The 55,638-nt window shown below is 68.0% G+C and carries 56 protein-coding genes and 2 pseudogenes (2 of these 58 only partly in view); 29 read left to right on the top strand and 29 right to left on the bottom strand.

Annotated elements, in window-relative coordinates:
• On the bottom strand, positions 1–1,140 hold the 5' portion of the coding sequence (locus ABZ909_RS13145; RefSeq protein ID WP_356998394.1) for a DUF349 domain-containing protein. It extends 306 nt beyond the left edge of the window; 1,140 of the gene's 1,446 nt are visible here — the first part of the coding sequence; it begins with the start codon at positions 1,138–1,140; its stop codon lies beyond the left edge, outside the window.
• Between the two features lie 174 nt (positions 1,141–1,314).
• On the opposite strand from ABZ909_RS13145, the gene ABZ909_RS13140 reads away from it, so the two are divergent.
• The 5 genes from ABZ909_RS13140 (at position 1,315) to hflX (ending at position 6,504) form a co-directional block, all read left to right on the top strand.
• Positions 1,315–2,103, top strand: a complete 789-nt coding sequence (locus tag ABZ909_RS13140) for a hypothetical protein (RefSeq protein WP_356998393.1) — start codon at positions 1,315–1,317, stop codon at positions 2,101–2,103.
• Entirely contained in the window at positions 2,100–3,032 is a 933-nt protein-coding gene (gene miaA, locus ABZ909_RS13135; protein ID WP_356998392.1) for a tRNA (adenosine(37)-N6)-dimethylallyltransferase MiaA, read from the top strand. The genes ABZ909_RS13140 and miaA overlap by 4 nt, the downstream gene beginning before the upstream one ends.
• Positions 3,029–3,844 (top strand): TrmH family RNA methyltransferase, encoded by an 816-nt coding sequence (locus tag ABZ909_RS13130; RefSeq protein WP_356998391.1) that lies wholly within the window; start codon positions 3,029–3,031, stop codon positions 3,842–3,844. The genes miaA and ABZ909_RS13130 overlap by 4 nt, the downstream gene beginning before the upstream one ends.
• Before the next feature lie 5 nt (positions 3,845–3,849).
• Positions 3,850–4,770: a diaminopimelate epimerase gene (dapF, locus tag ABZ909_RS13125; protein ID WP_356998390.1), complete on the top strand. Its 921-nt coding sequence runs from the start codon at positions 3,850–3,852 to the stop codon at positions 4,768–4,770.
• Between the two features lie 228 nt (positions 4,771–4,998).
• Positions 4,999–6,504 carry a GTPase HflX gene (gene hflX, locus ABZ909_RS13120; protein WP_356998389.1) on the top strand — a complete coding sequence of 502 codons (1,506 nt, stop codon included), beginning with the start codon at positions 4,999–5,001 and terminating at the stop codon, positions 6,502–6,504.
• 101 nt (positions 6,505–6,605) lie between these two features.
• On the opposite strand, the gene ABZ909_RS13115 is transcribed toward hflX, so the two are convergent.
• Positions 6,606–7,022, bottom strand: coding sequence for an AsnC family transcriptional regulator (locus ABZ909_RS13115; protein ID WP_356998547.1), 417 nt, complete (start codon positions 7,020–7,022; stop codon positions 6,606–6,608).
• Positions 7,023–7,106: 84 nt separating this feature from the next.
• On the opposite strand from ABZ909_RS13115, the gene ABZ909_RS13110 reads away from it, so the two are divergent.
• The gene (locus tag ABZ909_RS13110) at positions 7,107–7,490 is read left to right on the top strand and encodes a VOC family protein (RefSeq protein ID WP_356998387.1); all 384 of its coding nucleotides are present in this window, start codon (positions 7,107–7,109) and stop codon (positions 7,488–7,490) included.
• A 62-nt stretch (positions 7,491–7,552) separates the two neighbouring features.
• On the opposite strand, the gene ABZ909_RS13105 is transcribed toward ABZ909_RS13110, so the two are convergent.
• Both ABZ909_RS13105 and ABZ909_RS13100 read right to left on the bottom strand, forming a co-directional pair.
• On the bottom strand, positions 7,553–8,218 hold the full coding sequence (locus tag ABZ909_RS13105; RefSeq protein WP_356998385.1) for an NAD-dependent epimerase/dehydratase family protein: 666 nt from the start codon (positions 8,216–8,218) through the stop codon (positions 7,553–7,555).
• Between the two features lie 165 nt (positions 8,219–8,383).
• Positions 8,384–9,373, bottom strand: a complete 990-nt coding sequence (locus tag ABZ909_RS13100) for a zinc-binding dehydrogenase (protein ID WP_356998383.1) — start codon at positions 9,371–9,373, stop codon at positions 8,384–8,386.
• 72 nt (positions 9,374–9,445) lie between these two features.
• On the opposite strand from ABZ909_RS13100, the gene ABZ909_RS13095 reads away from it, so the two are divergent.
• Positions 9,446–10,222 carry a helix-turn-helix transcriptional regulator gene (locus ABZ909_RS13095; protein WP_356998382.1) on the top strand — a complete coding sequence of 259 codons (777 nt, stop codon included), beginning with the start codon at positions 9,446–9,448 and terminating at the stop codon, positions 10,220–10,222.
• A gap of 65 nt (positions 10,223–10,287) precedes the next feature.
• On the opposite strand, the gene ABZ909_RS13090 is transcribed toward ABZ909_RS13095, so the two are convergent.
• Positions 10,288–11,145: an aldo/keto reductase gene (locus tag ABZ909_RS13090; RefSeq protein WP_356998380.1), complete on the bottom strand. Its 858-nt coding sequence runs from the start codon at positions 11,143–11,145 to the stop codon at positions 10,288–10,290.
• A 26-nt stretch (positions 11,146–11,171) separates the two neighbouring features.
• Positions 11,172–11,966 carry a thioesterase family protein gene (locus tag ABZ909_RS13085; protein WP_356998379.1) on the bottom strand — a complete coding sequence of 265 codons (795 nt, stop codon included), beginning with the start codon at positions 11,964–11,966 and terminating at the stop codon, positions 11,172–11,174.
• Between the two features lie 95 nt (positions 11,967–12,061).
• Between ABZ909_RS13085 and ABZ909_RS13080 the strand changes: the two genes are divergently transcribed.
• The 7 genes from ABZ909_RS13080 to ABZ909_RS13050 all read left to right on the top strand — a co-directional run bounded on the left by ABZ909_RS13080 (position 12,062) and on the right by ABZ909_RS13050 (position 19,970).
• Entirely contained in the window at positions 12,062–12,688 is a 627-nt protein-coding gene (locus ABZ909_RS13080; RefSeq protein WP_356998378.1) for a TetR family transcriptional regulator, read from the top strand.
• A gap of 115 nt (positions 12,689–12,803) precedes the next feature.
• Entirely contained in the window at positions 12,804–14,210 is a 1,407-nt protein-coding gene (locus tag ABZ909_RS13075) for a helix-turn-helix domain-containing protein (protein ID WP_356998377.1), read from the top strand.
• Positions 14,211–14,307: 97 nt separating this feature from the next.
• Entirely contained in the window at positions 14,308–14,859 is a 552-nt protein-coding gene (locus ABZ909_RS13070; RefSeq protein WP_356998375.1) for a nuclear transport factor 2 family protein, read from the top strand.
• 130 nt (positions 14,860–14,989) lie between these two features.
• Entirely contained in the window at positions 14,990–16,612 is a 1,623-nt protein-coding gene (locus ABZ909_RS13065) for an AMP-binding protein (RefSeq protein WP_356998546.1), read from the top strand.
• A 106-nt stretch (positions 16,613–16,718) separates the two neighbouring features.
• Positions 16,719–17,561, top strand: a complete 843-nt coding sequence (locus ABZ909_RS13060) for a lysophospholipid acyltransferase family protein (RefSeq protein ID WP_356998374.1) — start codon at positions 16,719–16,721, stop codon at positions 17,559–17,561.
• Between the two features lie 179 nt (positions 17,562–17,740).
• The gene (locus tag ABZ909_RS13055) at positions 17,741–18,886 is read left to right on the top strand and encodes an acyl-CoA dehydrogenase family protein (RefSeq protein ID WP_356998372.1); all 1,146 of its coding nucleotides are present in this window, start codon (positions 17,741–17,743) and stop codon (positions 18,884–18,886) included.
• 421 nt (positions 18,887–19,307) lie between these two features.
• Positions 19,308–19,970 (top strand): cupin domain-containing protein, encoded by a 663-nt coding sequence (locus ABZ909_RS13050; protein WP_356998370.1) that lies wholly within the window; start codon positions 19,308–19,310, stop codon positions 19,968–19,970.
• Positions 19,971–20,088: 118 nt separating this feature from the next.
• On the opposite strand, the gene ABZ909_RS13045 is transcribed toward ABZ909_RS13050, so the two are convergent.
• Positions 20,089–22,038 carry a glycoside hydrolase family 15 protein gene (locus ABZ909_RS13045; protein ID WP_356998369.1) on the bottom strand — a complete coding sequence of 650 codons (1,950 nt, stop codon included), beginning with the start codon at positions 22,036–22,038 and terminating at the stop codon, positions 20,089–20,091.
• Positions 22,039–22,087: 49 nt separating this feature from the next.
• Entirely contained in the window at positions 22,088–23,044 is a 957-nt protein-coding gene (locus tag ABZ909_RS13040) for a LysR family transcriptional regulator (RefSeq protein WP_356998368.1), read from the bottom strand.
• Between the two features lie 64 nt (positions 23,045–23,108).
• Here ABZ909_RS13040 and ABZ909_RS13035 point away from each other — a divergent pair, with 64 nt between their 5' ends.
• The 9 genes and pseudogenes from ABZ909_RS13035 to ABZ909_RS12995 form a co-directional block, all read left to right on the top strand.
• Entirely contained in the window at positions 23,109–24,242 is a 1,134-nt protein-coding gene (locus tag ABZ909_RS13035) for an XdhC/CoxI family protein (RefSeq protein ID WP_356998367.1), read from the top strand.
• Positions 24,243–24,322: 80 nt separating this feature from the next.
• The gene (locus tag ABZ909_RS13030; RefSeq protein ID WP_356998365.1) at positions 24,323–25,213 is read left to right on the top strand and encodes a xanthine dehydrogenase family protein subunit M; all 891 of its coding nucleotides are present in this window, start codon (positions 24,323–24,325) and stop codon (positions 25,211–25,213) included.
• Between the two features lie 2 nt (positions 25,214–25,215).
• A complete protein-coding gene (locus ABZ909_RS13025) occupies positions 25,216–25,734 on the top strand; it encodes a (2Fe-2S)-binding protein (protein WP_356998364.1) in 519 nt (172 codons plus the stop codon).
• Complete coding sequence (locus ABZ909_RS13020; RefSeq protein WP_356998363.1) at positions 25,731–28,121, top strand: aerobic carbon-monoxide dehydrogenase large subunit; 2,391 nt, start codon at positions 25,731–25,733, stop codon at positions 28,119–28,121. Before ABZ909_RS13025 ends, ABZ909_RS13020 begins: the two co-directional genes overlap by 4 nt.
• Positions 28,122–28,147: 26 nt before the next feature.
• Positions 28,148–29,041 carry an XdhC family protein gene (locus ABZ909_RS13015; protein ID WP_356998361.1) on the top strand — a complete coding sequence of 298 codons (894 nt, stop codon included), beginning with the start codon at positions 28,148–28,150 and terminating at the stop codon, positions 29,039–29,041.
• The gene (locus ABZ909_RS13010; protein WP_356998359.1) at positions 29,038–29,631 is read left to right on the top strand and encodes a nucleotidyltransferase family protein; all 594 of its coding nucleotides are present in this window, start codon (positions 29,038–29,040) and stop codon (positions 29,629–29,631) included. The genes ABZ909_RS13015 and ABZ909_RS13010 overlap by 4 nt, the downstream gene beginning before the upstream one ends.
• Positions 29,628–30,515, top strand: a complete 888-nt coding sequence (locus ABZ909_RS13005) for a MoxR family ATPase (RefSeq protein WP_356998357.1) — start codon at positions 29,628–29,630, stop codon at positions 30,513–30,515. Before ABZ909_RS13010 ends, ABZ909_RS13005 begins: the two co-directional genes overlap by 4 nt.
• 13 nt (positions 30,516–30,528) lie before the next feature.
• Positions 30,529–31,179 carry an SRPBCC family protein gene (locus ABZ909_RS13000; RefSeq protein ID WP_356998355.1) on the top strand — a complete coding sequence of 217 codons (651 nt, stop codon included), beginning with the start codon at positions 30,529–30,531 and terminating at the stop codon, positions 31,177–31,179.
• A pseudogene (locus ABZ909_RS12995) lies at positions 31,176–32,354 on the top strand (VWA domain-containing protein); the annotation flags it as partial. The gene ABZ909_RS13000 and the pseudogene ABZ909_RS12995, both read left to right, overlap by 4 nt.
• Positions 32,355–32,581: 227 nt before the next feature.
• On the opposite strand, the pseudogene ABZ909_RS12990 reads toward ABZ909_RS12995, so the two are convergent.
• From ABZ909_RS12990 to ABZ909_RS12980, 3 genes and pseudogenes are all read right to left on the bottom strand, one after another.
• A pseudogene (locus tag ABZ909_RS12990) lies at positions 32,582–32,776 on the bottom strand (antibiotic biosynthesis monooxygenase family protein); the annotation flags it as partial.
• A gap of 323 nt (positions 32,777–33,099) precedes the next feature.
• Positions 33,100–33,435: a hypothetical protein gene (locus ABZ909_RS12985; RefSeq protein WP_356998353.1), complete on the bottom strand. Its 336-nt coding sequence runs from the start codon at positions 33,433–33,435 to the stop codon at positions 33,100–33,102.
• Between the two features lie 95 nt (positions 33,436–33,530).
• Positions 33,531–33,914, bottom strand: coding sequence for a hypothetical protein (locus ABZ909_RS12980; RefSeq protein ID WP_356998351.1), 384 nt, complete (start codon positions 33,912–33,914; stop codon positions 33,531–33,533).
• Positions 33,915–34,671: 757 nt separating this feature from the next.
• Here ABZ909_RS12980 and ABZ909_RS12975 point away from each other — a divergent pair.
• The gene (locus ABZ909_RS12975) at positions 34,672–35,400 is read left to right on the top strand and encodes an enoyl-CoA hydratase/isomerase family protein (protein WP_356998349.1); all 729 of its coding nucleotides are present in this window, start codon (positions 34,672–34,674) and stop codon (positions 35,398–35,400) included.
• A gap of 139 nt (positions 35,401–35,539) precedes the next feature.
• Here the strand turns inward: ABZ909_RS12975 and ABZ909_RS12970 are convergent, their stop codons facing one another.
• The 9 genes from ABZ909_RS12970 to ABZ909_RS12930 all read right to left on the bottom strand — a co-directional run bounded on the left by ABZ909_RS12970 (position 35,540) and on the right by ABZ909_RS12930 (position 43,790).
• Complete coding sequence (locus tag ABZ909_RS12970; protein WP_356998348.1) at positions 35,540–36,760, bottom strand: RNA polymerase sigma factor; 1,221 nt, start codon at positions 36,758–36,760, stop codon at positions 35,540–35,542.
• 1 nt (position 36,761) lies between these two features.
• Complete coding sequence (locus ABZ909_RS12965) at positions 36,762–37,103, bottom strand: YciI family protein (RefSeq protein WP_356998346.1); 342 nt, start codon at positions 37,101–37,103, stop codon at positions 36,762–36,764.
• Positions 37,100–37,702, bottom strand: coding sequence for a dihydrofolate reductase family protein (locus ABZ909_RS12960; protein WP_356998344.1), 603 nt, complete (start codon positions 37,700–37,702; stop codon positions 37,100–37,102). The genes ABZ909_RS12965 and ABZ909_RS12960 overlap by 4 nt, the downstream gene beginning before the upstream one ends.
• A 333-nt stretch (positions 37,703–38,035) precedes the next feature.
• Positions 38,036–38,368, bottom strand: a complete 333-nt coding sequence (locus ABZ909_RS12955; protein ID WP_356998342.1) for a hypothetical protein — start codon at positions 38,366–38,368, stop codon at positions 38,036–38,038.
• 97 nt (positions 38,369–38,465) lie between these two features.
• Positions 38,466–39,470 carry a hypothetical protein gene (locus ABZ909_RS12950; RefSeq protein ID WP_356998341.1) on the bottom strand — a complete coding sequence of 335 codons (1,005 nt, stop codon included), beginning with the start codon at positions 39,468–39,470 and terminating at the stop codon, positions 38,466–38,468.
• Positions 39,467–39,826 carry a RidA family protein gene (locus ABZ909_RS12945; protein ID WP_356998339.1) on the bottom strand — a complete coding sequence of 120 codons (360 nt, stop codon included), beginning with the start codon at positions 39,824–39,826 and terminating at the stop codon, positions 39,467–39,469. Before ABZ909_RS12945 ends, ABZ909_RS12950 begins: the two co-directional genes overlap by 4 nt.
• Positions 39,823–40,920 (bottom strand): alpha-hydroxy acid oxidase, encoded by a 1,098-nt coding sequence (locus ABZ909_RS12940; protein ID WP_356998337.1) that lies wholly within the window; start codon positions 40,918–40,920, stop codon positions 39,823–39,825. The genes ABZ909_RS12945 and ABZ909_RS12940 overlap by 4 nt, the downstream gene beginning before the upstream one ends.
• The gene (locus ABZ909_RS12935) at positions 40,917–42,398 is read right to left on the bottom strand and encodes an amino acid permease (protein WP_356998335.1); all 1,482 of its coding nucleotides are present in this window, start codon (positions 42,396–42,398) and stop codon (positions 40,917–40,919) included. The genes ABZ909_RS12940 and ABZ909_RS12935 overlap by 4 nt, the downstream gene beginning before the upstream one ends.
• Positions 42,399–42,620: 222 nt before the next feature.
• A complete protein-coding gene (locus ABZ909_RS12930) occupies positions 42,621–43,790 on the bottom strand; it encodes a hypothetical protein (RefSeq protein WP_356998334.1) in 1,170 nt (389 codons plus the stop codon).
• A 119-nt stretch (positions 43,791–43,909) separates the two neighbouring features.
• Here ABZ909_RS12930 and ABZ909_RS12925 point away from each other — a divergent pair, with 119 nt between their 5' ends.
• Positions 43,910–44,491, top strand: coding sequence for a TetR family transcriptional regulator (locus tag ABZ909_RS12925; RefSeq protein ID WP_356998333.1), 582 nt, complete (start codon positions 43,910–43,912; stop codon positions 44,489–44,491).
• A gap of 6 nt (positions 44,492–44,497) precedes the next feature.
• Here the strand turns inward: ABZ909_RS12925 and chrA are convergent, their stop codons facing one another.
• Entirely contained in the window at positions 44,498–45,637 is a 1,140-nt protein-coding gene (chrA, locus tag ABZ909_RS12920; RefSeq protein ID WP_356998331.1) for a chromate efflux transporter, read from the bottom strand.
• An 80-nt stretch (positions 45,638–45,717) separates the two neighbouring features.
• Complete coding sequence (locus tag ABZ909_RS12915) at positions 45,718–46,641, bottom strand: hypothetical protein (RefSeq protein ID WP_356998329.1); 924 nt, start codon at positions 46,639–46,641, stop codon at positions 45,718–45,720.
• 240 nt (positions 46,642–46,881) lie between these two features.
• Between ABZ909_RS12915 and ABZ909_RS12910 the strand changes: the two genes are divergently transcribed.
• Positions 46,882–47,091, top strand: coding sequence for a hypothetical protein (locus tag ABZ909_RS12910; protein ID WP_356998327.1), 210 nt, complete (start codon positions 46,882–46,884; stop codon positions 47,089–47,091).
• Between the two features lie 152 nt (positions 47,092–47,243).
• On the opposite strand, the gene ABZ909_RS12905 is transcribed toward ABZ909_RS12910, so the two are convergent.
• A complete protein-coding gene (locus ABZ909_RS12905; RefSeq protein WP_356998325.1) occupies positions 47,244–47,666 on the bottom strand; it encodes a hypothetical protein in 423 nt (140 codons plus the stop codon).
• Between the two features lie 142 nt (positions 47,667–47,808).
• On the opposite strand from ABZ909_RS12905, the gene ABZ909_RS12900 reads away from it, so the two are divergent.
• Together ABZ909_RS12900 and ABZ909_RS12895 are read left to right on the top strand one after the other, a co-directional pair.
• A complete protein-coding gene (locus tag ABZ909_RS12900; protein WP_356998324.1) occupies positions 47,809–48,468 on the top strand; it encodes a hypothetical protein in 660 nt (219 codons plus the stop codon).
• 71 nt (positions 48,469–48,539) lie between these two features.
• Positions 48,540–49,196, top strand: coding sequence for a hypothetical protein (locus ABZ909_RS12895; protein WP_356998322.1), 657 nt, complete (start codon positions 48,540–48,542; stop codon positions 49,194–49,196).
• A 72-nt stretch (positions 49,197–49,268) separates the two neighbouring features.
• Here ABZ909_RS12895 and ABZ909_RS12890 read toward each other — a convergent pair whose 3' ends face one another.
• Together ABZ909_RS12890 and ABZ909_RS12885 are read right to left on the bottom strand one after the other, a co-directional pair.
• The gene (locus tag ABZ909_RS12890; protein ID WP_356998320.1) at positions 49,269–50,282 is read right to left on the bottom strand and encodes an NADP-dependent oxidoreductase; all 1,014 of its coding nucleotides are present in this window, start codon (positions 50,280–50,282) and stop codon (positions 49,269–49,271) included.
• Positions 50,283–50,565: 283 nt separating this feature from the next.
• A complete protein-coding gene (locus ABZ909_RS12885) occupies positions 50,566–50,889 on the bottom strand; it encodes an antibiotic biosynthesis monooxygenase (protein WP_356998319.1) in 324 nt (107 codons plus the stop codon).
• 247 nt (positions 50,890–51,136) lie between these two features.
• Here ABZ909_RS12885 and ABZ909_RS12880 point away from each other — a divergent pair, with 247 nt between their 5' ends.
• On the top strand, positions 51,137–52,432 hold the full coding sequence (locus tag ABZ909_RS12880) for a lipopolysaccharide biosynthesis protein (protein ID WP_356998317.1): 1,296 nt from the start codon (positions 51,137–51,139) through the stop codon (positions 52,430–52,432).
• Here the strand turns inward: ABZ909_RS12880 and ABZ909_RS12875 are convergent.
• The 4 genes from ABZ909_RS12875 to ABZ909_RS12860 form a co-directional block, all read right to left on the bottom strand.
• Entirely contained in the window at positions 52,405–53,622 is a 1,218-nt protein-coding gene (locus ABZ909_RS12875; RefSeq protein WP_356998316.1) for an Ig-like domain-containing protein, read from the bottom strand. The two genes, ABZ909_RS12880 and ABZ909_RS12875, sit on opposite strands and share 28 nt — an antisense overlap.
• 160 nt (positions 53,623–53,782) lie before the next feature.
• On the bottom strand, positions 53,783–54,685 hold the full coding sequence (locus tag ABZ909_RS12870; protein ID WP_356998544.1) for a metallophosphoesterase: 903 nt from the start codon (positions 54,683–54,685) through the stop codon (positions 53,783–53,785).
• A 68-nt stretch (positions 54,686–54,753) separates the two neighbouring features.
• Positions 54,754–55,251, bottom strand: a complete 498-nt coding sequence (locus ABZ909_RS12865) for a cupredoxin family copper-binding protein (RefSeq protein WP_356998314.1) — start codon at positions 55,249–55,251, stop codon at positions 54,754–54,756.
• A gap of 115 nt (positions 55,252–55,366) precedes the next feature.
• On the bottom strand, positions 55,367–55,638 hold the 3' end of the coding sequence (locus ABZ909_RS12860) for a Rieske 2Fe-2S domain-containing protein (protein ID WP_356998312.1). 424 nt of this gene lie beyond the right edge of the window; the window shows 272 of its 696 coding nt (coding positions 425–696); the start codon falls outside the window, past its right edge — the gene reads right to left on this strand; it ends in the stop codon at positions 55,367–55,369.

Below are 55,638 nucleotides of genomic sequence, written 5' to 3'. Positions count from 1 at the left end.
CAGGGCGCTGCGGGCGGCGTCCAGGTCGCCCTCGGGGTTGATGTGCTCGTAGGCGTGCAGCAGCGCTTCCTTGGCGGACGCGTTCTCCTCGAACTCGTGGTCGCGTTCGCTGGCGGCGGCATTGCGGGCGGCGAAGAAGACGTCCTGCGCGGCCTTGAAACGCCGCCACAGCTGCTCGTCGGCCTCACGGGGGGCGCGGCCGGCGGCCTTCCACTCGGTCAGCAGGTCGCGGAAGACGGCCGCGGTGCCGGACCAGTCGGTCGAACCCGACAGCTCCTCGGCGCGGACACAGAGCTCTTCCTTGCGGCCCTTGGCGGCGGCACGCTCGCGGTCGAGTTCGGCGAAGTGAGCCCCGCGGCGTCGGTTGAAGGCCTCGCGGGCCTTGGAGAAGCGCCGCCACAGCGCGTCGTCGACCTTGCGGTCCACGCCGCGAATGGTCTTCCACTCGTCCAGGATCTCCCGCAGCCGGTCACCGGCGACCTTCCACTGGGTGGAGTCGTTGGCGATCTGCTCGGCCTCGGCGGCCAGGGCTTCTTTGCGCTCGGTTTGCTCGTGCCGGGTGCGTTCCTTCTCCTCCTTGGCGTGCGCGGCCGCCTCGTCGGAGTGTTCGATGATGGCCTGCAGCCGAGCCGTCAGCCCATCGATATCGCCGATGACCGCGGCTGTCGGCAACGTTTCGGCAATCGCGGTGGCGGCGGTCTTGGTCTTGCGGGCGTCGGTGCCGGCGGCGAGTCGGGCCTCGAGCAATGCGACCTCGGTGGCCAGATCGTCGTAGCGGCGGCCGAAGTGGGCCAGACCCTCGGCGGCGTCACCGGCCTGCCAGGAGCCGATGACGCGTTCGCCGTCGACGGTCTTGACCCAGGCGGTGCCATCGTCGTCTACCCGTCCCCACTGGCTGGGGTCACTCACGCTGGGGACGACGACCGGATGCGGATGGTGTGCCGCCGCGCCGGGCGTGGGCTTGACGGCATGGGGTTTGGGGGATTCGGGTTTGCGGCGCGGGCCCCCAGGGCGGGGTGCGGCGGCGGCCGCCGGTGATGGCTCGGCGCTCTCGCTCGGGGTGGGCATCGGCGCGCCGGGCTTGGGCGTCGGGGTCGACTCCGGGTGGGTAGCCTTCTCGTTTCCGTTGTTGTCGGTCATTGCTCCTCGTCCCTGCCGCGCGTCACGGCTGCCTGGTTACGCCCTAGCTCATCGGTCTAGCTCATCCCATTCAACCAGGCTGAGATGGGAAATGCTGTCTTTGAGCCCGCTTCGGCGGCGCGGCGATCGGCGGGGGTGGGGCTGGTGAGGTGCGTTAGCGCTACGGTTGTCGGCGTGTTCTGTGTTGCGTCACTGGTCCCTTCGCCGCCCGTGCTGGTACCCGAAATCGGGGGTGCGGCCGGTGCGTCGGCCGAAGGAACGGTTGCGGGGCTGCGAGCTGCGGTGTTGCGGGCTGCGGGGGAGTTGGCGGCTCACGCGTCGCGGTGGATCGTGGTCGGTGTGGCGGAGCCGGAGGAGGGTTCCGGCGGCGGCGATACCGGCCGCGTGATCGGTTCCGATGCGGTGGGCACATTCCGGGGATACGGAGTGGACCTGCGTGTCGGTTTGTCTGGGGTGGTTGCCGAGCGTGTCGCGGACCCGATGCTGCCGCTGCCGGCCTTGATCGCGGGCTGGCTGCGCGAGCAGGTCGCGCCGGAGGTCACCGCCGAATGTCGTCTGATCTCGGCCGATGCCTCCACCGACGAGTGCCTGACCTTCGCCCGGCAGCTGCGGGCCGACCTGGACGCCGAGCCGGAATCGATCGCCGTTCTGGTCGTCGGCGACGGCGCGGCAACCCTGTCGCTCAAGGCTCCCCGCTATCTGGACGAGCGCGCGGCGGGCGCGCAGGAGGCCATCGACCGGGCCCTGAGCACGGGGGACCGGCAGGCACTCGCCGCCCTGGACACGCGCCTGTGCGCCGAGATCGAGGTGGCGGGGCGCCCCGCCTACCAGGTGCTGGCCGGGCTGTTCGCCACCGATCCCGCCGACCCCGACGTCGAAACCCTCTATGCCGCAGCCCCGTTCGGTGTCGCCTACCACGTCAGTGTGTGGCGTCCGCGTGAGTGCGGCGGAGCCGTCACATGACCCGGCCCATCGCCGTGGTCGGCCCCACCGCCACCGGGAAATCCGATCTGGCCCTGGATCTGGCGCAGCGGCTCGACGGCGAGATCGTCAATATCGACGCCATGCAGCTCTACCGCGGCATGGACATCGGTACCGCCAAACTGCCGGTGTCCGAACGCCACGGCATCCCGCACCACCAGCTCGACGTCCTCGACATCACCGAAACCGCCACCGTCGCCTCGTATCAGACGGCGGCCCGCGCCGACGTCGAGGCCATCATGGCGCGCGGGCGCACCCCGGTCATCGTCGGCGGCTCCATGATGTATGTCCAAGCGCTGCTGGACGATTGGGATTTCCCGGCCACCGACCCGGAGATCCGCGCCAAATGGGAAGCGGTGCTGGCCGATCGCGGCACCGTCGCCGTACACGAGGCATTGAAGCGGGCCGACCCCGTGGCCGCGCAGACCATCCTGCCCACCGACGGCCGCCGCATGGTGCGTGCGCTGGAGGTAGTGGAGCTGACCGGTGAGCCGTTCGCCGCCTCGGCGCCCCGGATCGGTGAACCACGGTGGGGGACGGTCATTATCGGCGTCGATCGCGACACCGCCGAACTGGATGCCCGCATCGAGGTGCGCACCGCGACCATGTTCGAGTCCGGTCTGGTCGAGGAGGTCGAGGGCCTTGTCGCGCTGGGCCTGCGCCACGGCCAAACCGCCCGGCGCGCTATCGGTTACGCGCAAGTCCTCGACTTCCTGGACAACGAATACGAGCTGAACGAAGCTCAGGAGCGCACCTTCATCGGCACCCGGCGTTATGTCCGGAGACAACGTTCGTGGTTCCGCCGAGACCAGCGGGTGCGGTGGGTGGACGGCGCGGATCCCGCCTTGGCGGACACCGCGCTGGCCCTCGTCAACTCCTCACCGATGAGGGACGAACAGGAACCCCAGTGACGCGTCGCGCGAACACTCGCACCGCCGCGGTTCAGGTGTGGCAGGCGTACCTGACCACCCGTGCCGCCCGGATCCGGGACAATCGATTCCTGGTGCAGGGGGTGCGGCCCATCAGCCGCGCCCTCGAATGCCGTTGGCCGCTGGAGACTCTCGTCTACCGGCTGCCCGAGCCCTCGCCGTGGGCGCGGCAGGTGCTCGACTCCAGTGGCGTGCCCAGTGTCGGGCTGGTGCCGGAGGTGATGGCCGGGCTTGCCGAACCGAGTGAGCCGATGCCGGAACTGGTGGCGGTGGCGGTGACCCAGCGGCCCGAGCTCGAGGATTTCGCACCGGGCACGCCGGAGGATCCGGCCACGGTGGTGGTCATCGACCGGCCCGCGTCGGCGATCCGGCTGGGGGCGCTCATCCGTTCGGCGGTGGCGTTCGGGGTGGGTGGGGTGATCGTGACCGGTTCCGGCGTCGACCACTACGACCCGCAGAGCGTGCGCGCCTCCGACGGCGCGCTGTTCGCCATCCCCGTGCTGCGCGCCTCGGGTCCGGCGCAGGTGGGTGCGTTCCGGGACCGGCAGCGGGCCCGCGGCATCGCCACCCGGATCGTCGGCAGTGACGACCACGGCGGCCTCGCCCTCGACGACGCCGAGTTCGACGGCGGCACCGTCCTGGTCCTGGGTGACGAGAGCGAATCGCTGGTCCCCGCCTGGCGGCAGGTGTGTGACGAGCTGATCTGCATTCCGACCGACGGCACCCTCGGTGCGCCCTCGGCGGCCGCGGTGGCCCTCTACGAAATATCCCGGCAGCGCCGGGCGCTACGGTGAGGACCATGACGAGCGAGAACAGCGCCGCTGACATCGAATTCAGCAAGGGCCACGGCACCCAGAACGATTTCGTGGTGCTGCCCGACCCGGACGCGTGGTTGGAGCTCACCGCGTCCCGGGTCGGCGCGCTGTGCGACCGGCAGCGCGGGCTCGGCGCGGACGGGGTGCTGCGGGTCGCGCGCGCGGGCGCGCTGATCGAAACCGGTGTGCTGGCCGGGCTGCCCGAGGGCGTCAGCGCCGGGGACTGGTTCATGGACTACCGCAATGCGGACGGATCCATCGCCGAGATGTGCGGCAACGGTGTGCGCGTGTTCGCGCACTACCTGGTCGCGACCGGGATGGAGAAGAGCGAGGAGTTCGTGGTCGGTTCGCGCGCGGGCGCGCGGCCGGTGGTGGTGCACCACGCCGATCCCGTGCACGGCGAGGTGACCGTGGCCATGGGCCGGGTCAAGACGCTCGGCGTCTCGACCGCGACCGTGAGCGGACGCGAATTCACCGGCCTCGGCATCGATGTCGGGAATCCGCACCTGGCTTGTGTGGACCCGGAACTGACCCCGGCCTCGCTCGCCGAACTGAACCTGGAGCAGCTGCCGGGCTTCGACCACACCTTGTTCCCGAACGGCGTGAACGTCGAGATCCTCACCGCGCTGACGGTCGGCTCGGATGGTGAGCGGGGCGTCGACATGCGCGTCTACGAGCGCGGCGTCGGCGAAACCCGGTCTTGCGGAACGGGAACCGTGGCCGCGGCGGCGGCCGCCCTGGCCCGCGACGGCTTCGACTTGGCCTCCGATGTCGGGCATGTGAAGGTCCGCATTCCCGGCGGCGTGGTGACGGTCGGCATCGAGAACGGGACGGCCTGGCTGCGCGGCCCGTCGGAGCTGGTGGCGACGGGCCGCATTGCGGCCAAGTGGTGGCAGGACGCCTGATCCGCTGATCACGCCGCGGTGGTGCCGAGCACCGCGGCGGCGGCGCATTCGAGTGCCAGGTCCGAGTCGGTGACCGCGTCATCGGATGTGGCGAGGGCTGAATCGGTGTTAGCCGACCTCCCGCCCTCCCGCGAAGTCCTCGACGGCGTCATCTCCCGAGCCGGGGAACGCTTCGCCGCGAAATAACCGAATGCGGTCCTTCGTTGGGACGTGGGAACATGGAGGTGTATGAGTAAGCCAGAAACGTATGAGTTCACTCCCGCCGAAGACCTCGACGAGGAGATCAACGACGCCACCGAGACCGGCCGCAATGGCTGGTCGGCCGCGCCGACGGTAGGTGAACTGCAGCTCGAGGACCGCAGCGCCCTGCGCCGTGTCGCGGGTCTGTCCACCGAACTCACCGACGTCACCGAGGTCGAGTACCGGCAGCTGCGCCTGGAGCGCGTGGTGCTGGTCGGCGTCTGGACCGAGGGCACGGCCACGCAGGCCGAGGCGAGCATGGCCGAGCTGGCCGCGCTGGCCGAGACCGCCGGTTCGGAGGTGCTCGACGCGATGATCCAGCGTCGCGACCGCCCCGACAAGTCCACCTACATCGGCTCCGGCAAAGCCGAGGAGCTACGCGCCATCGTCCTCGAATCCGGCGCCGACACTGTCATCTGCGACGGTGAACTGACCCCCGCGCAGCTGACTGCGCTGGAGAAGGTCGTGAAGGTGAAGGTCATCGACCGCACCGCGCTGATCCTGGACATCTTCGCCCAGCACGCCACCTCGCGGGAGGGCAAGGCACAGGTCTCGCTCGCGCAGATGGAATACATGCTGCCGCGGCTGCGCGGCTGGGGTGAGTCCATGTCCCGGCAGGCCGGTGGTCGCGCCGGCAGCAATGGCGGTGTGGGTCTGCGTGGTCCCGGTGAGACCAAGATCGAGACCGACCGTCGCCGCATTCGTGAGCGAATGGCCAAGCTGCGCCGCGAGATTCGCGAGATGAAGACGGCCCGTGACACCAAGCGCGCCAAGCGTTCGGAGAGCGGCATCCCGCAGGTGGCCATTGTCGGCTACACCAATGCGGGCAAGTCGTCGCTGATGAACGCGCTGACCGATGCCGGAATCCTGGTGCAGGACGCCCTGTTCGCCACCCTGGATCCGACCACCCGCCGCGCCGCCCTGGAGGACGGCCGCGAAGTCGTGTTCACCGACACCGTCGGTTTCGTGCGCCACCTGCCCACCCAGCTGGTCGAAGCGTTCCGGTCCACCCTGGAAGAGGTGACGGGCGCCGACCTGCTGCTGCATGTGGTCGACGGCTCCGACCCGCTGCCGGATCAGCAGATCAAGGCGGTCCGCGAGGTCATCACCGATGTGCTTCGCGAGTCCGAGCTGCCCGCCCCGCCGGAGTTCCTGGTGGTCAACAAGATCGATGCCCTCGATCCGCTGGAGCTGACCCAGCTGCGCGGCTGGCTGCCGGACGCGGCCTTCGTCTCGGCCCGCACCGGCGAGGGTCTCGACCAGCTCCGCGACCTCCTGGGCCAGATCCTCGGTGGCCTGGATGTCGAGGTCAGCGTCCTGCTGCCGTACACCCGCGGCGACCTGCTCGCCCGCATCCACGCCGACGGCAGGATCCTCAGCTCCGAACACGAGGAGTCCGGCACCCGGGTGCACGCCCGCGTCCCGGACGCCCTCGCCGGCCAGCTGACCGAGTTCGCCCACGCGGGCGGCTCGCCCGACGGCTCGCAACCCTGACCCGCCCGGCCGGAGGTATCGATGACTACCTCCGGCCGAGGTGTGGCCAGCCCTCGCCTCACTGCGGTCCGGCCCACAGATTCCACCCCGCCGACGCGCGATCATCTCCAGTTGCGGCACCAGCGTTGTGACATACCGCTTGGCGTCACACTCCTTCCCGCATTCTCGATGCGTCTCCAGTCCCCGCCGCGCGACATCGAGATTCCGTACCGGGATTCCGAGGCGTCGGGGCAGCAGCGCACGCGGACCTGCCAGAATTGATGTCCGGCCGCCATCGGGTCGACCATGCCGAAGATGCGCAGTGTTCCAGCCCGGCGGAGGCGGCGGTAGCGACGGGCGGCAGTGCGCTCGTGCATACCGAACGTGGCCCCGAGCTTCGCGAAGCTGGCTCGGGGCGAGAGTTGCAGGGCGCGGACCAGGCGTGGATCGTCGGCTTCCAGCTGTTCCCTCTGTCCGGTTCCGACATCGGCATCGGTGTCCGAGGAGAGAGAACCACACGCGCACCCGTTCCAGGGCATCTCACGAATGAGCCCGGGCATACCGCAGATTCGACTCAGATGAACCGGGAACCCTACCGGCACAACATGATCAGGAGAAGCGCTGTGAGCGTTCACCTCAACCACACCATCGTCCGCTGCTCGGACAAGCAGGTCTCATCCCACTTCTACGCCGACATCCTCGGCCTCCCCGCCCCCGTCGTCGCCGGATCGTTCCTCATGGTCGTCCTCGACAACGACGTCTCCCTCGACTTCGCCGACGGCCGCGGCACCCCGCACCCCCAGCACTACGCCTTCCTGGTCTCCGAGCCCGAGTTCGACGCCATCCACGCTCGCATCAAGGACCGCGGCCTCACCTGGTGGGCCGACCCCCGCCACACCCTCGAGGGGGAAATCAACACCAATGACGGTGGGCGCGGCCTGTATTGGAACGACCCCGACGGCCACGGACTGGAGATCATCACGGTGCCCTACGGCGGCTTCCGCTGACCGGTCGTGTGTCGCGCTGCCCGGCATACCGCCGCCGGTGACATGGCGGCGGCCGGATCGAGCTACGGCTCGGCCTGCGCGGTGATCTGCCGCGGCGTGAGGATGTGGCTGTCCGCGCCGGAGGCTGCGATGGCGATCATGGCGCGACCGATTTCGCGATTGTCGTTGAAGGCGTTCGGCGCCAGCCGCTTCAACAGCGGGATCAATGGCCCTGTGACCGCGTACGCGGCGCGATACAGCGGGGTCTTGGAGACCACGCCGTCGCGCGGCTGGACGAATCCGGGCCGGAACATGTACGCCTGGAAGGGAAGTGCGAGCAGGTCGTTCTCGGCCTTTCCCTTCACCCGCGCCCACATCGAGCGGCCCTTCTCGGTGCTGTCGGTGCCCTGGCCGGAGACATAGATGAACGTCAGCTTCGGATTCGCGGCCGCCAGCGTGCGACCGACCTTCAGGGTCAGGTCGTAGGTGATCCGGCGGTAGTCCTCCTCGTTCATGCCGACGGAGGAGACGCCGAGGCAGAAGAAGCAGGCGTCGAACTCCGCCAGCTCACCGGCGATCGCGGAGAGATCGGTCGGGTCGGGCTGGACGAGCTCGCGCAGCTTGGGGTTCTCGATACCGAGCGAGCTGCGCCCGACGGCGAGGAGCTGCTCGACCCGCTCGTCCCGCAGGCACTCATTGAGAACCCCGTGCCCGATCATGCCGGTCGCTCCGAAGAGGATCACCTTCATGCCAGGCATCTTGCCCCAGCGGCAACCGAATCGTGTGTACCTGCCACCAACGGTTGACGAGGCGGGGACGTGTAGGGCGCGTTGCCGGGGTCGGTGTGCCGGCCTGGCGGGGTGGCGGCATGGAAAGGGTCCTTGGGGACTGGCGGGCGACACCAGCCCGGCGGCTCAGGGCAGCACCACGACTTTGCCGGTGGCCTGGTTGTCTTCCATGTATCGATGGGCGGCGACGATCTCGTCCAGGTGGAAGACGCGGTCGATGCTGGGACGGTAGGTGCCGGATTCGACCTCGTGGATGATTCGTTGCAGCACAGGCGTTCCCGCATCGCCCTCGCGGTTCTTGCTGTGGAAAGCCGTGAGTCGGGTGCCGGAGGGGATCATGGCGATCGGTTCGAAGTCGGCGATGAGCCATCCGCTGAGCGAGCCCGATACGCAGACCGTGCCGCCGCGCCGGACCAGGTGGAGCGAGTCCACCGCGGTACGGGCGCCGACGAGATCCAGGACGTAGTCCGGGCCGTCGGGCCAGATCGCGTGCACGCTCGCGGCCAGTGATTCGCCGTCGTCGACGAGGACATGGTCGACGCCGGTCGCGGTCAGGGCGTCGATCCTGTCGGGCTGCCGCGTCGTTGTCGCGGTCTCGATGCCGTGGCCGACGGCGATCGACGCGGCGGCCATGCCCACCGAGGAGGTTCCGCCGCGAATCAGCAACCGGCCCTTGGTCTCCGGCTCGATTCCCAGCGTGTCGAGCGAACCCTGGGCGGTCAGGTAGGACTCGGGGAGAGCGGCCAGGACCTCCCACGGCAGGGTGGTGGTGATCGGCATGAGGAGGGAGTTCGGCAGGAGGGCGTACTCGGCGTAGCCGCCGTCGAAATCGCGGCCCATCTCGCCCATGACCGCGGCGACGGTCGTGCCCTCCGGAAGCGCGGGATCGGTGGAGGCGGCGATGATTCCGACGCATTCGATGCCGAGTACCCGCGGGAAGCGCACGCTGGGGGAATGCCCTTGGCGGGTCCGCAGTTCCGACCGATTCAGGCCCGCGCCCTTCACCTGCACCAGGCTCCATCCCTCTCGGACCTCGGGGACCGGCAGCTCATGGACTTCCAGGACCTCGGGCTCGCCGGCCCGGCCGCAGATCGCCGCTCGCATAGTCGTATTCACTCGCGTCATCGTGTTCATGCATTCACTGTTGCGGGTCGGCAGCCTGGCGGGCTACCGATAGAATGCCAAGCTATGCCTGATAGCCGCCAACCTCTCGAGTCGCGGCTGTGGGCATCCGGAGGAGCTCACCTCTGGTCGTCGGGGGCGGCGAGTTCGGCCGATTCCCATTCGCGTGGGCACCTGGTGTACGCGGCGCGCGGCGTGCTGTCGGTGCACACCGAACGCGGCACCTCGATCGTCCCGGCCAATCGAATCGCCTGGACGCCAGCGGGATTCACGCATTACCACCGCGCGCACGGTCACACCGACATGCGGATCGTCTTCCTGCCGCCCGCGCTCGCCGGGCTGATACCGGACCATCCCGCCGTGTTCCTGGCCTCCGATCTGGCCCGCGAAGTCGTGCTCGCGCTCACCGGCACCCGCGAGTACGCCCGCGCCGCGCGTGCCCGCCTGCATCGCGTCCTCGTCGACGAACTGCGCGAAGCGCGTGAGCAGCCACTGCAACTGCCGGAGCCCCGTGATGATCGGTTGCAGGCCCTTGCCCGGACACTGTACGAAAACCCCGGGGACAACAGCTCATTGGCGGATCTCGGCCGGGCGATCGGAGCCGGCTCCCGCACCCTGAGCCGACTGTTCCGCAATGAACTCGGCATGACCTTCTACGAGTGGCGCACCCAGGTGCGGGTCTATCACGCCCTCGTCCTCCTTGCCGACGGCCACGACACGACGCAGGTCGCGCACGCGTGCGGGTGGTCGAATCCCAGCGGTTTCATCACCGCTTTCACGGCCCTCGTCGGTACCACCCCCGGCCGCTATCGAATCGCCCACCAGCAGAAGGGCTTTCGATAGCCGCCGTCCCATAGCCGCCGCCCCATCGTGACGCGTCGCCGGACGCGCCCGGTGGGACGGCGGGCTCAGACGTCCAGGCCGGCGGTGAGGGTGGCCGGGTCGGGGCCGATCCGGTTACCCCGGTCGACGCCGTCGATGCGGGCCAGCTGGCCGGGCGTCAGCTCGAAGGAGAAGACATCGAAGTTCTCCCGGATGCGCGATGGGGTCACCGATTTCGGGATCACCACATTGCCGAGCTGCAGATGCCAGCGGATGATCACCTGCGCCGGGGTCCGGCCGGTTTCCTCCGCGATCTCCACGATTGTCGGATCCTTCAGATCCGCGCCCTGGCCGAGCGGACTCCAGGCCTCGGTCTCGATGCCGTGCTCGGTGTGGAAGGCCCGCAGCTCGGTCTGCGCCAGGTGCGGGTGCAGCTCGATCTGGTTCACCACCGGGGTTTCGCCGGTCTCGTCGATCACGCGCTCGAGGTGATCGCGGTTGAAGTTCGAGACGCCGATCGACCGGATCCGGCCCTGGGATTTCAGGGTCTGGAAGGCCCGGAACGTATCGACGAACCGACCGGCCTGCGCCACCGGCCAGTGAATGAGATACAGGTCCAGATAGTCCATTCCGAGCCGCGCCATGCTGGCGTCGAAGGCACGCAGGGTGGAGTCGTAGCCCTGTTCGGAGTTCCACAGTTTGGTGGTGACGTAGACCTGCTCGCGCGGCAGCCCGTACTCGCGGATGGCGCGGCCCACCTCGACCTCGTTGCCATAGATCGCGGCGGTATCGATACTGCGGTAACCGGTTTGGAGTGCCGCGGTGACGGTGTCGAACGCCTCCGCTTCGGCGACCTGGAACACTCCGAAACCGAGCGTCGGAATCGCGTTTCCGTCGTTCAGGACGATCGACGGCACTGTGCTGCTCTCGCTCTGGAAGGTCATGTCAATCGACTATAGGACCCGATCGGTCAGGGCTGCGGGCGCACCGTCAGGATCTGCTGGGCGTAGCCGACCGGGCCGTGGATGTCGTGGAGAACGGTGCTGGTCAGCCCTTGGCCGGTGTGGCCGAAGGTGACCGTCGTATCGAGGCCGGTCCACTCGCCCCCCGGCTGCCGGTAGAGGTGGATGGTCAGGTCCACGTTCGGGAACATCCATTTGGTGGGCTCCTGCCGGACCGCGATGCCGTTGGCGGTGTCGACCAGCGCGATGTAGGAGGCGAGGGCTTCGGACTGCTCGCCCGCCACCAGGTCCAGGGAAGTGGTGATCCAGGCCGTGGTGCGGCCGGGCTGCGGGATGCCGACCGGTCGGGTTTCGATGGAGGCGATGTAGCCGCCCGGCCAGAGCGAACCGAGCTCCCAGGAGTCCAGCTCATCGGGCGCGGGCAGCCGATCCGGTTCCCCGCCCGCGACGCTGTCGGTGTCCTGGACGCCCAGGAACCAGGCCCGGGCGCTCACCACGCTGCGCCCGCCGATGGTCAGCGTGGCCTGCACCAGCTCGATGGTGCGGCCGGGCCGGACGGTCTCGACGCGAATCTCGAACTCCTCGAACCCGATCCGGCCGAGGATGTCGAAGCTGATGCGGCTCGACACCAGACCCGGGCGATCGGCGCGGGCGCGCAGGATCTCGTGCACGATCAGGCCGCCGACCGGGCTGAAGTGCTGTTCGTCGTCGGCCCACGCGCCGCCCGCATGGCGGGTGGGGACGAATCGATGTTCGCCGACTCGCCGGAAGTAGCTGGACTCGGGTTCGCTCGTCTCCGTCACATTTCTCAACCTACGGGTCGAGTTTTGATCTGGCTAGTCGGTAAACCATCTTCGTAGTCGGAACAACCGACCCGAGCGCCGCCTATGATCGAGCGATGACTTCGACCGTGGACGAGGACGCCGCCCCAGCCGGGCGCGCGGCACGCCGGCGTGACCGCCGCAAGGCGGAGATGATCGCGGCCGCGCTGCAGATCCTGTCCAGCAGTGGCTATCAGGGCATGCGGTTCGAAGACGTCGCCGAGCGCACCGATATCGCCAAAGCCACGCTCTACCACTACTTTCCGAGCAAGGATGCGCTGGTTTCCGCGGCCCTGGAGAAGCTCACCGCCGATGTCCTGACCAGCCTCCGCGAGGCTCTGGACACCGCCGCCGACGCGCCGCCCGCCGAGCAGCTGCGGGTCCTGATCGCGGCCCAGCTCCATGTGCTGACCGTGCTGTACCCCGAGGTCGGCAAGCTCTTCTCGTTCCCCGCCCCCTGGCCGAGCGAGCACTCCGAGGCGATCAAGACCATGCGCCGCCGCCACGACCGCCTCTTCCGCGAGGTCATCGACCGCGGAATCGATTCCGGCGCCTTCGACTGCCCCGACCCCTCGGTGGCCCTGCACTGCCTGCACGGCATCCTCAACCACGCCTCCATCTGGCTGCGCCCCGCGGCTGATCCGGACCACCGCACCCGCGATGCGGTGGTCGACGAATCGCTCAGACTGTTCCTTCGCGCCTGAACCCTCGGCGTTGTCGCGTCCCACTCAGTTGGACGGTTCGACCGATTGCTGACGAATTCGGCCGAGCGGCTGCGAGTCTGAGGGGATATCCCATCAGAGTGGAGGGAGCAGCGGGATGGAGCCTGCGCCGAGCCCGAATCCGCTGCGACTGTCCGAGCTCGGTGCTGATTCGACCGCGGTCTTGCGCGTCATCGGGCACTTCGACGATTTCGACGAGTCCGCCGCCAATGCCGACACGGTCGTCCGAGCCGCCGCGCTGCTGGCCGAGTGCCCGGTCGGGGCGAGCTGGCCGTCCGGGACCGTGATCCGCTACGACGCCGCGGGCCGCCTGCTGCCCGCCACGGACACACCCGCTGCCGCGGCCGGGACCGATCCCGCCGTCTGGCTGGAGCGGCAGGTGGCGCCGGCCGCGGCCGCCGCGCGGGAATCCGACCGGCCGCGGCGCAATGGTGCGACGTCGGCCGGACCACGAAATCGGCAGCGGGACAGCATGATCGCCGCGTCACCGGGTTCGCTCGGGCAACAGGCGTCGGCCGCGGCGCATCCGCTGGACGGCGTGGTGCTGGATCGGCTGCGGCACTGCCTGCGCGTGGTGTCGGTGCGGCAGGCCGCCAATCCGCTGCGGATGGATGATCCGGCATTGCTGGAAGTGGTGCTCTCGGAGAAGGAACGCCGTGAGGATCGCGTGCGGGCCATGCGGTTGCTCGGCCTGGATCCCGCGCGGGCGACCCGGGTGGTGGCGGTGGCCGGGCCGGGCGCGGCGGACGCGGTCCGGATCATCGGCGAGCACGTGCCGATCCTGCGACAGGCGGTGATCGGGGCGACGACCGCGGTGCTGGTGCAGGATTTCGCGCCGTCCGGTGGTGCCGGGGAGACCGCGCGTCGCCCGGCTGTCGCTTCGGACCGGTCCGTGCCCGCGGCCGGCAGTTCGGCGGTGCCGGTCACGACCGGGCCCGGGCGTCCGTCGATGGTCGACCGGGGGCTGTCGGATGTCTTGAATGCTGCTGTCGCGCAGTCGTTCCCGGCATCACAGGCGGGAACCGGCGGGCCGTGGATCGGGGTGGGGGAGCGGTTGCCGGCATTCGCGGCGGCCACCTCGTGGGAGCAGGCGCGCCGCGCGATGCGATTCGCGTCGTCGACCTGGCACGGGCGGCGGGTGATCGCGTTCGAGCGGCTGGGGGCGCTGGAGCTGCTGGCGGATCTGCCGGTGCAGCGGCTGCTGGGGACCGCGGATGTCATGCGGATCAACGAGTTCGCCGCCACCGAGGCGGGAGCGCTGGCCGTCGACACCCTGGAGGCGTTCTGCGTCTTCGGCACCCTGCGGCGGACCGCGACCGAACTGCACCTGCACCACAGCACGGTGGCCGCGCGGATAGCGCAGGTCGAGGCGGTGATGGGCTGGGATGTGGACGAGGCCCTGGACCGGTTCACGGCCACCCTGGTGCTGACAGTGCGGCGCATGACGCTGTCTTCCGCGCAGTTGGCGGGCCGCATGCCGCCCGACCCGACAGGTGTCGGGTGAGGGCGGTGATACCCGCGACGGGCGGCGGGTGATCCGGGTCACGTCGGTCGGTGACGATCGGTGGGCACAACCGGTGCGGGAGAAGGAGATTCACATCATGGCGATTGTCGATCCGGCCAAGACCTGGCAGCTGCTCGAGCAGCGGCTGGCCGTCACCACCAATGAGCGCCACCGCCAGGTGCTCGGCATCGTCATCGAGCACATGAAGGCCGAGGCCGCCCCCGACCTGGACGGTCTCATGCGCACCCTGGTCGCGGAACCGGATTACCACTTCTGGAACGCCGGCCAGGATGTCGGCCCGAAGGGGTGGGACGGGGTGCACGCCTACTACTCGGCGTTCGTGGACAGCAAGTCCAACATCCTGGAGTTCGAGCTGGACCGCCTGCTGGTGGACGACGACTGCGTGGTCACCGAGGGCTTCCTCAAGCAGATCTACCCGGGCGCGTACGCCGCCCAGATCGGCATCCCCGTCGACGATCCCGCCGCCGACTACCTGATCACCTTCCGCCAGCTGCTGCTGTGGCCGGTCGACGCGAACGGCCTGATCGTCGGCGAGGACTCCTATCACTCGGGCCCGGTGGAGATCCGCAAGTTGTCCTTCGACGAGCTGCCCAGGGAATACGTCGAACTCGTGCACCCGGCCGTCTGACAGCGGCGAGACTCGGCATATGGAAGGCGAATCAGGCATGACGGATCTATCAGTGGCGCCCCCGGCCGTGTCGGCGCAGACCCCGGCGGTGTCGCCTGAGCAACCCCTGCGTCGCGCGGATATCGCGACCATGCTGCTCGACCGCCTCGGCGACGAGCGGCTCGGATTGCGGACCCGCGACCGGGATTGGACCTGGGACGCGGTGGTGCGGGAGTCGGCGGCGCGCGCCGAACTGGCCCGGGAACTGCGACGCGACGGGCCCTTCCACATCGGGGTGCTGCTGGACAATGTGCCCGACTTCGTCTTCTGGCTGGGCGCCGCCGCACTGGCGGGCGCGACCCTGGTGGGCATCAACCCGACGCGCGGAAACACCCAGCTGGAGGCCGACATTCGCTATGTCGACTGCCAGCTGATCGTGACCGACGCGGCCGGGATGGCCCGCCTGCGCACGCTGGATCTGGGGCTGGAACCCGAGCGGTTCCTGCTGATCGACGATCCGGCCTATGCCGAGCGGGTCGACGCGCATCGGGCCGAGCCCGCCGCCCATGCGGGCCCGGACGCCTTGCTGCTGTTGCTGTTCACCTCCGGCACCACCGGCACCTCCAAGGCGGTGAAGTGCACACAGCGCCGCCTGTCGGTGATCGCCTACGCGGCCACCGACAAGTTCGGTCATGTGCGCGAAGACGTCGACTACTGCTGTATGCCGCTGTTCCACGGCAACGCCATCATGGCGTTGTGGGCTCCGGCCCTGGCCAACGGCGCGACCGTCTGTCTCACCCCGAAGTTCTCGGCCTCCGGATTCCTCTCGGACGTGCGGTATTTCGGCGCGACCTTCTTCACCTATGTGGGCAAGGCGCTCGGCTACCTGCTGGCCACCCCGGCCAGTCCGCAGGACGCCGACAACACCCTGGACCGTGGTTTCGGCACCGAGGCGTCGGTGGCCGACCAGGCCGAGTTCCGCCGCCGCTTCGGGGCCGAACTCTTCGAGGGCTACGGCTCGAGCGAGGGCCCGGCTCTGGCCGCCATCGACCCGGCGGCGCCGGCCGCGGCGCTGGGCCGCCCGGCCCATCCGGGCGTGGCGGTGGTGAATCCGGAGACCCTCGCCGATTGCGCGCGAGCGGAATTGGATGAATACGGTCGTGTATTGAATCCGGACGAATCAGTCGGCGAGATGATCGACAAGGCGGGTGCGCTCGTCTTCGAGGGCTATTACAAAAACGATGTCGCGGATGCCGAACGCTTGCGGAACGGCTGGTATTGGACCGGTGACCTGGGATATATCGATCAAGCCGGCTTTCTGTATTTCGCAGGGCGCAAAGGCGACTGGCTCCGCGTGGACGGGGAGAACACCTCGACGCTGTTGATCGAACAGGTCATCCGGCGTCATCCCGCGGTCATCGCCGCTGCGGTGTACGGCGTCCCGGATCCCCGGTCGGGCGACCAGGTGATGGCGGCGATCGAGGTGGCCGAGCCGACCGTGTTCGATGTCACAGAGTTCGCTGAATTCCTCAGTGCCCAAGATGATCTCGGCAGCAAGGGTGCGCCCAGGCTGCTGCGCGTCTCGGGGAACCTGCCGGTCACCGGTTCCAACAAGGTGCTCAAACGTGAACTGCAGCAACAGCGTTGGCACACCACGGAGCTCGTCTACCGATGGGTCGGCCGCGGCGAGCCCGAATACGACATTCTGACAGATTCCGGCAAATCGGAACTCGAAGCCGAGTTCGCGGCGTATGGCCGGGTGAACCTGTTCTAACCCTCACACCGTGACCTGCGGCGACTTTCATTACGATGTTGCTATCGAAGGTTCTGCAGGGAGGGTTGTCTTGTCACGCCATGACGGTCATTTGTCCGAAACCGAGATGCCGAGGGGGTTGTCCGACGGCGCGCCGCTGCACGTCGATCTGACCGATACCGATCGCCGCATCATCGATCTGCTCATCGCGCCGTCCCGAGCGTGGTTCAGCCCGCGCTTCTACGGGATGGAGAACTTCCCGGAAACGGGTCCGGTGCTGCTGGTCGGCAACCATAGCCTGGCGGGCGGCACCGACGCGCCGCTGCTCGCGCACGAGATCCTGGTGCGGCACGATCGGCTGGTGCGGGGGCTCGCCGAAAACGTGCTGATCGACGTGCCGGGTCTGCGAGATGTGCTGCACCGCTGGGGGATCGTGCGCGGCAACCGGCACAACTGCACCACGCTGCTGGAGCAGGGTGAGGCCGTGGCGGTGTTCCCCGGCGGCGGCCGCGAGGCGATGCGCGGCAAGGGGCAGAAGTATCAGCTGCTGTGGGAGGGCCGCTCCGGTTTCGCCGCGATGGCCATCGCGACCGGCGCGCCCATCGTCCCCATCGCCATGGTCGGTGGCGACGACATCTACGACATCGTCTTCGACGGCGATCACCCGGTCATGCTGCCGCTGCGCAAGGCCGTCGAGGGTCTGGGCCTGCGGTCGAACCTGACGCCGCCGCTGATCCGCGGCCTCGGCCCCACCCTGGTGCCCAAGCCGGAGCGCTTCTACTTCTCCCTCGGCACGCCGATCGACACCAGCCCATGGCGGGACGCCACGGATTCCGACGCCGCCGCCGACGAGCTCAAAGCAGTGGTGAAGAAGGCCCTGGAAGGTGAACTGGATTTCCTGCTGGGCGAGCGTGACCGGGACCGGGGTCGCAGCCTACTGGGCCGCACGCTGGGCCGCTTCGGTCTCTGAGCTCCACCCTGATTTCCCGGTAGGTTTACCGGGGTTCAGCTGCTCCGTTCCGCGACGTCAATGACGACTGTCGCAGTTCGGGCCGGTTTCTTCTCCCATGAAGTTAACCTCCGTTCGACTTTCGAGTACGGTAATGAGCACAGGCGATGGTGCCGATGTGGTCACTGTAGGAGGTTGGCGTGGAACGCACCCTTTTCGAACCCGAACACGAGCTGTTTCGGGAGTCGTTCCGTAAGTTTCTCGATCAGCACGTAGCTTCCCGGCACGAGCAGTGGGAGCACGACGGCATCGTCGATCGCTCGGTCTGGCTGGAGGCCGGCAAACAGGGGTTCCTCGGCATGGCCGTGCCGGAGGAGTACGGCGGCGGGGACGTGCTGGATTTCCGCTACAACGCCATCGTGACCGAGGAGGTCACCAAGGGCTTCTACTCCGGCCTGGGTTTCGGTCTGCACAACGATGTGATCGCGCCCTACCTGCTGGAGCTGGCCAACGAGGAGCAGAAGCGGCGCTGGCTGCCGGGCTTCTGCTCCGGTGAGATCATCACCGCCATCGCCATGACCGAGCCCGGCACCGGGTCGGACCTGCAGGGCATCAAGACCCGCGCGGTCAAGGACGGCGACGACTGGATCCTCAACGGCGCCAAGACCTTCATCACCAACGGCATCAATGCCGACATCGTGATCGTGGTCGCCCAGACCGACCCGTCGAAGGGCGCGATGGGCTTCTCCCTGCTCGTGGTCGAGCGCGGCATGCCCGGCTTCGAGCGCGGCCGTAATCTCGACAAGATCGGCCTCAAGGCGCAGGACACCGCCGAGCTGTCCTTCACCGACGTCCGCGTCCCCGGCAAGAACCTGCTGGGCACCGAGGGCCAGGGCTTCGTCCACCTGATGCAGAACCTGCCGCAGGAGCGCCTGTCCATCGCCGTCATGGCCGCCGCCGCCATGGAAGCCTGCCTGGACCTGACCTGCCAGTACGTGCGCGACCGCAAGGCGTTCGGCAAGCCGATCGGCGCCCAGCAGAACACCCGCTTCGTGCTCGCCGAGCTGGCCACCAAGACCACCGCCGTGCGCGTGTTCGTGGACCGCTGCATCGAGCTGCTCAACGACCGGAAGCTGACCGTCGAGGAGGCCGCCATGGCGAAATGGTGGTCCAGTGAGGAGCAGGTCGACCTCATCACCAAATGCCTGCAGCTGCACGGTGGCTACGGCTACATGCGCGAGTACCCGATTGCCAAGGCGTACATGGACGCCCGCGTCCAGACCATCTACGGAGGCACCACCGAGATCATGAAGGAGATCATCGGGCGTAGCTTGAAACTGGCCTGATCAGAGGCGGTTTCCAAGTCACGGGACGGTCGCTGTCCCGTCTCGGCTCTGAAACTCGTCCGTTCGTTCTGGAGGGGGTACTCCGCTGGGTGTCCCCTTCGGGGTGGGTGAACGTGGCATGAGCTCACTGTTCGTCAAATGCTCAGTGCCGCAACAGGAATCGACATCCAGGTGATCGTTTCGATCCGGCGGTGGGTAATGGAGATGACCCTGCCTGGTGCGTAGCAGTGCGCCGCTGTCGCTGTCCCACCACTCCCGGCGCGTCCATATCTGTTCGCGAGTCGCTTCAGTGCCGGCGGCGCGCCCCTGGGTACGCTTCCCTGTCGAGCGCCCTGTCGATGCAGTTGCCCGGAGTTGACTGCGACGAATCTGTGTGGAACGGAGCGACATGTCGAGCGATCGTCCTCACGAAACACCAGCAGTGAACCGCCGCGCCGCCATCGGGACCGGCGCGGCGGTGTTGGGCGGCGCGGCGCTCGGTGCGGGTTTGACAGCCGCCGCGGCCTGCGCCGAGCCGGCGCGGACCGAACTACCGAGTGCCGGCAGCATCGATTCCAATCTGAACAAGTCCGCGCATCTGTTCCATCTCACCGCCGCCGAACCGGACCATTACGAAGGCGGCACGCTGCAGGGAGCCCACGAACAAAACTTCCCGGTGCTGGCCGGCCAGAACGGCGCAGCGTACTTCGTGCGGCTCGAGCCCGGAGGCGTCCGCGAACCGCACTGGCACCCCACGGCGTGGGAACTCAACTACCACATCTCCGGCAGCGCGAAATGGACGGTTATGGGGACCCATCCAGACGGCAGCTACCACAACGATGTATTCGAAGCACACGCGGGTGACCTGGTATTCGCCCCGCAGGGGTTCTTTCACTACTTCGAAAATGCCCGCGCCGATGCGCCACTCGAACTACTCATCGTCTTCAACACCAGCGCCCCGGAGACAAGCGACGATATCGGCATTCTCGCTGCCCTGAATTCGATTCCGCGGGAGGTTACCGCCACTGTCCTCGGCATCCCGGTGTCGGCGCTGGATGGTATACCCACCGAGATCAAACCGGTCGTGATCACCAAACGCCACTGAGCCCGCCAGGGGCGACCAAATTCATCCGGCACGTTGTGCAGAGGTTGGTGGGCGCCGCAGACGGCGTGCATGGCGAATTCCGCGGCGTCCCCTGCGATTCCATGTCACAGCCGCAGCATCAGGGCTGGCGAATGTATCCCAGTGTGAACGATGCATCGTCGAGTCGCGGGGCGATCGATTCCCCGCCGAGTGCCTGCCGCGTTACGACTTGCTCGTCCTGGATGACGTGCATTACAGCGTTGATCAGCGCGAGGTGGGTGAACGCCTGGGGGAAGTTGCCCCAATGCCGGCCGGTCCGGGGATTGATCTCCTCGGCGTAGAGGCCGAGGGGGCTGGCGTAGGCAAGTAGTTTCTCGCACAGCTGTTTGGCTCGTCTCTTTTCACCGATCTCCGACAACGCCGAGACCAGCCAGAACGAGCAGATCGTGAAGGCACCTTCTTCCCCTGCGCATCCATCGTCGGTTTCACTGACCCGGTACCGCAATACGAGGCCGTCCTCGGTCAATTCGTCGGCGATGGCCAACACCGTGTTGCGGACCCGCTCGTCGTCGGGGGGCAGGAAACGAACCAGCGGGATGAGCAGGGTCGAAGCATCCAGCGCCGTACTGCCGTAGTACTGGGTGAACACCTGCCGGGAGTCGACCGCGTGAGCGCATATGTCGGCGTGGATTTCGTCTGCGGCCTGTTGCCAGCGATGCGCGCGTTCGAAGTCCTGGTGGATGCGGGCCAGCCGGGCACCGCGGTCGGCGGCAACCCAGCACATCACCTTGCTGGAGGTGAAGTGTTGGGGCTTGCCGCGCACTTCCCAGATGCCATGGTCGGGCTCACGCCAGTAGGTGAGGGCGCTTTTGACCGCCCGGCCCAGCACCGGCCAGGCGCGCGCGTCGATTCGGTCCTGGTTGCGCGCGTAGAGGTAGACCGCGTCCAGCGCAGCGCCCCACACATCGTGCTGGCGTTGCCGGTACGCGTCGTTGCCGATGCGCACGGGGCTGGCATTTTCGTAGCCGCGCAGGTGGGTGAGGGTCTGCTCGGTGAGGTCGCGTTCGCCGCCGATGCCGTAGGCAATCTGCATGTCGCGGGCGCCTTCGGTCAAATTCATGATGTAGGAGAAGAAGTCGTTCGCCTCCCAGCTGAAGCCCAGCGTGTACAGGCCCCACAGCGCGAAGGCGGAGTCCCGTATCCACGAGTAGCGATAGTCCCAATTGCGTTGTCCACCTGGTGTTTCGGGTAATGAAGTGGTGGCAGCGGCGCTGATGGCGCCGGTGGGTGCGAAGGTCAGCCCCTTGAGGGTCAGCGCGCTGCGGGTCAGCTGGGCAGCCCACGGATGGTCCGGGAACCGCCCGCCGGCCAGCCAGTGCCGCCAATGATGGATCGTCTGCAGCAGCCGTCCTTCGGCCTCGTCGATGGCACGCGGCGCGTCGCGACTACCCCAGGAGAGCGCGCAAAAGCGGGTGTCGCCCGCCTTCAGCAGGGTGCGCGCAAGCGCGTGTGTACCTTCCAGTCCCAAGCGCAGGTCAGTGCTGAGCGTCAGCTGCAGATCGATCCCGTCGGCGCCGGCCTGCGCGAGGTGGTAACTGTCGAGGTAATCCCAATGGGCATGATGCCTGCCGTAGTCGAAAACCGGCTGGCAGTCGAGCCCGAACTGGATTTGCCCGGTCTCACAGTGCACCGTCCGCAGCAATATGTGCTCGGCGTCGTAGTCGGTGGGCGTTCGACGATGGGCGCTATGGCCGGGTGTCTGGTGCCGCCAGGGCCCGACCAGCAGCGCATCGCGAACCGTCGCCCACCCCTCGCCACTGCGCCAACTCGTCTCCATGACCATCGTCCCGGGGACGTAGCGGCGATCGGTGGGCACCATGAATTCGACTGGGGCGAACCGAAACGAACCGGCGGAACGATCCAGTATCGATGCGAAGACACTGGGGGAGTCGATGCGGGGTAGACACATCCACTCGATGGCTCCGCTGGGGGCGATGAGTGCAGTGACCTCGCAGTCGGAGATGAAACCGTAGTCGTCGATGCGCGGGAAGGCCGTGAGACGCGGCGTGCGTTCGATCTCGTCGTCCATGTGCTGCTCCCTCATTGTCTCGGCGCTGAAGTCTGGCCGGCCAGCCGGGTCAACTCCACAACGTCACATGCACTTTCGGGCGGAACCGAGTGACACCGACCCCGGACCCGCGGATCATCGCCTGGATGCATCGCGGGGTGGCGATGAACCGCAGCAGTTCCGACACCGCGGGCTGTCGGGTCTCGGGTGGCAGGGTGGTCGCACACCACTCATCGGATATCTGAAGTCCGGCTCCCTTGATGCGGCTCAACCGACCGGCCGCGAGGTCGGAGGAGACGGCGAACCCGATCGCGAGGGTGATGCCTCCGACACGGCGGACCTCTTCGAGTGCGGCAGCGTCGCTCTGGAAGATCCGCTGGTGTGATTCGGGAATCGCCAACTCGCGCAGCATCGTCGCGATACGCCCGTCGACACTGCCGGCGCCGGGGCCCAGCATCCACTGCTGCTCCCGCAGCAGCGCCGGATACGGTGCGACGTCCGCCAGCGGACTGTCGGGGCGCGCGACCGAAATGATCTGATACTTCAGGAACGGCCGGGTGGTGATGGTCGTGCCGGTGTCGTGCTGCCCGGGCCCCAGCGCAATGTCCACCGCACGGGTCTCGATCAAGCTGCGGAACTGGCTGGTGGGATGAACACTCAGCTCGACCGACAGATCCTTCGCCCGCGCCGCGAACAGGTCGATGAGGCCGGGCGCGGCATGTTCGGCGAACGCGCTCGACGCCGCGATGCGGAGCAGCCGTCGGCCGTGCGCCGCCTCGCTCACCTCGATGGCGGTCTGGCGCTGCAGTCCGAGAATCTCGATCGCCCGGCTGGCCAGGCGCAACCCACCGGGCGTGAAGGCGAGACCGGCCGCGGTACGAGTGAACAGCGGGTCGTCGAGCTCTTTACGCAGCTGAGCTATGTGCGTCGAGACTCCGGCGTCGGATATCCCCAGCTCTCTGGCCGCCGCATGGACGGAGCCGAGCCGCACCACCGTCGAGTAGGCCCGAAGCTGGGCGGGCGTCACAATCCGAGTCTAGTTTGGAGGTGGACGCGGTGCCTACAGCCGCATCGCGCCCGGAGGACGCACCATGCAGGACGTGCTCACGGATCTGATGACAATCTGGAACGCCGGGGGTACGGCTGGGGTCGCGACGGTCGTGCGGACCTTCCGTTCGGCGCCGCGACCGCCGGGCGCGGCCATGGTCGTCGCCTCGGACGGGACGGTCGGCGGTTCGGTCTCCGGTGGCTGTGTCGAAGGCGCGGTCTACGAACTCGCCACCGACGTCATCCGGACCGGTCGTCCGGTGCTGGAGCGGTTCGGCATCTCCGACGACGACGCATTCGCCGTCGGTCTCACCTGCGGCGGCATCATCGACATCTTCGTCGAGGCGATCTCGCGGGAAACGTTTCCGGAACTCGGCGAGGTCGCCGCAGACATAGCCGCTGACCGGCCGGTCGCGATCGCGACCGTCATCGAGCACCCCGACGCCGCCCGGACAGGGCAACGGCTGCTGATCCGGCCGGGTATCGCGCACGGCACCCTGGGGTCGGCGCGCGCCGACGATGCGGTGATCGATGACGCATGCGGGCTGCTCGCGGCAGGCCGCAGCGAGGTGCTGTCCTACGGTCCGGACGGTCAGCGCCGCGGCGAGGGCATGGCGGTTTTCGTCGCCAGCTATGCCCGGCAGCCGCGGATGCTGGTGTTCGGGGCGATCGATTTCGCAGCCGCCCTCGCACAGCAGGGGTCGTTCCTGGGGTACCGGGTGACGGTGTGCGACGCGCGGCCGGTCTTCGCCACCTCCGCCCGGTTTCCGACCGCCGATGAGGTCGTCGTCGATTGGCCGCACCGCTACCTGGCCGCGCAGATCGCGGACGGTGCGATCGATTCGCAGACCGTCGTCTGCGTGCTGACCCACGATCCCAAGTTCGACGTTCCACTGCTCGAGGTGGCCCTGCGCGCGCCGGAGATCGGCTATGTCGGCGCCATGGGGTCGCGCCGCACGCACGACGAGCGGCTGACCCGGCTGCGGCAGGCAGGTCTCACCGACGGGCAACTCGCCCGGCTCGCCAGTCCGATCGGGCTGGACCTGGGCGGCCGGACACCGGAGGAGACGGCGGTGTCCATCGCGGCGGAGATCATCGCGCGCCGCTGGGGCGGACACGGTCGTTCCCTGACCCGGACCGGCGGCCGCATTCACCACAAGGCGCAAACAGCCAGTTAAGCGATTGCTTAACTCGGTCTTGACGACCGCATCAGCGGGACAGAGGCTGAGCTTCTTCCCGTGGATGTGAGGTAGATCACGTGCAAGTTCCTGGGCCATTCGAATATGAGCGCGCAACGGGCGTGGATCACGCCATCGGACTACTGGACCGGCTCGGCGACGAGGCGCGCATCGTGGCGGGCGGGCACAGCCTGCTACCGATGATGAAGCTGCGTCTGGCCAATCCGGAATATCTCATCGACATCAACGACCTGGCTGCCGAACTGGGCTACATCGTCACCGATCCGACCCTGGTGCGCATCGGTGCGATGGTCCGGCATCGGCATTTGCTCGAGTCCGACGATCTCGCCGTGGTGTGCCCGATCTTCCGTGACGCCGAGCGCGTGATCGCCGATCCGGTCGTGCGCAATCGCGGCACGATCGGCGGCTCGCTGTGCCAGGCCGATCCCGCCGAAGATCTCACCACGGTCTGCACGGTTCTCGGCGCCACGTGCCTGGTGCGCGGACCGTCCGGCGACCGGGAGATCGCGATGGACGACTTCCTGGTCGGTCCGTACGAAACCGCCATGTCGCACAACGAACTTCTGATCGAGATCCGAATTCCGGTGAGGCATCGGACCTCGAGTGCTTACGCGAAGGTGGAACGCCGGGTCGGCGACTGGGCGATCGCGGCAGCGGGGGCGACCGTGACACTGCACGGCGAGACGATAGCGGCCGCACGGATCGGTCTGACGGCGGTCAACCCCGATCCGGCGGCGCTCGCCGGCGCAGTCGACGCACTCATCGGTGTGCCGCCCACCGAAGACGTTTTCGCGGAGGCGGGCCGCCGCGCGAGCGCAGCGTGCTCACCTGTCTCCGATGCGCGTGGCAGTGCGGACTACAAGCGCCATCTCGCGTCCGAACTGACGATTCGTGTGCTGCGTACCGCGGTCGAGCGCGTACTGAACGAATCTGCGCTGGAAGGGAATTAGCCATGCAGGTAACCATGACCGTCAACGGCGAGCCGGTGACCGCGGAGGTCGAGCCACGCATCCTGCTCGTGCATTTCCTGCGAGATCAGTTGCGGCTCACCGGAACCCACTGGGGGTGTGACACCAGCAACTGCGGCACCTGTGTGGTGGAGGTCGACGGCGAACCGGTGAAGTCGTGCACGATGCTGGCCGTCATGGCCGGCGGCCGGGCGGTGCGCACTGTCGAGGGGCTCGAGGTGGACGGCCGACTCGATCCCGTGCAGGAGGGCTTCATGCAGTGTCATGGGCTGCAGTGCGGTTTCTGCACGCCCGGAATGATGATCACCGCCCGCGCCCTGCTCGACCGCAATCCGAATCCGGACGAGCAGACCATTCGCGAGGCGATCTCGGGCCAGATCTGCCGCTGTACCGGATATACGACCATCGTGCGGTCGATCCAGTGGGCCGCGGCGAAGCAACGAGGCGAAGCGATGGAGCCCGAACCCGCTGCCACGCCGACGCCGGTAGGGAGCACGTCATGACCGCCGTCGAGTCCCGGCCCGAAGACCGGGTCGACAACGATCGCAAGCCGTGCGGTCACGGCAGGATGCTCCGCAAAGAGGATCCGCGGTTCATTCGCGGGCGCGGCACCTACGTCGACGACGTGCAGCTGCCCGGCATGCTGCATATGGCGATACTGCGTTCCCCGTTCGCGCACGCGCGGATCGTGAGCGTCGATGTCTCAGCGGCACAGGCACATCCGAAGGTCAAAGCGGTCGTCACCGGTGCGGACCTCGCGGCGAAGGGCCTGGCCTGGATGCCGACGCTGTCCAACGATGTGCAGGCGGTGCTGGCGACGGACAAGGTCCGATTCCAGGGTCAAGAGGTGGCCTTCGTCGTCGCCGAGGATCGCTACTCCGCGCGTGATGCGTTGGAGCTCATCAATGTCGAGTACGAGATGCTCGATCCGGTGATCGACGCCCGGACCGCACTGGCGCCCGGTACACCGGTGATCCGCGACGATCTCGAAGGCAAGCGGGACAACCACTGCTTCGACTGGGAGACCGGCGACGCCGCCGCGACCGAGGCGGTGTTCGCGCGCGCCGATGTCGTCGTCGAGCAGGAGATCGTCTATCCGCGAGTGCATCCCGCCCCGATGGAAACCTGCGGCGCCGTCGCCGATCTCGATCCCGTGACGGGAAAGCTCACGCTGTGGTCGACGAGCCAAGCGCCGCACGCCCACCGCACCATCTACGCGATGGTGGCCGGACTGCCCGAACACAAGATCCGGGTGATCTCACCCGATATCGGCGGCGGGTTCGGCAACAAGGTGCCCATCTATCCCGGATACGTCTGCGCCATCGTCGGGTCGCTGTTGCTGGGCAAACCGGTGAAGTGGATGGAGGATCGCAGCGAGAACCTCACCAGCACCGGATTCGCCCGCGACTACATCATGGTCGGCGAAATCGCCGCCACCACCGACGGCAAGATCCTGGCCATCCGGTCGACCGTGCTCGCCGATCACGGCGCCTTCAACGGCACGGCCGCGCCGCTGAAGTATCCGGCGGGCTTCTTCGGCGTCTTCACCGGTAGCTATGACATCGAGGCCGCCTACTGCAAGATGACCGCGGTCTACACCAACAAGGCCCCCGGCGGTGTCGCCTACGCGTGCTCGTTCCGGGTCACCGAGGCCGTCTACTTCGTCGAGCGGCTGGTGGATTGCCTCGCCTACGAACTGAAGATGGATCCGGCCGAGCTGCGGCTGCGGAATCTTCTTCGCGCCGAACAATTCCCGTACCGGACCAAGACCGGCTGGGTCTACGACTCCGGCGACTACGAGAAGACCATGCGTCTGGCGATGGACATGATCGGCTACGACGCCCTGCGTAAAGAACAGCGGGACAGGCGCGCCCGCGGCGAGTTGATGGGCATCGGGATGTCCTTCTTCACCGAGGCCGCGGGCGCGGGTCCGCGCAAGGACATGGACATCCTCGGACTCGGGATGGCCGACGGGTGCGAGCTGCGCGTCCATCCGACCGGCAAAGCCGTTGTGCGGCTATCGGTTCAGAGCCAGGGGCAGGGCCACGAGACGACGTTCGCCCAGATCGTCGCCGAGGAACTCGGCATCCCGCCCGACGACATCGATGTCGTGCACGGCGACACCGATCAGACACCGTTCGGCCTCGGCACCTACGGCAGCCGGTCGACACCGGTCTCGGGCGCCGCTGCCGCACTGGTGGCGCGGAAGGTGCGCGACAAGGCACGAATCATCGCGTCGGGCATGCTCGAGGTCTCCGTCGCCGACCTCGAGTGGGAGAAGGGCTCGTTCCACGTCAAGGGCGATCCGTCCGCGGCCGTGACGATCCAGCAGATCGCGATGCGCGCACACGGCGCCGGTGATCTGCCCGAGGGGATCGAGGGCGGACTCGACGCGCAGATCTGTTACAACCCGGAGAATCTCACCTTCCCCTACGGTGCGTACTTCTGCGTCGTCGACATCGATCCGGGGACAGCCGTGGTGAAGGTGCGGCGCTTCCTCGCCGTCGACGACTGCGGCACCCGGATCAATCCGATGATCATCGAGGGTCAGGTGCACGGCGGCATCACCGACGGTATCGGCATGGCGTTGATGGAGATCATGGCCTTCGACGAGGACGGCAACTGCCTCGGCGGATCGCTGATGGACTACCTAATCCCGACGGCGCTCGAGGTTCCGCATTTCGAGACCGGGTACACGGTCACGCCGTCGCCGCATCATCCGATCGGCGCGAAGGGCATCGGCGAATCGGCCACGGTCGGATCGCCTGCGGCGGTGGTCAACGCGGTGGTGGATGCGCTGGCGCCGTTCGGGGTTCGGCACGCCGACATGCCGTTGACGCCGTCGCGGGTGTGGGACGCGATGCAGGGCCGGGCCACGCCGCCCATCTGAGTGGGGTCCGAGCGATGGGATCACCGATGAAGATGAACGAGCGTGCACAGGAGCTGGTCCGTACCCGGACCCCGTTCGTGCACGCGACCGTCGTGCGCGCCCAGCAGCCGACCTCGGCGCACGCCGGGGACGAGGCGATCCTGTTGCAGGACGGGACGATCGAAGGATTCGTCGGCGGCCAGTGCGCCCAGAACTCGGTCCGCAAGGCGGCGCTGGGTGCCCTGCAGTCGCACGAGAGTGTGCTGCTGCGCGTACTGCCGGACGGCGATCTGCATTTTCCCGAAGCGCCCGGGGCGGCGGTGGTGGTGAATCCCTGTCTGTCCGGCGGAGCGCTGGAGATCTTTCTGGAGCCGCAGATCCCGGCGCCGCTGGTGCGCATCTGTGGCGCGACACCCATCGCGGATGCCTTGGCCGACGTGTGCGAACTGGTGGGTTTCGGGGTGCGGCGCAGTGCCGCCGAAGCCGGCTCGCTGGATTCGCTGGCCGATACGACGGTGGTGGTGATCGCCAGCCACGGTGGCCCGGAGGCCGAGATGATCCGCGTCGCGCTCGACGCGGGTGTGGGGTACATCGGGATGGTGGCCAGCACGATTCGGGGCGCGTCGATCCTCGACGAACTCGAATTGACCGACGCCGAGCGGGCTCGCGTACGCACCCCGGTGGGTTTGCCGATCGGCGCCAGGACGTCCGCGGAGATAGCGGTCTCGATTGTCGCGGAAGTGATCCAGGCGATCCGCAAAGGTGGCTTGGCCGTCGCGCCCCGCGCGGCGAATGTCGCGATCGAGGTGCTCGATCCGGTGTGCGGCATGACCGTGACCGTCGGGCCGGACACGCCGCATCTCACTATCGACGGTGTCGATTACTGGTTCTGCAGCTCAGGCTGCCGCACCTCTTTCGCAGCGACGAGGACAGGCTCATGACGAACGGGGTCGTCACCGGAGTGGTGCTCGCGGCGGGAACCTCAGAGCGTCTGGGCACGGCGAAACAGCTACTGCCGTACCGGAATACGACGGTTCTCGGCGCCACCCTCGACATGGTGCGGTCCTGCGCGTTCGATCAGATCATCGTCACGCTCGGCGGCGCGGCGGCGGCGGTGGCCAAGCAGGTCGATCTCACCGGGGTGGAGGTCGTCCTGGCCGAAGGCTTCGGTTCGGGCTGTTCGTCGTCGTTGCGTTCGGCCCTGAACCTGGTGCATCCGCGGGCCGCCGGAATCGTGCTGATGCTCGGTGATCAACCGGGTCTGTCGGCGGCGACCGTCGAGCGGCTGATCGCCGAGGGAACGTCCGCCGCGATCACGGTCTGCCGTTACCACGACGGTATCGGGCATCCATTTTGGCTGAGTCGCAGCATATTCGGCGAGTTGGCCCGATTGCACGGCGACAAGGCCGTGTGGAAGATCATCGAGTCGGGCCGCGTCCCGGTGTCGCAACTCGACGTCGACGCACCGGTGCCCTTGGACGTGGACACCTGGGACGACTACAAGCGCCTGCGCGCCGCGACGTCGCCATGATGTCCCCGTTCGACGATATCGAGGACGTGGTGCGGCGATTCGACGCCGACGACTACCTGCTCGATACCGGAACCGCCGCCGCCTTCTATCTGGCCACCACGTTGGGTCGGCCACTGCTGCTGGAAGGCGAACCGGGAGTGGGCAAGACGACGGCGGCGAAGACCCTGGCCACCGTGCTGGGCGCACCGCTGATCCGCCTGCAGTGCTACGAGGGTCTCACGGTGAGCGAAGCGCTGTACGACTGGAACTATCAGCGTCAGCTGCTCAGCATCCGGCTCGCCGAGGCGCGCGGCGCCGACCTCACCGAAGCCGACCTGTTCACCGAGGCATATCTGGTCGACCGCCCGATCCTGCGCTGTGTGCGATATCGCGGCCCGACGCCCCCGGTGCTGTTGATCGACGAAATCGACCGTGCCGACGACGAATTCGAAGCGCTGCTGCTCGAATTCCTCGGTGAGGCCACGGTGACCGTTCCCGAACTCGGGACCTTCGTCACCGAACACCCGCCGCTCGCGGTGCTGACCTCGAACCGCAGTCGCGACCTGCACGACGCGCTGCGGCGGCGCTGCCTCTACCACTGGATCGACTACCCGGAACCGGCCCGCGCGGTGGCGATCGTGCGACGCACCGTGCCCGGGGCAACCGACACGCTGATCGAGCATGCCACCCAATTCGTCGGCCGCGCACGCGATCTCGATCTCGACAAGCCGCCCGGCGTCGCCGAGACCATCGACTGGATCGCCGCGTTGGTGATGCTCGACGTCACCGATCTCACCGCGCCGGCGGCGGTCGCCGCGCTCAGCGCGCTGGCGAAAACACCCGACGACCGCACCGCGGTCCGCGAGGCATTCGCCGAATACACCCAAGGCCTGGCTACCGGATGAGAGGGATACTCCGATGAAGATCGCCAATGAGTTCACCGTCCACGCACCCGTCGAGCAGGCATGGGCGGTGCTGACCGATCTCGAACAGGTGGTTCCGCTCATGCCCGGGGCACAGATGGTCGGCTGGGAGGGCGAGGACTTCCTCGGCAAACTGAAGGTCAAAGTCGGCCCGGTGACCAGTGAATTCACCGGGAAGGCGAATTTCGTCGAGCGCGACGAACACGACCATCGCGCCGTCATCAACGGCAGCGGCCGGGATTCACGGGGATCCGGAAACGCGGCGGCGACCATCACCACGCAACTGCGCGAGGACGGCGACAAGACCCGCGTCACCGTGGACACCGACCTCAAGATCGTCGGCAAGCTCGCCCAGTTCGGCAGCGGGATGTTGCAGCAGGTGTCGGAGAAGATGATCGGTCAATTCGTCGCATCTCTGGAAGAGAAACTCGCAGCGGGCGATTCGGCCGCCGCAGCGGCGACAGCCGGGCCGGACAGTCGAGAGGCACGGCCGCAACCGGCCGCGCAAACCGAGCCGGCGCCGCTCGATCTCGTCGAGCTGGTCGGGCCCGCGATGATCAAGAAGTACGCGCCCGCGATCGTGTTCGTGCTCGCGGTCGTGCTCGGAATCATCCTGGTACGCAGGCAGATGCGCGGGAAGCGATGACGCGAGCGGTACTGCTGCGCGGCGTCGATCTGGCGGCATTCGCTGTCGCGGTGGTCGCGCGGCTACGGCGTGGTGGCGTCGCGGTGGCGCCGAGCGGGCCCGCGCTCTTCGTACAGGCTCTGCGGAGCATGGCGCCGCGCTCGCGCACCGAACTCTATTGGGCCGCACGACTCACGCTCGTTGATCGCATGCAGGATCTAGCCGCCTTCGACGCGGTTTTCGCGACCGTGTTCGCCGACGCGGTACTGGGTGTGGACCCGCCGAGCAGAGCGCACGGACTGTCGACCGAACGCGCGTCGGCGCCGGGCACGGGCGGTCGGGGGCAGTCTCGGCGAGGCGGTGAAGTCCCTTGGGCGACGCGGCAATCAGCGACCGGTGCCGACCGATCGACCGACCGGGGCGTGGCGCTGCCGGACGTGCTGCCGAGCCGGTTCGCGGCGCGGGAACAGGAACCGTTCGCCCGCTTCGATTCGGACGACCTGCGGACGGTCGGCGCCTGGCTGGAGCAGGCGTCGACGCTGTGGCCGCAGCGCCGGAGCAGGCGCTACGCAAACCATCCGCACGGCAAGCGGATCGACTTCCGGGCAACGATGAACGACTCCCGCCGCACCGGCTGGGAGTCGGCCGTGCTGGTCCGCACCCGTCCTCGCCGCCGTCCGCGTCGAATCGTCATGATCTGCGACGTCAGCCGTTCGATGCAGCCGTATTCGACGATCTACCTGCATCTGATGCGGGCAGCGATGCAGCGCCGTTCGCCCGTTCGCCCCGAGGTGTTCGCCTTCTCCACCGCACTGACCAGGCTGACCTCGGTGCTGGCCCAGCGTTCCCCGGATGTCGCGGTGGCCCGGGCCAACGACAAGGTGGTCGACCGCTACGGCGGCACGCATATCGGCCGGTGCCTCGGTACGTTGCTCACAAGTCCGTCCGGCAACGCTGTGCGCGGCGCTGTCGTCGTCATCGCATCGGACGGCTGGGACAGCGACACGCCCGATGTCCTCGCCCGCGCGATGGCCCGGATCCGACGCCGGGCTTGGCGTGTCATCTGGCTCAATCCCCGTGCCGGCGACTCCCGATTCCAGCCGACCACCGGTGCGATGGCGGCGGCGCTGCAGTACTGCGACGTCATGATGCCGGCGCACACGCTGGCGGGCATACACGCGTTCATGCAAGCCCTGGCGTCGACGATCGTCACGGAGCCATCAAGTCCGCCGGAAAGTTGGTTCAGGCACACATTTGGTGATTGTGTGCCTGAACCGGGCTCAGCCGGGACGGTTACCCGCGATCGTGGTCGAGGGTGAACTTCACCTGGTACAGACCTGGGTCGGCGTTGCCGAAGGGCCTTGTTGCCCTGGATCAATCCCTCGTTTGTCAGGTGCTCGATGACGCGCCGGGCGGCGTCGATGTCCTCGCTCTGGGCGTAGTTGACGACCCTGGTGCCGTCGAGACTCCGGTGCAGGCTGGCCGAGATCCAGCCGGGAACCTCGCTGGCGACCTGTGCGGCGCGGGCCAGATAATCGATCAGTGGTTGCTGCCGACCAGGATCGACGGTGAACACGTTGATCTGGGTGACGGTTCCGTCGACGCGGATGATGGGCATGTGCGCTCCTCGAACTCGATACGAGGCGAGGACGATCGAGAGACCGACAAGACCTCCGACAGGCAGCCACGTCAAGCCCTCGGCGTCTCGCTGATTGCCTGCCGCGGGGTCACCACTGACGTGGCGACACGGAGCCTCTCGCGGAGGGGGCCGGACTTACCGATGCCGACCCAGGTCCTTCCGACATCGCCAGCTTAGCCGAGCCATCGAGTATCGGGCCTCGGCGCGCTCCTCACCGCGCGCATGGCGGCGCATTCGCTGCCCGCCTCGTCCGGCGAAACCGGCCACCTCTCCGACCTCGGCAAAGCGCCCTACGCCTCGGCTCAGGTGGCGATGAGGATGAAATCGATGGCGCTCGGCGCGGGGATCATTTCCGCGATGACGTGGACCTCGACGGTTCCTTCGAAGGACGGGGTGATGGGAATCGCGGCGGCGATGCCGGTCGAGCCGGTGACGGTGTGCCAGCTGATGCCGTCGGGACTGGGTGGTGACGGGAACACCGCCGCGGCCGATCCGCGCAGGGTGAAGCGCACGGCGACACCGTCGAGGCCGACGCCATCAGGGTCGACGACCCGGACGACACAGGGGTGGGCGAACGGGGTTCCGGCCGTGCTTTTTTGATTGTTTCCCGCATGGATGTTCAAGGAGTAATCGGCCATGGCGCACCTTCTCGGGAGGCTCGATGATTCGAGTCAACCTCCGGCGCGCTCGGGGGTGAAGAGTCCTTGGTCATCGTCGCGGCAGATACTCCCGGTCAGTCGAGCTGGATTGTGCGCTGGTGCGTGTCGATGGCGTGGCGTAGTTGGATGCGTGAGAGTTCGTATCCGCCGCATTCGCAGTGGGCCGGGAGCATATCGTCGGTGTTGCGGTCGCCGTCGAGCAGGTCGACGTAGTGGATGCGGTGCCGGTCGGTGCGATGCGCCTCGTCGATGTAGTCGCGGCGTCCGTGCGCGTGGGGTCCGATCAGCGACTCGTATACCGCGCCCGCGGCAGTGTCGAAAACCGTTGCGACATGGTGGCTTCGACCGCAGCGCACCCGCACCAGCGCATGGTCGTCGCGATCCTGCCCCAGATCGTCGAGGGCGCGCCGGGCGGCGAGTTTCCGATCGGATGGGCTGAGATTGGTTGGATTGCTCATCGATTCCTCCGAAGACGGTGGGTGCTACGGAAAGGCCGGCTCGAATTGCTCGCCGGCCATGGACGAAATGAGCGGGTTGGCCGTCAGCTGCCCGGTGAACTCGCGGTGTCCGGACGGCATCCCCCCCGTCGCGCGTCGTTGCGCTGTAACCGTGGTGCCGCGGTTTCGACTGCTGCCATGACCACCTCCGTTCGTCGATGGGCCTAGTTTCTACGGGCCGCGAAGGTCGGCAGAAGGGCCACAAGTCGCACATCGGAAGGCCGGACGACTCGTGGTATCGCCATCTCGACGCCGCCGACACCGGGTCGGACGAGGAGGCCATCGGAGCTGGGGCACCGGCGACTACCACACCACCCCTGACATCGATGAGATCGCGTCGGATATCGCGACCGACATCGCGGTGCTGCTCGCTCATGCCCGCGGACGGGCACATCAGCACACCGCATCCCGGCGAACGCGGCAGCCGCTGGCGGCCCGGCTTCGCACAACATCTGCATCGGAGAACACAGCAGGATGCCGATGTCCTGGGCGGCGCGGGCGGTCGGCATCGGCACGCCCGGGAGAACGGCGATGGCGGTGAAGGCGCCGGTGCCCGACCCGGCCTTCAGCCGCCCCCGATGAGGAGTCCGCGAACCCAGCCGAGATCATGAAGGAGGTCATCGGTCGCAGCCTGAAACAGGCCTGAGGCAGTCGAATTCGGGATCCGGCCGAGGTGGGCGTGCCGCCGGCCGGATCCGGTTGAGGGAAGGCAATTCTCATGAGTGCTGAGCTCGTGCTCCGGACGGTCGAGGATGGCGTGGCCACCCTGACCCTGAACCGTCCCGAGAAGTTGAACGCGCTGACGGCGGCCTCGTTCGAGGAGCTGGCGGCGCATCTGGACGCGCTGGCCGGCGCGGACGTCCGGTGCGTGATCCTGACCGGCGCGGGCCGATCCTTCTGTGCCGGACACGATCTGGAGGCGCTGGCCGCAGGCGACGCGCTGGCGTCCCGCTACCACGAGGCGGAGACCATTGCCCGGCTCGAGGCGTTTCCGGCGCCGGTGATCGGCAAGATCCGCGGGCACTGCTTCACCGGTGGGCTCGAATTGGCCCTGGCCTGCGACCTGCTGGTCGCGGGGGAGAACGCGCAATTCGGAGACACGCACAGTCGGTGGGGCCTGGTCCCGCTGTGGGGCATGTCGGTGCGGCTGCCGGAGCGGGTGGGCGTGGCCCGGGCCAAGGAACTCAGCTTCACCGCCCGGCGGTTCAGTGGCGTCGAGGCCGCGGACATGGGCCTGGTGAACCACGCGGTGCCCGACGAGGGGCTGGACGAATTCGTGGCGCACCTGGCCGCGCAGATCAGCGCCAACTCGGCCGGTTCGAATCGAATCTACAAGTCGCTCTACGCGAATTCGCGGGAACTCGGACGTGCCGAGGCGCTGAAGGCGGAGACGGACATGCAGTTCGGGTTGCCGGACGACTCGGTGGAGCGACTGACCGAGCGCTGAGCGCGACGCAGCGAGTATCACCCGGTCCGGGTTGGGTCCACCGGGTCGGACTCGGTCCGCCGGATCACGCTCGGTGCATCGTGCCGGGCTGGGTGTGTCGGGTCGGGCTGGGACTGTCGGGTCAGTGCGGTCCATCGGGTCAGGCCCGGTGCGCCGCCTCGGCGCGGGCTATGAGGAATTCGCGTTCGGTGGCGTTGCGGGCGTTCGCGATTGCGGCGCGGTATGCCTGTGCGGCTTCGGCGTTCCGGCCGAGGCGGCGCAGGAGATCGGCGCGGACGGCATGGAAGAGGTGCTGGTCCGCGAGGTCCAACTGCTCCAGTTCGGCCAGTGCGGCTTCGGGTCCGGCGACCTCGGCGACGGCCACCGCGCGGTTGAGCCGCACCACCGGGCTCGGGGTGAAGGCGAGGAGCTGGTCGTAGAGCTGGAGGATCTGCGGCCAGTCGGTGCCGGCGGCGGTGCGGGCGTCGGTGTGCACGGCGTTGATCGCGGCCTGGATCTGATACGGGCCGGGCTGGTTGAGCCGCAGGCATTCTCGGACCAGGGCGTGACCCTCGGCGATCAGCGCTGTGTCCCAGAGACTTCGGTCCTGCGCCGGGAGGGGCACCAGCTCGCCGGTCCCGGAGGTGCGTGCGGCACTGCGTGATTCGCTGAGCAGCAGCAGCGCGAGCAGGCCGCGGACCTCGGGCTCGTCGGGCATGAGCTCGGCGAGCACCCGGGTCAGGCGGATGGCCTCGGCGCACAGGTCGGCGCGGGTCAGGCGCTCGCCGGCGGTGGCGGTGTGACCCTCGGTGTAGATCAGATAGACGACCGCGAGCACGGCGTCGAGCCGGTCGGGCAGGTCCGCATCGCACGGCACCCGATACGGGATCCGGGCATCGCGAATCTTGCCCTTGGCGCGGGTGAGGCGTTGCGCCATGGTCGTTTCCGGCACCAGGAAGGCCCGGGCGACCTCCGCTGTGGACAGCCCGCCCAGCAGGCGGAGGGTCAGCGCCACCTGCGCCTGGCGGGACAGTGCGGGATGACAGCAGGTGAATATCAAGCGCAGCCGGTCGTCGCACACCGCGCCCTCCTCGATCGGTTCGCCGACTGCCCGCAGCAGTGCGGCCTGGGCGTACTTGTCCGCGCGGGCGGCCTCGCGGCGCAGCCGGTCCACCGCGCGGTTGCGGGCCGTGGTGATGATCCAGCCGGGCGGACTCGGCGGCAGCCCGTCCTGCGGCCAGCGCTGCACGGCGGTGGCGAAGGCGTCCTGCACCGCGTCCTCGGCGATATCGACATCGCCGAAGACGCGAATGAGGGAGGCGACCGCACGGCCGTAGTGCTCGGCGAAGACCGCCGCGACATCGACTGTGCCGGAAGGCATGTCAGCCGTCCTGGATGGGCCGGACCTCGATCGGCAGCCCGATGACACGCGCCATGCGGCGACCCCAGTCCAGCGCCTCGTCCAGGTCGGCGGCGCGGATGACGGTGAAACCGCCTATGTGCTCCTTGCTTTCGGCAAACGGCCCGTCGGTGACGAGCACTTCCGAGCCCTGCGCGCGCAGCACGGTGGCGGTACTCGGCGCGTGCAGCCCGGCCGCGAACACCCACGCCCCGGACTCCCGCATCTCGGCGTCGAGTGTCGCCAGCTCGCTCATGATCTCGTCGAGATTGTCCGGTGGCGCGGTGTCGTCGGGCTGGTAGACGCTGAGCAGGTACTTGGTCAACGCGACTCCTCTCCGGCGGGACGATAGGTGGCTATCAGGACGCCGGTCGTCGTGGTGACGCTGTCGGTCAGCCGCAGTGGGCCCACGTCGACGCCGTCGAACAGGCGCGCGCCGGGACCGACCGTCAACGGGTGGATCGAGAGCAGGTACTCGTCGATCATGCCCGCGCGCATGAGAGAGCGCAGCAACTCGCCGCTGCCGAGGACCACCAGATCCAGGTCCGGCCGTCCGGCGCCCAGCGCGCGTACGGCCGCGACCCCGTCGCCGGGCAGCAGGGCCGAGTTCTGCCACGGCAACGGTTCGGCGAGGGTGCGGGAGCAGACGAACTTCTCCGCCTTGTTCAGCACTTCGGTGAACGGATTGTCCGTCCGGTGCGGCCAGAATCCGAAGAAGTCCTCGTAGGTGCGGCGGCCGAACAACAGGCCGCCGTCGCTGTGCGCGGCCATGTGCGCGCCCATGACGCGGCCCTGGACCGGGTCCGCGTATCGGTGCGCCCAGCCGCCGCCGGTGAATCCGTTCCGGGTGTCCTCGTCGGCCCGGCCCGGCGCCTGCATGACGCCGTCGAGGGTGAGGTTGACGACCGCGGTGATCCTGCCCATGTTCGCTCCTTGGCTGCGACCCGGCCAGGTTGCCGGGTTCACCCTCTACACGAACGAGCTGCCGCGATCACGACACCGCCGCGAAAATTTCCGACGGTTCAGACCTCGAGGTGCTCCTCGATGTCGCGGAGCCGATGCCGGGCGAGCGCCAGGCTGTCGCGGGCGGTGACGCTATGCCCGCGCGGGCCCGGCGTGAGGTGGTTTGCCGACGAATTCCGCAAGGTATGCAATTAACAACTTACGCAATCAGTTAGGTGGGTCCGGGCCCGAAAAAACCTGCGGGCGCGGCCGTTTCCGGCAGCGCCCGCAGGCTCGATACGTCTGCGGCTCAGCTCAGCCGCACAGGCTCCCCGGCGCGGTGGCCGCGTCGAGGAACAGCACGGCCTCCTCCTTCTCGGCCGCCCCACCCGGAAGCTGTTCGGACAGCTGCTCCTTGGTCATGCCCGAAGCGATCGCCGCGCAATCGGCCTTGCCGACATCGATGGCCGCGAGCTGCTGATCCTGATCGGTCAGGAGCTCACCGCGCCCCTGCAGGTAGCTCACGAACGCCTGCTCCGGCGCGGTCATTGCGCGCTCCGCTCCGGCCACCCCCGTGGCCGCCCCCAGCAACGCGACCCCTGCAGCCACCACTCCGAAACCCGAAGCGAGACGGCTCTTTTTACCCACGAACTCTCCTTCAACATCGAACGAACCCGGCGAGCCTACCCCGGGCCGACCCCGGCCATGCGCGAAGCCGGCCGGGCCTCTGGCCGGGGAATTCGGGTCAGTCGCGTTCCAGAATGCTGGTCACCAGCATGGTGTGATCCTCGAGCCGCCGCCGCACGGTCCAGCCGAGCTCGGCGAAGGCCTGCTCGTACTCCTGGCGCGTCCACAGTCGCACGCCGGTGACCGAGTGATAGATCTCGTAGGTGGGCGAGAACCACGGCTGCTGTGTCCAATACGGGGCTTCGAGCAGGTAGCCGTCGCCGATCACCAGCCGCCGCAGGTTGGGGAACCAATCCATCCAGCCGCGCAGCACCGTGGCGATGCCATCACCGTCGCTGGCCAGCTGGTGCAGCAGGAAGAACGACATGGCGGTGGTGATGGCATCGCGGTCGACGGCGGCCAGCCAGGCGGGCGGTTCCGGTTCGGGCTGCACCGATCCGGCGAGCAGGGTGATGCGGTCGCTGAGCCCGCGCTCGGTGAGTTCGGCGGTGGCCGCGGCGATCACGCCGTCCTCGATGTCCACGCCGAGAAATCGTTCCCGCTCGGCGATTCCGGCCAGCGCCAGCACCCGCCCAGCGTCGGCGCAGCCGAGATCGATGGTGCAGCCGGGTGTTCCGGCCGCGATGGCGTGCCCGATGGCCTCGAAGATCTCCGGCCGCCGCCGCGCGATATCGGTGCAGCCGCGGGCGACCTCCCCGGGTTCGGTGGCGGCGGGAATGTATTCGCGGTGCGGGCTGTCCGACAGCTGCCGGAAGGTAGGTTCCCACCCGCGCACCGCCACCCGCACGAAGCCGCGGTTCTTGCCGACGTCGTGGCCGGTGTGGGTGAGCTGGTAGCGGCGGCCGCGCCGGAGCAGGAAGCCGGCGCGCATCAGCCCCTCGGCGACGGTCTGCTGGATGCCGGTGGTGGGCGCGACGGTGTCGCCGCCCAGCAGGGTGACCCACCAGCCCCAGTCGTCGGCGGCGACGATGAGCTGGCCGGCGGTCTGGCCCTCGATGACGTCTCGGATGGTGAAATCGCCGAGGGCGGACTGCGGTTGGACGAGTGGGGTGACTGCGGTCATGATCGGTCTTCCTGAGCGGTGGCGACGGCGATCGCCTGGATTTCGATGAGCAGCCCGTCGATGGGCAGGGTGGTGACGGTGGTGATCCGCGCCGGTGCGGCCGTCGGGAAGTGCGTGCGGAAGGCGGAGTTCCAGCTGGGGAACCAGCGGCGGTCGGACAGGTAGCAGTCCAGCCGCAGCACGTGCGCGCGGCCGCTGCCCGCCGCGGTGAGGGCGGCGTCGAGCTGCCGGAACACCTCGGCGGTCTGGCCCTCGAACGACGCGGTGGTGACGGTCAGGGTGTCCGGGTCGACGGCGGCCAGGCCGGAGGTGAAGACGAGGCCGGACGCGGTGCGGGCCAACGGGAATGCGCTCACGGTGCGGCTCGCATGATCCGGGTGGCGTCGATCTCGGCGAGGGTGGCCGCGCCGGACAGGATCATCAGGGTGCGCAGCTCCTCGGTGAGCAGCTCCAGCACCCGATCCACCCCGGCCTCCCCGGCTGCGGCCAGGCCGTAGATGGCCGCGCGGCCCAGGACCACCGCGTCCGCGCCCAGTGCGAGCGCCAGGTACACATCGCTGCCGGTGCGGATGCCGCTGTCCAGCAGTATGGGTGTCTCCGGGCCCACCGCCGCGCGAATGCGCGGTAGCATGTCCAGGCTGGCCGGGGCCGGATCTACCTGGCGACCACCGTGATTGGAGACGACCAGGGCGCTCGCGCCGATGGCCAGGGCGCGTTCGGCCGCGGCGGGGGTGAGCACGCCCTTGGCGATCCAGGGCAGTCCGAACCCGGTGGCCGCGCCGGCCAGCTGAGTCCAATCCCACACCATGCCACCGTGTTTGAGCAGCTGTCCGAAGACCTCCGCCACGCCGGGAGCGCCGTCCTCGCCGGTCAGGTTCCCGGCGAAATGCCGCTGGTCGGGGTCGAAGCGATTGGCCATATTGCGGGTGCGGAAGCCGCCGACCGGGCAGTCGAGGGTGACGCACAGCGCGTCGTAGCCCAGTCGCGCCACCCGGTCCGCGACCGCGGCAGCGTGTCCGAAGGGATGCACCTGCGCAATCCGGGCGGCGCGCGGGGCGGCGGCGCGAACCCGCTGGTAGGAGAAGCTGCCCGCCTCCGGCACGACGGACAGCGCTCCCCGGGCCTGGGCGGCCCGGGCCACGGCCGGATGCCCGTCCGGATGGAACAGCGCGTCACCGCCGAAGGGTGCGGTGAGCAGCGGTGTCTCCAGGGGCATTCCGAGGAATTCGGTGCGGGTGGAGGGCGCGCCCACCCCGCTCATCGGTGCGGGCAGGACGCGCCAGCGGTCGAAGGCGAGCCGGTTCTCCCGCAGCGTGATCTCCTTACCCGCCCCGCCCTCCACGAAATCCAGGACGTCGGTGGGGAGCGTGGTCGCGGCCGCGCGATGGATCTCGTCGAGGGTGCCGAAGTCGACGCGGGTCGGATAGAAACTGTCGAGCTGCGCGGTCACGCGGCACCGCCGGTGGGCACCGTCGCGGTAGTGGTCAGTGCGCTCGAATCAGCCATCGCCGGAGTCGGATCGGGCGCCGGGCTCGGATCGAGCGGAGTGGCGGTCGCGCCGCGGGCTGTCGCGTGGCTGCGGCCATAGAACAGGTACAGCACGACTCCTGCCGCACTCCAGATCACGAATCGCAACCAGGTCAGCGCCTCGAATGTAGTTGCCAGCCAGACGCATCCGGCGATGGCGCAGACGGCCACCGCAGGCAGGAAGCGAACCCGGAACGGACGCGGGCGGTCGGGTGCGGTGCGGCGCAGCACGAGCACGCCCACGGCCACGATCACGAAGGCGAACAGCGCGCCGATATTGACCAACTCCGCCACCGTGCCGATGGGTAGCAGCCCGGCCACTGCGGCGACGACCGTGCCGAGCAGCAGGCTCAGCCGCACCGGCGTGCCCCGGGAACCGGTGCGGCACAGCGCCTTCGGAACCATGCCGTCGCGGCTCATGGCGAACACCAGGCGGGTCGGGCCGTAGCACACCATGAGCAGTCCCTTGGTGAGCGCGACCACCGAGGCCACCAGGATCACCTTGCCGATCCACCCCGCACCGACGGCGGCCAGCGCGGTCGCCACCGGCGCGGCATTGCCGAGAGTGGAATACGGTGCGACACCGGTCAATACGGCGCTCACGGCCACGTAGAGGGCGGTGGCGATGACGACCGAGCCGATGATGCCCCACGGCAGATCACGGCGCGGATCGCGGGTCTCCTCGGCGGAGGTGGCGACGACATCGAAACCGAGGTACGCGAAGAACGCCAGCGCCGCGCCGGCCGCGATGCCGTGCACGCCGAAAGGCAGGAACGGCGACCAGTTTCCGGGATGCAGATGGGGTGCGCCCACCGCGATCACCAGGACCAGGACACCGATGGTCAATGCCACCAGAGTTTTCACCACGGCGGCGGTGAGTCTGACCTCGAACACGAGCACGCCGATCAGCACGGCGACAATGAGGACCGCGGGAAGATTGATGACGCCGCCATCGCTGGGCCCCGCGGAAATCGCCTTGGGCAGCGTCACTCCGAACAAGGAATCCAGGGCGGCGCCGAACAATCCGGACCAGCCGATGGCAATTGCCGATGCCGCTACCGCGTATTCGAGGAGCAGATTCCAGCCGACCAGGAACGCGGGCACCTCGCCCAGCGTGCCCCGGGTGTAGGTATACGCGCTCCCGGACAGCGGCGTCATGGACGCGAGTTCGCTGTAGCACAGCGCCACCAGTGCACAGATGGCCCCGGCCAGCACGAACGACAGGACGATGGCGGGTCCCGCCTTGGTCGCGGCGGCAATGCCGGTGGTGACGAAGATGCCCGCGCCCACGATGGTGCCGACGCCCATGGCGATGAGGTCCACCCGGCCAAGACTGCGGGTGAGCGTTCCGTCGGCGGCCGGGGTTGCCGGTGTCGCGCCGGTTCGAGTTTGTGCTGCCATTTCTGGAATCCATTCGGAGAGAATGTCTTTGGAGCTGATGTATTCCAGTGAAACGGTCGGAGTTTATGTGGCGGTGAACTCGCGTAACGACTTCGTTTCGTCGAATTCCGGGGTATTCGGAAATGTAAATCATCGCGGGCATACGGAATTGCGCGCGATCGGAATTCGCGCGCGATCGATCATGCCGTTCGATTCGATTCGTCGAATACGGCGGCGGAAGAATTATGTGGTTGTCGAGATCTGTGGAGCCGGAACGGAGTTCGTGGCCCGCGCCGTTGCGCGCCGACGGACGACTGCGGTGGTCGTGGCCACCAGAACGAGGACGACCGTGGCGGCGAGCACCGCGTCGCGCATGGACGCCACGGTCGCGATGGCTCCGAAGCCCACCGTCGCGACCGCCGCGCACGCGTAGGCCACGCCCGCGAAGCGGGCGGCGGCCCGAGCGTGCTGATCGGGAGGTGAGGCGGCACTGACGATCCGGAGCCCGGAACGATAGGCGATGCCCTGCCCGAATCCGGCCACCGCACCGCCGCACAGCAGCAGCGCCAGGCTGGGTATCCAGGAGACGGTCGCCGCCAGCGCGACCCCGGCGATGATGATCCACTGTGCCGCAACGGATTCGGCGGTGATCCTGGCCGGCGCGATCAGACGTTGCGCCAGCCATGCGACCACCAGATACAGCGTTACCGGCAGTGCCAGCAGGGCGAGATTCTTCGTGCTCAGCAGCTCCGCACCGTAACTCGGCAGCAGGGCGACGACCAGTCCTGCCGAGACCCAGGCGGCAATGCCGCTGAGGTATCCGGCGATTCGCGGTTCGACGGTCTCGGGAGCCGCGGCCGCGCGACCGGCGATCGCCGATGGGCGCGCTGCGCGATCGCTCAGCACCGCCATCGCGATCACCGCGAGCAGGACCGCGTGCCCCACATAGACGGTCACCCCGGGTGTGGGCAGATACTGGGCCACGACCGCGGCCGCGAGCGTCCCCAGCGCCGAACCGAGGACGGTCGCCACCGCCAGGGCCGTGCGCCCGCGTTCGCCCTTGCGCTCCAGGATCAATCCGGCCAGCGAGCCGGTCACCAATCCCACCGACAGCCCCGCGCAGATCCGCGCGGCGACCACCGGCCACGGCGAATGCGCCACGGCCATGGCCAGATCCGCGGTGATGCCGAACCCGCTGCCCATCCCGATGCGCCACCACCAGCCCGGTCGGGTGGGCGGCGTGCCCACCAGTGCGAGCGCCGGAGTCAGCGCGAACAGGTAGGCGGCGAAGATCGCGGTGATGGGCAGGGGTGCGAGCGCCCAGGCGTGCCGGTAGTACGGCATCATCCCGGTCGCCATATTCGGCTGCGCCATGATCAGCACCAGCAGCATCCCCGGCGCGGCTGCCCGCATCCCGGCCTCCTAATTGAGGAAATCTTCTCTGTTAGAGAATACGAAACTGAGAAGAACTTCTCTACTCAAGTGCCGTGCAGTGATCCCGCGTCGCGCTCGCGCAGGATGGAGGCGTGCCCGTGAACACCCGCAGTGACGCCCAGCGCAGCCGCGTGCTTTTGGTCGACGCGGTCCAGAGCCTGCTGGAGGCGGGCCGGATCGGCTTCTCCATCCCGGAACTCGCCGCCGCGGCGGGTGTCGGCGTGGCCACCGCCTACCGGCATTTCCCGACCCCGCAGGACGCCCTGCAGGCCTTCCATCGCCGCGCCATCGAGCATCTGGTGCAGGCGCTGGAAGCCGTCGACGCCGGCCCCGATCCGGTGGACCGCTTCCACCGCTGCTGCCGTACCTGGGTGGACCAGGCCGGGCAGTGGGGTCCGGCCGTGCGCTACATCCGCAGCTCCCGGGGCTTCATCGAACGGCTGGCCGAGGGCGACGAATCCATCACCGCCCTGCACGACATGCTCGCCGAGGTGCTCAACGCCCTTGCACTGCAGGGCAAGACCACCGAATACGACCTCACCTACGCGGTCCTGTTGTGGATCACCATCTTCGACGAGCGCGTTGTCTACGACCTCACCGAACACCGCCACTGGAGCCCCGCCCAGGTGACCGACCACCTCACCCGCGCGGTCGCCGGAGCGCTCGGCATCACGATCTGACGCGTGTCAGCCGATCGGCCAGCCCGTCAGCGCCGCGGCCACCCCGAGCGCGCCCGCGCCCAGCAGGGCGCTGACCACACCGCGGCGCGCCGCCAGCAGCCATGCCGCGGCAGCCGCGAGCACCGCGAACTGCCAGAGGTGGTGCAGTGCAAGGGCGAGCGGGAACGCGGAACCCGCGATCGCTCCGATGACGGCCGGTCCGGCACCGGTGAAGAACGCCTGCACGCGCTGATCGGCCCGCAGCCGGTCGAAGTACTTGCCGCCGGCCAGCACGAAGGCGAACGACGGCGCGAAAGCGACCGCGGCGGCCAGCAATCCGCCCGGCACGCCCGCGGCCGCATACCCGACCACCGCTACCGTCTGCACCACCGGGCCCGGCGTGATCTGGCCGAGCGCAACGGCATTGAGGAATTGCGCTCCGGTCATCCAGCCGTAGCGGTCGACCGCATCGGCCTGCATGAGCGGAATGATGACGAAGCCCCCGCCGTAGGACAGCGCGCCCACCTTGAAGGCCACCCAGCACAGGGCTGTGAGACCGCCGGTGGCCAGTCCGGCCACCGGTACCAGAGGCCACGCGGATACCCGGCTCGAGGACAGGCCGCCGCGTATCCCGACCTCGAGTAGCCCGGCCCCGATCAGGACGAGTACCAGCCACGGTCCCAGTACCGTGGCCGAGACGATTCCCAGTGCGGCATAGGCGATCCAGCGGGCGCGAGCGGCCCGGCCGTTGCCGGCGCGTCTCCAGCCGGCCGGAAGCAGGCCGACCGCCGCATGCACCGCGACGGCGGCGACCGCCGCGCCCGCCCCGGCCGCGGCGCCCCGCACCCACACCGGGCTGCCCGCCGCCAGGAAGACCGCGGCCAGGACCAGGATCAGTGCCAAACCCGGTGCGATGAAACAGCATCCGCCGACGAACGCCCCGGCGGTGCCGCGCAGCCGCCAGGCGGTGTAGATCGCCAGCTGGGTCGAGGCCGGTCCGGGGAGCAGGTTGGTCGCGGCGATGGCATCCTCGAACTCCGCCGCGTCGAGCCAGCCGCGGCGACGTACGCACAGGTCCCGGAGCAGGGCGATGTGTGCGGGTGGTCCGCCGAATCCGACGCAGCCGATGCGCCCCCACTCGCGGGCGATCGTCCACAGCGTGACCACTCCGGCTCCTTCTCCGTCTCCCGAATCCGACGGCCGACCCTAACCCTCGGTCGGTGAAGATGCTCGGTGTGACGGCGGGCTCACTTCAGGGTGGTGTGCAGCAGGGTCACCCCGGCGGTGAGGGCCGCGCCCGCCGCCGACCAGCTGGTGCCCGCGGGCTGGGTGGACAGCACCACCACGGTGTAGCGGTAGGGCTGATCGGGAGAGGGCGAGACCAGGCCGGTGGTGTCCAGGGTGGTCGAGGAGTTCAGATCCATCCAGCCCTGTTTGACCGCCCAGGTCGCACCGGTGAGGGCATCCGGGATGCCGAAGTACTGGTCGGTGCCGTCGGCGGCGGTCTGGGAGGCGTTGTGCAGCGCGCCGACGATCAGGTCCCGGGCCGGGGCCGGGATCGCGGTGGTGATGTAGTGGAAGATGGAGACGACATCCCGTGGCGTGGTGAGGGTTTCGCCCCACTGGGCGGTGTCTTCGGGTGCGGTGGTCGCGGACAGTCCGATGGTGGCGACCATGCGATCGATGATGGCGTTGTTGCCGCCGTTGTCCCACATCACGTCGGCGATATCGTCGTCACTGGTGGAGAGCATCTGGGTGAGCTGGCTCGTGGTGTCCGGATCCGGTTGCCAGTCCTGGGTTTTCAGAGCGTCCAGCGCGATGAGCAGCTTGACCACCGAGGCGGTGTAGAACTGCTCGTCGGCATTGAGGCTGGCGATGGCCGCCCCGGTGGTGGTGTCTACCACGTCGATGCCGACGCTGGTCCCGGGCGAGGCCGCCTGGATGGCGGTCTGCATCTGCTGAGCGATGGCCGTCACCGAAATGGGGTGCGGAGCAATCACAGTCGGGCTGGGTGCCGTGGTCTCGGGTATCTGGCCGACACCGGCCTGATCGTGAGACGTGGCGAACGCGGTGGGAGCGCTGAGGGCTGCCAGGGAGATCACGGCGACGAAACTGCCGGCCGCGATCCAGAACCACCGTGCGTGCGGTGAAGGGGCCTGAATCGAGGTCATAGACAATTACATCGTCACGAACCTTGAGACATTTCCAGCCGAAAGCTGTCAATTTCCTGTTAACTGCGGCGCGAACAGATCTCGGTTCAGATGCGGTGCTGACTAGCTATTTCACCGCGAACGAAGATCGTCCCCGGGTCGGGATTCATCCCGCTGGAGACGGAAATGGGTGCCAGTCATGAGATTGTTCGAAAAGTCCTTGTAAAGTGGCTCGCCACCCTCGGTTTCGGGGTGCTGGTCATGATCGCGCCGGTCCTCACCCACGTCGATGCGGACCATGGCAACGGATGTGTTCTGTTCTCCGACAACACATCAGCAACTGTGGACTCGCTCCGGTTCAGATGTTCGGCCGAACAGCTGGACGTGATCTATCGGTACGCCTCGCGTGGCGACATGCCGGTCGGCGCGAAGGACGGCTGGGTCGCCGCGCCGCGCCAGATGCAGTCCTGAGTACCGCTGATCTGGATCGGCAAGGACCTCTACACCGGGCCCGAGGGCGGCACTGTGATGAACCGTCTCGTCGGAGCCCGGGCCGGCGCCCCTGTCGCCCGGCCGTTTTCGTGCCGGGCGGTAGCGGCCCGCGCGAGTGGGCTCGCGCCCGGTCACACGCCGCGGTAAACCTTGCGGGCGGTCGTGATCAGCGGAATCTGGAGCGGGAGGCGCAGCAGCGCGCCGATTTTCAGTGGCAGGGGGCGATCGCTGCGCAGCCAGTCGGCCGCCATCTGCAGATTGCCGGGGAAGACGGCGAGGAAGATCAGCACGGCCAGGCGCGCGCCCAGACCGCGGGTGCGGGGGACCACCAGTAGTGCGCCCGAGACAACCTCGGCCATGCCCGAAACCTGGGTGTAGGTGCGGGGTTTGCCCGGGAGCTGAGGCGGGATCAGGGCGTCGTAGGGCTTGGGCGCGAGGAAGTGCAGGGCGCCCGATCCGAGCAGCAGGGCGGCCAGCGCGAGGGCGCGGGCCCGAATGCCATTGGAGCCGACCGGTTGGATTGCCGCGGGGGAGTGCGACAGATCTGCTGTCATTGCTGCAGCATAACCGGTCGGTATGTATTGCCCGGCGGGTAACCGGGTTCCGCCTTCTGCTCGGAGTGTCGTCGTGGCGAGTGGCCGATCGCCAAGGGATAGCGCACAATTAGGCGGCTATCCGGCTCGAGCAGGGGAAGTTATGAAGGCGCACAAAGGGCTTGCGATGGCCCTGCTGGTCCTGAGTTTGACGGTCGCTTGCTCGAAGGAGGAAGCCACCCATCCGGCCAACGCACCGGCACAAGCGGTTCCGCAGCCCGCGCCCAAGGAGAAGGAGGGCGCCATTCCGGTCGGCCCGGGCCCCCAGGGCACGTACACGGTGGCGGCGCAGCCCGCGCCCGGCAGCTGCCACTACCGCAAGACCTCCGACGGCCAGCCGCTGCCCGACCCGAACTGCACCCCGGGTGCGACGAATCCCAAAGTGACAGCGGCGAATCTGGCCGACACCATCTGTAAGTCGGGCTATACCGCCTCGATTCGGCCCAACACGTCGATCACGAATCCGGAGAAGGCCGCCAATATCAAGTCCTATGACTACACCGGCGATCCCCGCGATGCCGAGTACGACCACCTGATCTCGCTGGAGCTGGGTGGCGACCCCAACGATCCGCGCAATATCTGGGTCGAACCGCCGTCACCGGGCCACCAAGCCGGCGCCGGGCCGAACAATCCCAAGGACGGCGTGGAGACCAAGCTGCACACCCTGATCTGCAATGGCAAGGTGGCGTTGGTCGACGCCCAGGTGGCGATCGCCACCGACTGGACCACCGCGCTGGCGAAGGTCGGCTTCCCCAATAGCTAGGGGCGCGTCGCGTCCGGCGTGCCGGGCCGAAACCACCGCTGGACTCGAACCCGCGGGCCTACGATCGAACGATGTCAGCGCCGCAGGACCCCTCGACGATGATCGAGGGCCGGGTCGTGCACAAGGTGAGCAACGCACTGAAGATCACCTTCAGCGCCGGCCCCGGAGAACCTCTGGCCACCGGGGTGCAGGGCGCGGGCAATGGCCTCGCGGCCAAGGCCGCCATACTGTTCGGCTTCAAGAACGGCGGCACCGGCAGGCACCGCATCACCTACGCCGACGGGTCGGTGGTCTGGGTGGAGTCCAAGCACTCCGCGCCCACCGTGCTCAGCCGGGGCGACGGGACCTCGCTCGCCACCGTTCATCGCGCCGACACCTCGACCGCCGTGGGATCCACGGCGGGAACGCTTTTCCACTTCGTACCCGATCCGGAGGAGGCCCGGACCCCGGAGCTCTTCCGCATCGTGGTACTCGACCGCATGGGGCAGGAGGCCGGCCGCCTCGACGTGGTGCGCACGGTCGGCGGCTGGACGCTGCGCCGCATCGCGAACGATCTCTACAACGAGTCCTTCTGGTGGGATCGGGCCGGGCAGCCGCTACCCGTACCGATACTGGGCACCCGGCTCTGGTTCAAGCACCCGCTCGACCCGGTGGAGCGGGACGTGCTGCTGGGCGTCTGCGTGGACATCGCCCTGGGATTGCGACCGTACATCGCGGTCATGAAGTAGGAGAACGGCTTCCGGGACTCCCGCCCGCCTGCGCGGGAGTCCCGGAGGTCCGGGGTCGGGTCGGAGACCCGGTCAGTCGGAGACCTTGATGACCAGCTTGCCGAGATTCTTGCCGGTGAGCAGGCCCTGGAACGCGGCGACGGCATGGTCGAGGCCGTCGACCACATCCTCGAGGTAGACGAGCTTGCCCTCCGCGATCCATTGCGCCGCCGCCGGATAGAACTCGGCGGCCTGGCCCGCGAACTCGGACACGATGAAGCCGCGTACGGTCAGGCTCCGGCGCAGGATGCTCGACATGAGCAGCGGCAGCCGGTCGGGGCCCGGCGGCAGGTCGGTGTCGTTGTAGTTGGCGATCAAGCCGCACACCGGAATTCGGGCGAACTGATTGAGCCGGGGCAGGACGGCGTCGAAGACCGCGCCGCCGACATTCTCGAAGTAGACGTCGATGCCGTCCGGGGTGGCGGCGGCCAGCTGCTCGGCGAAGTCGGGGGCGCGGTGGTCGACGGCGGCGTCGAAGCCGAAGCGCTCACGCAGCAGGGCGACCTTCTCCGGGCCGCCCGCGATGCCGACGGCTCGCGCGCCCTTGATCTTCGCGATCTGGCCGACGGTCGAACCGACCGGTCCGGTGGCGGCGGCGACCACCACGGTCTCGCCCGGCTTCGGCTGCCCGATGGTGAGCAGACCGGAGTACGCGGTCAGGCCCGGCATGCCCAGCACGCCCAGGGCGGTGGTGAGCGGCGCGGCATTCGGGTCCAGCTGCTGTAGGGCCCGAACATTCTCGACCGAGTGCGTCTGCCAGCCGCCCCAGCCCAGCACGATATCGCCGGGCCGCAGTGCGGGATCGGTGGATTCGATGACGCGGGACACGGTCGCGCCGCACATGGTCTCGTCGATCTCGACCGGCGGGGCGTAGGAGGGCGCGTCGCTCATGCGGCCGCGCATGTACGGGTCCAACGACAGATACAGCGTCTGCAGCAATGCCTCGCCCGGCTGCGGCGGGTCCAGTTCGACCGTCTCGGTGCGGAAATTCTCCGGCTGTGGCATGCCGATCGGGCGGGAGGCCAGGACTATACGGGTGGATTTCATCGTCGGAACGACCTTTCGATGGGCAACCCCTTCATTCTGGACATTGTGGACCGGCATCAGGTCCGCGCCGCGCGCCAGGTATCGAAACTGGTCATATGTGACGGCGGACGGTCGCCCACTCCGGCATCAGGCCCGCGGCCGCAGGAACAGAGGCGGTGAGCAGCGTGCCCGCGATGGTGGTGACCGTGATGCGCATGCAGTCCATTTGTCCGGGTTTCCTCGGTGAGAGTTTCTTGATCTTGGTGGCGGTCGCAGGGGATTCCCAGGGCGGCGGGAATTCTCGTCACTCGGGGGTGTGGCCCTCGGCGTGAATGGTGTTGCCGTAGAAGCCTTCGGGTTGTCGGGCCAGGAGTGGCGGGAGTTGACGGGTGATGGCGGCTACCGGTTCGGAGCGGGTGGTTGCGTCGTGGGCGGGCTTGTCGATCCACAGTTGGGTGAGCCAGATGGTGTCGGGGTCGTCGGGGGCTGTGTTGATGGTGTAGGTGAGTAGGCCGCTGGTGGGGCCGCCGGCGCGGAATCCGTTCAGGAGCAAGGTGATCAGGTCGTCACGGCGGCCGGGGAGGGCGGTCATTCGGCCGTAGACGCTGAACATGGTGTCGTCGGACATCGGGTCACCCTTTCGGTTGGGCGGTGCGTGGTCGAGCGTACGTTGAAACCCGTTGCACAGGTTGGTGGTTGGGTGTGCGTCACTCGACGGCCGCAGCCGTGGTGAATCAGGTTGGGTAGCTGGCCGGTTGATTTGAATGGGTTACGTTTTGCGGTGAGTCGGGGGTTTGGGGTGGCGGGGGTGGGGAGGGGGCAGGAGAATTTCGGGGTCGGGCCGGAGTGCGCGGTCGGGGAGAAAGAGGACCGCTATGGCGGGACGGCGACTGGTGGGGACGGTGCTGATCGGGCGGGTGCGGGCGAAGGTAGCCGAGGATGGGCTGCTGTCGGTGTTGCGGGACATCGGGTTCGTCAGTCTCGGGAAGTACGGGCAGTTCCTGGTGACCGCGGTGACCGTGCCGTTGACCGCGCGGACGCTCGGGGTGAGTGGGGTCGGGCTGCTGGCCATCGGGATGTCGGCGTATTTTCTGGGCTCGCTGCTGGTGGACCTCGGCATCAATACGTTTCTGGCCGCGCTGCTGAACGATGAGGGCCTCGACGAGCTGCGGGGGAGCTATCTCGCGGTGCGTGGCGCGGGGCTGAGCATCATTGCGGTGGCGCTCACGGCCGGGCTCGCCGTCGGCGTCGGCCCGCACCTGCGCATGATCCTGCTGGGGCTGTTCGTGGGCGGGTTCCTGTCCATGTCCGAGGACTGGCTGCTGGTGGGGCAGGCCAGATTCGGGGCCTCGATGACCTATCAGATCGCCGGGCGGGTGGTGTACCTCGTGCTGCTGGTCGCGATGCTGCCACGGCTGCCGCACGCCGAGGTGGTGCTGCTGTGCCTGCTGCTGTCGTCGGTGGTCACCGTCGTGCTGACCTGGCGGGACGCCCACACTCGGTTCGGCCGTCCGGGCCGCCCCACCAAGGTCGTGATGATCCTGCGCACCGGTGCACCCGTGCTCGCGTCACGGCTGCTGGTGACCAGCTACGGGCAGGGCACCGCCACCGTCTACTCCTCGGTGCTGGACGCCGCGTCGCTCGGGTTGTATTCGGCGAGTGACAAACTCGTGCGCGCGGTGCAGTCGCTGCTCGATCCGATCGGGCTGGCGCTGCTGCCCCGCATGGCTCGGGAGCGCACCGATCCGAGTTTCTGGCGGCACGAGATGCGCGCCCTGGCCGCGTGCGTGATCGTGGCGGCCGTTGCGGTGGCGGGGATCTGGGTGACCGCCCCGTTCGCGGTGCAGCTCATCTACGACGACGATTTCCGTGCCGTGGTGCCGATGCTGCGCGTGGAGGTCTGCATCCTGGTCGCCACCGCCACCACCTCGTTCGTCACCACCGCCATCCTGCCGGTGCGTCAGGACACCGTCGGCATCATGATCGGCGCGGTGGTCGGGACAGCGGTGGCGGCCACCGCGCTGCTCCTCACCCTGCGCACCCACTCGGTGTGGACGCTGGTGTGGGGCACGGTGGCCGCCGAATTCTGTGTCGCCGCCTGGTATCTCGCGCGGACCGGTCAGCTGGCCGCGCGCGAGCGGGTTCAGCCGGCGCTACCGGCCACCCACTGATCCCAGCTGAGCGTCCAGTCGCCGTTCTGCCACACCTCGAGCGGCGCCCCGCCGGTGTTGTGCACCTCCACCACGTCACCGGGCTGCGCGAAGTTGAAGAACCACTGCGCGTTCTCGGCACTGAGGTTGAGGCACCCGTGTGACGTGTCGGTATTGCCCTGCGCCCACACCGTGGAATCCAGCTGGTGCAGATAGATGCCGTCGGTGCTGATGCGCGTGGCCCAGCCGATGGCCTCCTTGTACCCGAGCCGCGAATTGACGGGCAGGCCGTAGGTGGACGAGTCCATGATGACCGGGTTGGCCTTGTCCATGACCGTGTACGTGCCCGGCATGGTCCAGAACGTGAACGTCTTGCCGGCGATGGTCTCGCTGCCGCCGCGGCCCATGGAGGTCGGCATGGTGCGGATCAGCTGACCGTTCTCGAACACCTGCACCTGATGGGTGTTGTCGTCCGCGATCGACACGTGCGACGGTCCGATGACGAAGTTGGCCTTGGAGTCCTCCTGGCCGAACAGGCCGTTGCCGACCTCGACGCCGTAGAGGTTGGCCGCCACGCTCACCTTGGTGCCGGTCTTCCAGTACTCCTTGGGCCGCCAGTGCGCATTGCGGTTGTCCATCCAGTACCAGGCGCCGTCGACCGGCGGATCGGTGGTGACGACCAGACGCTTCTGCGCCGCGGCCCGGTCGGGGATGTCCTCGTCGAAGTGCGCGACGATGACCATGCCCACGCCGTAGCTGTTGCCGTCGACGATCGCCTGCCCGCCCGTGGTGTTCAGATACACCTTGGTCTGGTTCTTCGGTGCGATGGTCGTGAAGCTGGAGGTGACCGGACCGGTTGGACCGGTCACATCCATGCCGGAGGCCTTCAGCGTGTACGTGCGGCTGTAGCCCAGCTGATCGTTCGGCTTCCACGCCGTCTTGTCCGGCGTGTAGGTGCCCTCGATGACCTTGCCGTCCTCATTGGTGAGCGACACATCGGTCAGCACGCCGCTGGAGGTGCTCACCTTCACCGACGCGGACGGGTCCACCTTGTCCGAGCCCTGCGCCGGGGTGATGGTGATGGACTGCGCGACCGGAGTGCGCGGACCCACATTCCCGCTCGGGAGATTGGACGAGCACGCCGTCAGCACCAGCACCAATGCAATCAATGCGCTCGCTGCGGCATTCGTCCGAAAACGGCGGGGTGGCATAGCTTCCCTCCTGTAATCGCCGTGCGCCGCACTGCTGCACAGCATCTTGTTACTGCCCAGCGTAGTAGATTACCCTCCGTTTTCGATCTTCCATCGCCAGGTCATGCTGACGAAATGACAACGATGTGAGAACCGCGCGCGACACGCCGTTGGGCAGTGGTCATTTCAGTGATTGTTCTTTGATAGCAAGTTGCTGTTGACCCTTCTGATACGTGACTTCGCGGATGCCGAGGGCGTCGTGCAGCTTGCCCGCGGGCAGCGTCACCGGCTTGGGTGCGGGCCCATCACCGGGTTTCGGCAACGGGTACGCCGTGGTGGTGCCGCTGTAGAACGTCACATTGCCCTCGGTCTTCGTGAACAGTTGGTGCACATGGCCGTTGAGGCAGGTCACCGAGGAGAACCGCTTCATATAGCTGAGTGCCTGGGTGGCATCGTCTGTGCCCCAGCCCCATTGGGGATACATGGCGAACAGCGGAATGTGGCTGAATACGATGATCGGTGTGTCACTGGACAATCCGGCCACATCCTTCTGTACGAAGTCCAGCTGGTCCTGCCCGAGATGCCCGAGATCCTTGAGATTCAGCGTATTCACCAGTCCGATCACGTGGACGCCGGCGATGTCGAAGCTGTACCAGCCGTTCCCGCGCGTGCCGTTCCCGAAGGTCGACCGGTATCGGGAACCGCCGTCATCACTCGAATCATGTTCTCCCGGAACGGTGAACACGTGCGGGGTCTTGATCCCCTGCATCATCTGATGGACCTGATCGAACTGCTCGGCCGTGGCCAGATGCGTGAGATCGCCGGTGTGGATGACGAAGTCGGGCTCGTAGCCCAGCGAATTCACCTGCGAGATGGCCTCGGTGAAGGTGTCGGTCACGCTGGTGTTGGCGGTACCGGTGAAACCGATGTGGCTGTCACTGATCTGAGCGAACCGCAGGGTGGGCCGGGCGGGCGCGGCCAGCGCGGTGCCGGCCACGTGCGAGACCACCTCGCCGCCCGCCACCGCCAGGCCCACCGCCGCGCCGAACCAGGCGGAGTGCCGCATGAGCTGGCGCCGGGTCATCTTCTGGGGATCGCGGGCCGCGTCCTCGTCCTCGAAGTCCGTGTACCGGTCGTCCGGGTTGCGAGTGTTCATTGAGTCACCACCACGGTTGCGTGCATGAAGGGATGAATCGAGCAGACGTAGGCGAAGCTGCCCGCTTTCGAGAAGGTGAAGGTGTAGGTCGCGTTGTTGCCCAGCGTCGGCGAGCGGAAGCTGCCGTCGTCGGCGACCACGGTGTGCGGTTCCTCGTCGTGATTGGTCCAGGTCACCGTGGTGCCGACCTTGACGGTCAGTGTGCTGGGCCCGAAGGCGAAATTGTCGATGGTGACGGCATTGGGTCCGGCCGGTGCCGCGGCCGCCGGAGCGGTCGTGGCCGCCCCCGACGTCGTCATGCCGGGCATGGCCGGACCCGCGCCGTCCGGCACCATGCCGGGCGTAGCGGTGCCGGAAGCGAAGGTGAAGCCGGGGGCGGCATTGTCCGTGGCTTTGCCGCCGCCGTTCGAGCTGCACGCGCTCGCCGTCAGCAGGGCTGCCGCGGCGACGGTGACGGCGACGGCTGCGCGCCGCCGGCTGCGGGTGGGTGTCATGGGGTCCGAGCCTCCATCCGGGATGGTTCCGTTCGCTGCTGCGAACCGGTCATCCATAGATAGGGGCGGGGGTTACACGGGACAGAAACCGCTGTGCGCGAACACTATTGGAGGACTAAGCGGGCTCGGTGGGCGCGAAAACCTCGATGGTGCCGTTGTTCTCGCGGACCTGGACGGTGGGCAAGGGCGCGGGCGCCACCGGTAGTTGGTGTGTGACCACCTCGCCCTCGATGGAGAAGGAGGTGGAGTGGCACGGGCAACGCAGGCGCTCGGCCGGGGCGTCGAGCCACAGCTTGCAGCCCTGATGCGTGCACACGCCGGAAACTGCGACCGGATTTCCCTTGTCGCGGCGCACGAATCCATTGACGGTGCCGACATCGAAGGCGA

The organism is Nocardia sp. NPDC046763 (genome assembly GCF_040645495.1).
Lineage (GTDB): Bacteria > Actinomycetota > Actinomycetes > Mycobacteriales > Mycobacteriaceae > Nocardia.
This window is presented reverse-complemented; position numbering and strand designations above follow the sequence as displayed.

What these genes read in the sequence shown, in the direction of transcription:
- ABZ909_RS13065 (WP_356998546.1), top strand. Translation starts at nt 14,990, where the DNA reads ATGCTGCTCGACCGCCTCGGCGACGAGCGGCTCGGATTGCGGACCCGC.
- ABZ909_RS12885 (WP_356998319.1), bottom strand. Translation starts at nt 50,889, where the DNA reads ATGTCCGACGACACCATGTTCAGCGTCTACGGCCGAATGACCGCCCTC.
- ABZ909_RS13090 (WP_356998380.1), bottom strand. Translation starts at nt 11,145, where the DNA reads ATGACCTTCCAGAGCGAGAGCAGCACAGTGCCGTCGATCGTCCTGAAC.
- ABZ909_RS13005 (WP_356998357.1), top strand. Translation starts at nt 29,628, where the DNA reads ATGATGTCCCCGTTCGACGATATCGAGGACGTGGTGCGGCGATTCGAC.
- ABZ909_RS13020 (WP_356998363.1), top strand. Translation starts at nt 25,731, where the DNA reads ATGACCGCCGTCGAGTCCCGGCCCGAAGACCGGGTCGACAACGATCGC.
- ABZ909_RS12960 (WP_356998344.1), bottom strand. Translation starts at nt 37,702, where the DNA reads ATGGGCAGGATCACCGCGGTCGTCAACCTCACCCTCGACGGCGTCATG.
- miaA (WP_356998392.1), top strand. Translation starts at nt 2,100, where the DNA reads ATGACCCGGCCCATCGCCGTGGTCGGCCCCACCGCCACCGGGAAATCC.
- ABZ909_RS13070 (WP_356998375.1), top strand. Translation starts at nt 14,308, where the DNA reads ATGGCGATTGTCGATCCGGCCAAGACCTGGCAGCTGCTCGAGCAGCGG.
- ABZ909_RS12910 (WP_356998327.1), top strand. Translation starts at nt 46,882, where the DNA reads ATGATCGCGCCGGTCCTCACCCACGTCGATGCGGACCATGGCAACGGA.
- dapF (WP_356998390.1), top strand. Translation starts at nt 3,850, where the DNA reads ATGACGAGCGAGAACAGCGCCGCTGACATCGAATTCAGCAAGGGCCAC.
- hflX (WP_356998389.1), top strand. Translation starts at nt 4,999, where the DNA reads ATGAGTAAGCCAGAAACGTATGAGTTCACTCCCGCCGAAGACCTCGAC.
- ABZ909_RS12900 (WP_356998324.1), top strand. Translation starts at nt 47,809, where the DNA reads ATGAAGGCGCACAAAGGGCTTGCGATGGCCCTGCTGGTCCTGAGTTTG.
- ABZ909_RS13035 (WP_356998367.1), top strand. Translation starts at nt 23,109, where the DNA reads ATGCAGGACGTGCTCACGGATCTGATGACAATCTGGAACGCCGGGGGT.
- ABZ909_RS13115 (WP_356998547.1), bottom strand. Translation starts at nt 7,022, where the DNA reads ATGCCCTGGAACGGGTGCGCGTGTGGTTCTCTCTCCTCGGACACCGAT.
- ABZ909_RS13045 (WP_356998369.1), bottom strand. Translation starts at nt 22,038, where the DNA reads ATGGACGACGAGATCGAACGCACGCCGCGTCTCACGGCCTTCCCGCGC.
- ABZ909_RS12985 (WP_356998353.1), bottom strand. Translation starts at nt 33,435, where the DNA reads ATGGCCGATTACTCCTTGAACATCCATGCGGGAAACAATCAAAAAAGC.
- ABZ909_RS12895 (WP_356998322.1), top strand. Translation starts at nt 48,540, where the DNA reads ATGTCAGCGCCGCAGGACCCCTCGACGATGATCGAGGGCCGGGTCGTG.
- ABZ909_RS12890 (WP_356998320.1), bottom strand. Translation starts at nt 50,282, where the DNA reads ATGAAATCCACCCGTATAGTCCTGGCCTCCCGCCCGATCGGCATGCCA.
- ABZ909_RS13015 (WP_356998361.1), top strand. Translation starts at nt 28,148, where the DNA reads ATGAAGATGAACGAGCGTGCACAGGAGCTGGTCCGTACCCGGACCCCG.
- ABZ909_RS12950 (WP_356998341.1), bottom strand. Translation starts at nt 39,470, where the DNA reads ATGACCGCAGTCACCCCACTCGTCCAACCGCAGTCCGCCCTCGGCGAT.
- ABZ909_RS13060 (WP_356998374.1), top strand. Translation starts at nt 16,719, where the DNA reads ATGCCGAGGGGGTTGTCCGACGGCGCGCCGCTGCACGTCGATCTGACC.
- ABZ909_RS12880 (WP_356998317.1), top strand. Translation starts at nt 51,137, where the DNA reads ATGGCGGGACGGCGACTGGTGGGGACGGTGCTGATCGGGCGGGTGCGG.
- ABZ909_RS13105 (WP_356998385.1), bottom strand. Translation starts at nt 8,218, where the DNA reads ATGAAGGTGATCCTCTTCGGAGCGACCGGCATGATCGGGCACGGGGTT.
- ABZ909_RS12875 (WP_356998316.1), bottom strand. Translation starts at nt 53,622, where the DNA reads ATGCCACCCCGCCGTTTTCGGACGAATGCCGCAGCGAGCGCATTGATT.
- ABZ909_RS12935 (WP_356998335.1), bottom strand. Translation starts at nt 42,398, where the DNA reads ATGGCAGCACAAACTCGAACCGGCGCGACACCGGCAACCCCGGCCGCC.
- ABZ909_RS12975 (WP_356998349.1), top strand. Translation starts at nt 34,672, where the DNA reads ATGAGTGCTGAGCTCGTGCTCCGGACGGTCGAGGATGGCGTGGCCACC.
- ABZ909_RS12980 (WP_356998351.1), bottom strand. Translation starts at nt 33,914, where the DNA reads ATGAGCAATCCAACCAATCTCAGCCCATCCGATCGGAAACTCGCCGCC.
- ABZ909_RS12930 (WP_356998334.1), bottom strand. Translation starts at nt 43,790, where the DNA reads ATGCGGGCAGCCGCGCCGGGGATGCTGCTGGTGCTGATCATGGCGCAG.
- ABZ909_RS12870 (WP_356998544.1), bottom strand. Translation starts at nt 54,685, where the DNA reads ATGACCCGGCGCCAGCTCATGCGGCACTCCGCCTGGTTCGGCGCGGCG.
- ABZ909_RS13000 (WP_356998355.1), top strand. Translation starts at nt 30,529, where the DNA reads ATGAAGATCGCCAATGAGTTCACCGTCCACGCACCCGTCGAGCAGGCA.
- ABZ909_RS13075 (WP_356998377.1), top strand. Translation starts at nt 12,804, where the DNA reads ATGGAGCCTGCGCCGAGCCCGAATCCGCTGCGACTGTCCGAGCTCGGT.
- ABZ909_RS13010 (WP_356998359.1), top strand. Translation starts at nt 29,038, where the DNA reads ATGACGAACGGGGTCGTCACCGGAGTGGTGCTCGCGGCGGGAACCTCA.
- ABZ909_RS12905 (WP_356998325.1), bottom strand. Translation starts at nt 47,666, where the DNA reads ATGACAGCAGATCTGTCGCACTCCCCCGCGGCAATCCAACCGGTCGGC.
- ABZ909_RS13095 (WP_356998382.1), top strand. Translation starts at nt 9,446, where the DNA reads ATGCCTGATAGCCGCCAACCTCTCGAGTCGCGGCTGTGGGCATCCGGA.
- ABZ909_RS13025 (WP_356998364.1), top strand. Translation starts at nt 25,216, where the DNA reads ATGCAGGTAACCATGACCGTCAACGGCGAGCCGGTGACCGCGGAGGTC.
- ABZ909_RS13080 (WP_356998378.1), top strand. Translation starts at nt 12,062, where the DNA reads ATGACTTCGACCGTGGACGAGGACGCCGCCCCAGCCGGGCGCGCGGCA.
- ABZ909_RS12865 (WP_356998314.1), bottom strand. Translation starts at nt 55,251, where the DNA reads ATGACACCCACCCGCAGCCGGCGGCGCGCAGCCGTCGCCGTCACCGTC.
- ABZ909_RS12915 (WP_356998329.1), bottom strand. Translation starts at nt 46,641, where the DNA reads ATGACCTCGATTCAGGCCCCTTCACCGCACGCACGGTGGTTCTGGATC.
- ABZ909_RS12970 (WP_356998348.1), bottom strand. Translation starts at nt 36,760, where the DNA reads ATGCCTTCCGGCACAGTCGATGTCGCGGCGGTCTTCGCCGAGCACTAC.